Origin of the sequence: Xenorhabdus littoralis (assembly GCF_033949345.1) — a bacterium.
Classification (GTDB): Bacteria; Pseudomonadota; Gammaproteobacteria; order Enterobacterales; family Enterobacteriaceae; genus Xenorhabdus; species Xenorhabdus littoralis.
The window spans coordinates 1-50493 of record NZ_VCDP01000011.1; the positions used below are offsets into that span (position 1 = coordinate 1).

The window sequence follows — 50493 nt, forward strand, 5'->3', positions numbered from 1 at the left end:
TCGCCAAGCGGTAAGGCACCGGATTCTGATTCCGGCATTCCCAGGTTCGAATCCTGGTACCCCAGCCATAACTGTCAATGTGTTACATGAAGTGATGCGTTGAAAAAGAAGGCCACCAATAGGTGGTTTTTTTGTTTTTCTGCCATCAAAAAATCTATTCTGTTCAATCTCCTCTTCATCTCTCAATACTTCCTTTTTATCAACCAAAACGAGATATTTAAAAATAAATATCATGTTGTCAGGATTATATTGACTAAAAATTCAGATAGATAAATTCATATCAAAAAATAGTGCCTATAAAAGGTCAAAATTTAGGTGGATAAAAAACAAACTGAATAGTAGTATTTAGTCATACTAGGTATTACTTTTTTGGAGGGGAAGCATGACAACAAAAACTATGTCAGTCAAATTAGACACTGTACTTCAAGACAAAATTAAATCATTAGCAGGTATCCGCCGCCGTTCTGCACATTGGTTGATGAAAGAAGCCATTTCACAATATGTTGAACGAGAAGAAAAACGCGAAATTGTCAAACAAGAAGCCTATTCCTCTTGGGCAGAATATCAAAGAACAGGGTTACATGTTACCTTTGAAGAAGCAGATGAATGGTTGTCTACGCTGGAAGAGGGTAAAGATGCTGAGGCTCCTGAATGCCATCAATAATCTGGTTAAGATCCGCACTACATGATGTTGAACGCATTCATCGGTTTTGGAAACAACGTGATGCCACAATTGCTTCACGGGCTATTTCTGTTATTCGCCAAGGAGTAAAACTGCTAATCAGACATCCTCAATCAGGCAGACCTGCTGAAGATTTCGAACTGGAATATCGTGAGTTATTAATAGATTTTGGTGACAGTGGATTTGTGATTTTATACCGTTATGATGGCAAACAAGTTTCCATTATAAACGTAAAACACCAACGAGAATTAGGTTATTAATTAACTCACGATATCCTCCTGATATAAAAGATAAATTTCTATCTAATATCAGGAAGAAATATCAATCACAATCCCAATGCATATTTCAATGCGAGATTTTTCATTGCGCCTGAACGTTGCGCCGCCATCAATGCCAGATTTCGCACAGTTTTCAATCCCGGCAAATCATTACTGAACGCAGTATGGAAAAGATCCATCCCCGCCTGCATCACCAAATTATCCGGCATCCTGCGGCGTTGATAACGCATCAAAACAGGCAGAGAATCCCACTCTTCCAGCAATTCTTTAGCATGAGTCAGTACGTTGAGTAAAGTATCAACATCCCGATACCCCAAATTCACGCCCTGCCCCGCCAATGGATTGATGGTATGGGCGGCATCACCCAATAAAACCAACCCTTCTTGTACATAACGGCTGGCATGATGACGAACCAGAGGAAAAGAGCCTGCTGCAATCGGAGTGACTTTGCCCAAACGAGCAGGAAATGCCTGAAAAATCTCTCGTTCAAGCTGCGCCATTGTCATTGACTGTAATTGACGAATACGAGCGGGAGAGTCATACCAAACCAGTGAAGCCCACTGTTCAAACAGTGGTAAGAAAGCTCTCGGGCCAGAAGGGAAAAATTGCTGCCATGTTGTATCTTGTTGAGGCTGCTCAGTTTTGACCGTTATCAACATACATGACTGCCGATATTGCCATCCCCTGCTACCAATACCTGCCAATTGACGAACTTGAGAACGCGCACCATCGGCACCAATAATCAAGCGGGTATTGATTTCCGTACCATCCGCCAATGTCATCAGCCATGACTTTTGATCATGCAGACGCTGCATCGATTTCAGTGCCGCGGGGCAAAACAGCGTCAGATTCGGGTAATATTCAAACTCCTGCCACAGAGCCAATTGCAAGATTCGGTTTTCCACCATGTAACCCAGCTCTGGCAACCCCAAATTTTCAGCATCGAAAATAACGTTAGAATCGCTCTGTTCCCATGTTTCCAATTTCCGATAGGGAGCACTGCGCATCTGCAATACATTTTTCCATGCTCCCAATTGTTTCAATAAATCTACGGAAGCACAGCTAATCGCTGAGACGCGAACATCGGGTTCATTCCCTGCATCGTAAGACGCTGGTGGCTGGTGTTCCAACAGTGCAACACGCCAACCTTCCTGAGCCAATCCCAATGCCGTTGCGGCGCCAATCATGCCCGCTCCCACGACAACGATATCGAATTTTTGTTGTGGATTATTCATACTCATCACGTTGTTAACTTCTTGATTAAAATAGTGTACCGGAATTTTCCCTTTCCGACTGTGAATATCCGATGTTACAGTCTGGTCACTGGTGCCTCAAATGACTACAATAGCCAACAATATTATGCTAAATACACTACGTGCAATACATTGCACTTTTCAGTGTTGAAGCATCATTCCACTGGAAACACCGGATACACAAAATGTCGACGATAAAAAAACTGTATATCAAAACCTGGGGCTGTCAGATGAATGAATATGATTCATCCAAGATGGCCGACCTGCTGGAAACCACTCACGGTTATCAGTTAACCGATGTCGCCGAAGAAGCAGATATCTTACTCCTGAATACTTGTTCAATCCGTGAAAAGGCTCAGGAAAAAGTCTTTCACCAACTCGGACGCTGGAAAGGTCTGAAAGACAAAAAGCCTGAAATTATTATCGGCGTAGGTGGCTGCGTAGCTTCCCAAGAAGGGGATTTCATCCGCCAGCGTGCGCCTAGCGTAGATATCATCTTCGGGCCTCAAACTCTGCACCGTCTGCCTGAAATGATCAATCATGTAAAAGGCACCCGTAGCCCAATCGTTGATATCAGTTTTCCCGAGATTGAAAAGTTCGACCGACTGCCAGAACCTCGTGCTGAAGGCCCGAGCGCATTCGTATCCATTATGGAAGGTTGTAATAAATACTGCACATTCTGTGTAGTGCCTTACACTCGTGGTGAAGAAGTCAGTCGTCCTTGTGATGATATTCTGTTCGAAATTGCCCAACTTGCTGCACAGGGTGTGCGTGAAGTTAACCTGCTCGGTCAGAACGTCAATGCCTATCGTGGTGCAACCTTTGATGGCGATATTTGTTCGTTTGCAGAGTTGTTGCGTCTGGTTGCAACCATTGACGGTATCGACCGAATTCGTTTCACCACCAGCCATCCGATTGAATTTACAGATGATATTATCGCTGTCTATGAAGACACACCGGAACTGGTCAGCTTCCTGCACCTGCCAGTCCAGAGTGGCTCTGACCGCATTCTGACCCTGATGAAACGCGCCCATACAGCGCTCGAATTTAAAGGCATTATTCGTCGCTTGCGCAAAGCCCGCCCGGATATCCTGATCAGTTCTGACTTTATCATCGGATTCCCGGGTGAGACTCAGGATGACTTTGAAAAAACCATGAAATTGATTGCCGATGTTAACTTCGACATGAGTTTCAGCTTTATCTATTCAGCACGTCCGGGAACACCTGCGGCCGATTTGCCAGACGACGTGAGCGAAGAAGAGAAAAAACAACGTTTGTACTTACTCCAGCAGCGTATTAACCAACAAGCCATGAGCTTCAGCCGCGCAATGATTGGCAGTACACAACGCATTCTGGTTGAGGGCACATCCCGCAAAAATATCATGGAGCTTGCCGGTCGTACTGAAAATAACCGTGTGGTTAATTTTGAGGGATCGCCTGATATGATTGGTAAATTCGTTGATGTTGAAATTGTTGACGTATACGCCAACTCCCTGCGTGGCAGAGTCATCCGAACTGAAGATGAGATGGATCTGCGTGTCCATGAATCGCCTGAATCAGTCATTGCCCGGACCCGTAAAGAAGATGAAATCGGCGTTGGCTTTTATCAGCCTTAACATCCCCTAACATAGAGATAATCAGTGACACAAATAAACCCACAAGTAACAACACAAGAAATCTTTCTGGAACCCGCAGACAATCAACGTCTGATGAGTCTGTGTGGGCCGCTTGATGATAATCTGAAACAACTTGAGCGGCGTTTGGGGATCGAAATCAACCGCCGTGACAATCGTTTCAAATTGGTAGGTAAGCCATTGTGTGTTAGTGCGGCAACAGGAATTCTGCGTCACCTTTATGTTGAAACCGCACCAGTACGCGGCGTGATACCCGCTCTGGAACCTGAACAGGTTCATTTGGCTATCACCGAAAGCCGCGTGCTGGAGCAAGCAGCAGAAAGCGTGCCTGAATATGGCAAAGCCGTGAATATCAAAACCAAACGGGGTGTTATAAAACCTCGCACCCCTAATCAGGCGAAATATATTGCCAATATCCTCGATCACGACATCACTTTCGGAATTGGGCCTGCGGGAACAGGAAAAACATATCTGGCAGTCGCGGCGGCGGTTGATGCCCTGGAACGTCAGGAAATCCGTCGTATCCTGCTGACTCGTCCTGCGGTAGAAGCCGGTGAAAAATTAGGCTTTCTGCCGGGTGACCTGAGCCAGAAAGTCGATCCTTATCTGCGCCCGCTTTATGATGCCCTGTTTGAAATGCTTGGGTTTGAAAAAGTTGAGAAACTGCTCGAAAGAAACGTTATTGAAGTGGCTCCTCTCGCTTATATGCGTGGACGTACCCTCAATGATGCTTTTATCATTCTGGATGAAAGTCAGAATACCACTATTGAACAGATGAAAATGTTTCTGACTCGCATTGGTTTTAATTCTAAGGCGGTCATTACGGGTGACGTGACCCAAATTGATCTGCCCAGAGGTCAAAAATCAGGTTTGAGCCACGCTGTGGAAGTTTTATCTGATGTTGATGATCTGAGTTTTAACTTCTTACATAGTGAAGATGTTGTCCGCCATCCGGTGGTTGCAAAAGTTGTTATCGCCTATGAAGTATGGGAAGCCGCAGAACAGACGCGTAAACAGTCGCTTAATGAAAAACGCAGACAGGAAGCACAATGAGTTCAGTCATATTAGATTTACAAATTGCCTGTGAAAATCCAGCAGGGCTTCCTGATGAAGCTCTTTTCCAACGTTGGCTGGAAGACGTTTTGCCACAATTTCAGGCAGAAAGTGAAGTGACTATTCGTTTGGTCGATGAGGCAGAAAGCCACGATTTAAACCTCACTTATCGTGGGAAAGATAAACCAACCAATGTGTTATCCTTCCCATTTGAAGCACCACCCGAAGTTGAATTATCTTTGCTCGGTGATTTAATCATCTGTCGTCAGGTTGTTGAAAAAGAGGCAGAAGAGCAACAAAAAACTGCCGAGGAGCACTGGGCGCATATGGTCGTTCACGGCAGCCTCCATCTGCTGGGATATGATCATATCGAAGACGATGAAGCAGAAGAAATGGAATCGCTGGAAACAGAGATTCTGGAAAAAATGGGTTATCCTGATCCTTATCTGATGGAAAAAGAATAACCATTACCGATATTTTTGTGTTAAATATTACAATCTACGATTTTTATTATTGGGGAATTTTCATTAAAACGCCATGAGCGACGACCATCCTTCAAGTAACGATAGCCCTGGCCCTAAGAAAGGCTTCTTTGCACTTCTTAATCAGCTTTTTCACGGTGAACCCAAAAACCGTGATGATTTGGTTGAACTGATCCGTGATTCGGAGCAGAACGACCTTATCGATCCAGACACCCGAGAGATGCTCGAAGGGGTTATGGATATCGCTGACCAACGCGTGCGGGACATTATGATCCCACGCTCTCAGATCGTTACCTTAAAACGCAATCAATCTCTGGACGAATGTCTGGATGTTATTACCGACTCAGCCCATTCACGTTTTCCTGTGATCAGTGAAGATAAAGATCACATTGAAGGCATCTTGATGGCAAAAGATCTGCTGCCATTTATGCGTACAAACACAGAGCCTTTCAGCATTGATAAAGTGCTTCGTCAGGCTGTTGTCGTGCCGGAAAGTAAACGTGTTGACCGCCTACTGAAAGAATTTCGTTCCCAACGCTATCACATGGCGATTGTGATTGATGAATTTGGTGGTGTTTCTGGACTGGTTACCATTGAAGATATTCTTGAACTGATTGTGGGTGAAATAGAAGACGAATACGATGATGATGAAGATAACGATATTCGAGCTTTAAGTCGCCACTCCTATTCAGTGAGAGCATTGGCTCAAATTGAGGATTTCAACGAAGCTTTCGGCACCCACTTCAGCGATGAAGAAGTTGATACCGTTGGTGGGCTGGTTATGCAGGCGTTTGGACATCTGCCTTCCCGTGGAGAATCCATCACTATTGATGGCTATCTTTTCAAAGTGGCAATGTCTGATAGCCGTAAAATCATTCAGGTTCATGTAAAAATACCGGATGATGCTGAAGTTCCTAGTCTCGATAAACAATAATAGGATCTGAATGAACAAAGCCTCATTAATGAGTTGCCAGCGGCTACGGGCGGTGCTGGCACTTTTCTTCGGAGCCAGTGGAACGCTGGCTTTTTCACCTTTTGATTTCTGGCCTGCCGCACTTATTTCTCTTTTCGGTCTACAAATCCTGACCTTAAACAGAACTACCCGCCAGGCTTTTTTTATTGGCCTATTCTGGGGGATTGGCTTATTCGGCAGCGGCGCAAACTGGGTTTATGTCAGCATCGCTGACTTTGGCGGTATGCCGACCGCCATTAATATATTTTTGGTGTTCTTGCTATCTGTCTACCTCGCCCTTTATCCCGCGTTATTTGCTGGCTTGCTGAATCGCTTTTTTCCAACAGCCAATGGTATTAGGCTGATTATTGCCAGTCCTGCATTGTGGCAATTAACCGAATTCTTGCGTGGCTGGGTATTAACGGGATTTCCGTGGTTGCAATTCGGCTATAGCCAGATAGATGGTCCAATGAAAGCCATTGCACCTGTTCTGGGTGTGGAAGGAATCACCTTCCTGCTGATGATAATCAGCGGGTTGCTGGTTTTCTCCGCTGTTCACAAAAAACTGTCATCAGCCATCATTGCAATTATCCTGCTGCTGTTACCGTGGCCGATGCAGCATTATCAGTGGTATACCTTACAGCCAGAAAAAACCACCAATATCGCACTGGTTCAAGGCAATATCCCCCAAGAGATAAAATGGGACCCTGCTGTTCTTGAAAATACACTGGATATTTATCTGGATAACAGCCGCCCTTTCATTGGCAAAGCTCCCATCATTATCTGGCCTGAATCTGCCATTCCCGATTATGAATACAACCAGCGTGATTTTCTGACCAAACTGGATATCCTGCTAAGGCAGCACAATACCAGCCTGATTACCGGTGTTGTTGATGCCCGACCAACTCTGGAAGGTTATCAATTCTATAACAGCATTATCGTATTGGGGGATAAAACACCTTACCAATACCCCGCTCCCACCCGCTACGACAAACATCATCTTGTACCGTTTGGTGAGTTTGTGCCTCTGGAATCGATATTGCGCCCATTGGCTCCCTTATTCAATTTGCCAATGTCTTCTTTCAGCCGTGGAAATTATATCCAACCCCAACTCTCAGTCGCAGGGCACAATATTACTGCTGCCATCTGCTATGAAATTATTTTGGGTGAACAGGTGCGGAATAACTTCAAGCCCGATACAGAGTTTCTGCTGACGGTTTCTAATGATGCTTGGTTTGGGCGTTCTATTGGTCCGTGGCAGCATTTCCAGATGGCTAGAATGCGCTCTCTTGAACTGGGTCGTCCCCTGCTAAGAGGAACAAATAACGGTGTTACAGCAGTAGTCAATCCAGACGGATCTATTCAGGCTGAAATCCCACAATTTCACCGGCAGGTATTGGAAGCCAAAGTGACACCTGCAACAGGGGTAACACCTTATTTTCGTTTTGGAAATTGGCCGATATGGGGAGCAACCACACTGTTTCTTATCTTTGCTTTTCTGCAAAACCGCCGAAAAACATAATTCCCTGCGTTTAATGGAATAAATCCACAAATGGAATAGTTCACAAATGGAATAGTTCACAAAAATCAGGGTATGAATAATATGCCCTGATTTTACCTACTTTTTATACCCACCATTTTTTATATTACTGTTTTATTAGCTGCAATTTAAGATATATTGGGGATATACGTCTTCCTGCGGCTAGTTTCAGAAAATAGTTCCAACCTCCCGTTCCTATCATCACTTAAGTTGCAATAATCAAAAACCAAAGAATATACCTCTTTAATTTAATTAAAATTAAAAATATAAATCCAAATAACTCAAAATGTGAACAGCATTCAATATTATTCGCATTTTACTCAAAATAAGTGAAATTGTTCATTTATAGTGCGATGCGAGTCGCGAAACAGAAACATTATGGTTTCAAAAAAACAACATTATGAATTACTTTTTTACATGGTATAAACAAAATGATTCAGGAAATCGTTTCCATAAACAATTTTCTTCATCAACGTAAAAACATAATTATCTGCAAGCAAACCCAATTTTGCAAAGAAATAACCAGATAAAGGAGTTATATATGCGTAAGTTAATGTTAACAATGATGTTGCTTAGCGCGGTAGGAGCTGCCCATGCTGAGGAGTTAACTGGAACACTGAAAAAAATTAAAGATAATGGCGTTATCGTTGTCGGGCACAGAGAATCTTCTGTTCCATTTTCTTACTACGATAATCAGCAAAATGTCGTTGGTTACTCTCAGGATTATTCCAATTTGATCGTTGATGCGGTGAAGAAAAAACTGGATATGCCTAATCTGCAAGTCAAACTGATCCCCATTACTTCCCAGAATCGTATTCCCTTGCTGCAAAACGGCACATTCGATTTTGAATGTGGTTCTACCACCAATAACCTTGAACGACAAAAACAAGCCGCATTCTCCAACACTATCTTTTCCGTCGGCACTCGTCTGCTGACCAACAAAGATTCAGGTATCAATAAATTTGATGACTTGACCGGAAAAAATGTCGTTGTTACTTCGGGTACTACTTCTGAAATCCTGCTGAATAAACTCAATGATGAGAAGCAAATGAAAATGCGCATCATCAGTGCAAAAGACCATGGTGATTCGTTCCGTACACTGGAGTCAGGTCGGGCGGTCGCTTTTATGATGGACGATGCGCTACTCGCGGGTGAACGTGCGAAAGCGAAAAAACCTGATCAGTGGATTATTGTCGGCAAACCACAATCAGAAGAGGCATACGGTTGTATGCTGCGCAAAGATGATCCTCAATTTAAAAAGCTGATGGATGACGTCATTGTGAAAGTACAAACTTCCGGTGAAGCAGACAAAATGTTTGACCGCTGGTTCAAAGAACCCATTCCACCCAAAAATCTGAACATGGATTTCTCCATGACAGATGAAATGAAAGCATTGTTTAAGTCGCCAAACGATAAGGCGTTGAATTAAAGAACGAACTGAGAAATCCCGATTTTATTGGCACGACGGGTATGAGGTAGTCGTTCCCTACCTCATTTTTTTTAGCTCATTTTCTGACTCAATGAATTACAACAAATGGATCGTTTTTAGGCGTTACAGCCAACCCCACGTCAGGGAGTACGGTTATGTCTGTTGATTGGAATTGGGGCATCTTCTTACAAGCTGCCCCTTTTGGTAATACCACCTATCTGGGGTGGATTATTTCTGGTTTTCAAGTAACAATCGCTCTTTCCATCTGCGCTTGGCTTATTGCGCTCGTTATCGGGTCACTGTTCGGTATTCTCCGCACCGTTCCGAATAAATTTCTTTCCGGGCTCGGAACTTGTTACGTTGAGTTATTTCGCAATGTTCCCCTCATTGTCCAGTTTTTTATGTGGTATCTGGTGGCACCAGAATTCCTGCCAAAAAATTTGAGTAATTGGTTCAAAATGGAACTGGATCCCAATATTCAGTTTTTTATCTCCTCAGTCATTTGTCTGGGACTATTTACTGCCGCTCGTGTATGTGAGCAGGTTCGCGCCGCAATTCAGTCACTCCCACGAGGGCAAAGAGCCGCAGGACTGGCAATGGGCTTAACCTTGCCACAAACCTATCGGTATGTTCTGCTGCCCAATGCCTATCGGGTGATCATTCCGCCAATGACCTCAGAAATGCTCAATCTGGTAAAAAACTCAGCCATCGCTTCCACAATCGGATTGGTTGATATGGCAGCACAGGCCAATAAGTTACTGGACTACTCAGCTCATGCTTATGAATCATTCACCGCGATCACATTGGCTTATGTGGGGATCAATCTCGTTATCATGCTTGCCATGAGCATACTTGAGAAAAAAGTGCGTTTACCGGGCAATATGGGAGGGCGATAAAGAAATGTATCAATTTGACTGGAGTTCGATTATTCCCAGCCTGCCCTTTCTCCTGAGTGGGTTGGTGATAACACTCAAAATCACCGGAATCGCCATTATTATTGGCATTGTCTGGGGCACCATTCTGGCAATGATGCGTCTGTCACCTATCAAAGCCTTAAGCTGGTTTTCAGCCCTGTATGTTAACCTTTTTCGCTCAGTTCCGCTGGTGATGGTGTTGCTATGGTTCTATCTGATTGTGCCTAACTTATTACAAAATGTTCTAGGCATATCACCACAAACCGATATCCGTTTGATTTCCGCAATGGTAGCTTTCTCGCTCTTTGAAGCCGCTTATTATTCCGAGATAATCCGGGCGGGCATTCAGAGTATTTCCCGTGGGCAATCTTCTGCTTCGCTGGCACTGGGTATGAGCCATATGCAAAGCATGCGTCTGGTCATTCTGCCGCAGGCATTCCGGGCAATGATCCCGTTACTGTTAACGCAAGGCATTGTATTATTCCAAGATACCTCTTTGGTCTATGTACTGAGCCTGACGGATTTTTTCCGTACAGCAACGAATATTGGTGAACGAGACGGCACTCAGATTGAAATGGTTCTGTTTGCCGGCTTCGTTTATTTTGTGATTAGTTTTGCCGCTTCCATGCTGGTTAACTATTTGAAGAAAAGGACTGTTTGATGATCTCCCTGAAAAATGTATCCAAGTGGTATGGCCAATTTCAGGTTCTGACTGACTGCTCGACTGAAGTTAAAAAAGGTGAAGTCGTCGTAGTCTGTGGACCTTCTGGTTCAGGCAAATCCACGCTGATAAAAACGGTCAATGGCCTTGAACCTGTCCAGCAGGGTGAAATTCGGGTAAATGAAACAAAAGTCAATGATAAGGGTACTAATCTGGCACAACTGCGTTCCAAAGTCGGTATGGTATTCCAACATTTCGAACTGTTTCCCCATCTGTCTATCATTGAAAACCTGACGCTAGCTCAAGTTAAGGTATTAAAGCGCGATAAGAAAGCCGCTACAGAAAAAGCGCTGAAACTGCTGGAACGTGTTGGATTAACCAGCCATGCCGATAAGTTTCCGTCACAACTTTCTGGTGGACAGCAACAGCGGGTTGCTATCGCTCGTGCACTTTGCATGGACCCGATAGCGATGCTATTTGACGAGCCGACTTCTGCACTCGATCCCGAAATGATCAATGAAGTGCTGGATGTGATGGTTGAATTGGCAAATGAAGGTATGACCATGATGGTTGTCACCCATGAAATGGGATTTGCCAAAAAAGTGGCCCACCGGGTTATTTTTATGGATGAGGGCCAGATTGTCGAAGACAGCAAGAAAGACGATTTCTTTGCCAATCCTAAGTCAGAACGCGCTCGTGATTTTCTGGCAAAAATTCTGAACTGACTTTCCCCATCGGCGGATGGCAAATCTTCCGCCGAACTTAAATTTCCCCCAAAAATAAGTAATTTTCAGCATTCCACCTTTAACAAGAGTTGTTGCGCCTATCCCTTATCAGCTATGCTATGGAATCTTAAATTTCATAAACAAACCATACACGTTAAAAGTGTAGCTTTAATTACTCACCATAGGATTATCGGTGCCATGCAAGAACAATATCGTCCAGAAGACATAGAGCAACAAGTCCAGCTTCATTGGCAAGAGAAGCAAACTTTCAAAGTGACAGAAGACAGCAACAAAGAAAAATACTATTGCCTGTCCATGCTACCTTATCCTTCTGGCCGACTACATATGGGCCATGTCCGTAACTACACCATTGGTGATGTGATTTCCCGTTACCAGCGCATGCTGGGCAAAAACGTAATGCAACCGATCGGTTGGGATGCATTTGGTCTGCCGGCAGAAGGCGCAGCAGTCAAAAATAAGACCGCTCCGGCTCCGTGGACTTATTCCAACATCGAGTACATGAAAAACCAGTTGAAAATGCTGGGTTTCGGTTATGACTGGGATCGCGAAGTTACCACTTGTGCACCAGAATATTATCGCTGGGAACAGTGGTTTTTCACCACGCTGTATGAAAAAGGCTTAGTGTACAAGAAAACTTCCGCTGTGAACTGGTGTCCGCATGACCTGACTGTTCTGGCGAATGAGCAGGTTATCGATGGTTGCTGCTGGCGCTGTGACAGCCAAGTTGAACGTAAAGAGATCCCGCAATGGTTCATCAAGATCACCGATTACGCTGAAGAGCTGCTAAATGATCTGGATACGCTGGAAGATTGGCCTGAGCAGGTCAAAACCATGCAGCGTAACTGGATTGGCCGTTCTGAAGGTGTCGAAATCACTTTTAATGTCGCTGACAGCCAAGAAAAACTCACCGTTTATACCACTCGTCCAGATACTTTCATGGGAGCAACCTATGTCGCTGTAGCGGCAGGGCATCCTCTGGCAAAACAAGCAGCAGAAAATAATCCAGAACTGGCAGAATTCATCAATGAATGCCGTAATACCAAAGTTGCCGAAGCTGATATGGCAACTATGGAGAAAAAAGGCATGCCAACAGGCATGTACGTTATTCATCCGTTAACCAACGAAAAAGTCGCTATCTGGGTAGCTAACTTCGTCCTGATGGAATACGGTACAGGCGCTGTTATGGCAGTTCCGGCTCACGATCAGCGCGATTGGGAATTTGCTGTCAAATACAGTCTTCCAATGAAAGCCGTTATTCTGGACAACGATGGCAATGAGCCAAATCTTCAGGATGGAGCAGTCACAGATAAAAATGCACTGGTCAATTCCGGCGAATTCAGTGGGCTGAGCCATGAAGAAGGCTTCAATGCTATCGCAGATAAACTGGTTGCGATGGGTGTTGGTCAGCGCAAAGTCAACTATCGCCTGCGTGATTGGGGTGTTTCCCGTCAACGTTACTGGGGCGCGCCAATTCCGATGGCAACGATGGAAGATGGCACAGTTGTTTCTATTCCGGAAGATCAACTGCCTGTACTTCTGCCGGAAGATGTTGTGATGGATGGCATTACCAGCCCGATCAAAGCCGATCCGGAGTGGGCAAAAACAACCATCAATGGTCAACCAGCTCTGCTGGAAACAGATACCTTTGATACCTTTATGGAATCTTCATGGTATTACGCGCGCTATACCTGCCCGGATCATGACAAAGGTATGCTGGATCCGGCTGCGGCCAACTACTGGCTGCCAGTGGATCAATACATCGGTGGTGTTGAACACGCTATCATGCACCTGATGTATTTCCGTTTCTTCCATAAGTTGATGCGGGATGCTGGCTTGGTCAATTCCGATGAACCAGCCAAACGCCTGCTGTGCCAAGGTATGGTACTGGCTGACGCCTTCTATTATATCGGTAACAGTGGCGAAAAAGTCTGGGTATCTCCCGCTGACACCATTATTGAACGTGATGAAAAAGGCCGCATTGTAAAAGCGATGGATCAAGAAGGCCATGAGCTGGTTTATACCGGCATGAGCAAAATGTCGAAATCCAAGAATAACGGTACCGATCCACAAGTTATGGTCGATAAATACGGTGCGGATACCGTGCGTTTATTCATGATGTTTGCTGCGCCACCCGAGCTGACGCTGGAATGGCAGGAATCTGGTGTAGAAGGTGCTAACCGCTTCCTGAAACGTGTTTGGCGTCTGGTTCATGAACACTGCAACAAAGGTGTAACCCAGCCACTGGATATAGCCGGACTGACCACTGAGCAGAAAGATCTGCGTCGTGATCTGCACAAAACCATGGCGAAAGTCACTGATGATATTGGTCGCCGTCAGGCATTCAATACTGCAGTTGCGGCAATCATGGAGCTGATGAATAAATTGACCCGCGCTCCACAGGAAACTGAACAGGATCGCGCTCTGATGCAAGAAGCATTAACTGCGGTTGTCCGTATGCTTTCGCCTATCACTCCACATGCTTGCTTCGTAATGTGGAAAGCCCTTGGCAATGAAAACGACATTGACATTGCAGAATGGCCAGAAGCAGATGAGCAGGCAATGGTAGATGATACTAAACTGGTCATCATCCAGATTAACGGTAAAGTTCGCGGACGCATTACTGTACCGGCAGATGCAACAAAAGAGTATGTTCAGGAAATGGCGGCACAAGAATACAGTGTGACGAAATATCTTGAAGACGTCAGTATTCGCAAAGTCATCTATGTTCCGGGTAAGTTACTGAACTTGGTTGTTGGCTGATAACAGGAGGCCATGTTTGTGGTCAGAAATGTGGTAAAAAATAATCTGCGGCATCGTATTTTCACGATGTTGCTCGGGTTGGCGGTGCTAGTCACCGCTGGCTGCGGTTTTCATCTTCGCGGCACAACACAAGTACCCAAAGAGCTTCAAACATTGCAGCTGAGTTCAGGTGATCCTTACGGGCCGCTGGCACGAGCGGTTCGTCAGCAACTTCGTCTGAACGATGTCAAAATTATTGAGCATGGAGATGCTTCAATACCTATTCTGAAACTTCTGGGTTCCAGTGAAAACAAAGAGACTGTCTCTGTTTTTCAGGATGGTAAAGCGGCTGAGCGCCAGTTAGTACTGAGCGTTGATGCTCAAGTTCTGATGCCAAATGGCGGTATCTATCCATTGCGGGCACGGGTTGATCGTTCTTTCTTCGATAACCCATTGGAAGCTCTGGCGAAAGATGCAGAAAATGAATTGGTTCAGCAGGAAATGCGTGAACAGGCTGCCAGTCAGCTTATGCGCCAACTGTTGACTGTTCATAGCGCTGAACTGCTGAAAGCTGAAGAAAAACAGAAAGCTACGACTACACCGAAGCAATGATTCGACTTTATCCTGAACAACTTCTTTCGCAGCTCAATGAAGGGCTGCGAAACAGCTATTTGCTCTGGGGCAATGAACCGTTGCTATTGCAGGAAAGTCAGGACAGCATTCGCAGAGTGGCTGAACAACATGGCTTTCTGGAGCATTTCACCTTCGCGTTGGATAACCATACCGATTGGGATGAAATCTTCAGCTTGTGCCAGTCACTCAGCCTGTTTGCCAGCCGTCAGTCACTTATTCTGCTACTTCCAGAAAATGGCCCGAATGCCGCGATTGCAGAACGGCTGACTAAACTGTCAGAATTATTACATCCAGATATTCTGCTGATATTGCGGGGGCACAAGCTCACCAAAGCACAGGAAAATAGCCCTTGGTTCAAGGTGATTGGGCAAAATGGCATCTATGTCAGTTGTCTGGCACCAGAACAAAGTCGTCTGCCCCAATGGGTAGCCCAACGCGCCAAAAACATGGGATTAACGCTGGAAAATGAAGCCAATCAGCTACTGTGTTATTGCTATGAAGGTAACTTATTAGCACTCGCTCAGGCACTGGAGCGTCTTTCCCTGCTCTATCCTGATAATCGGCTGACACTTCATCGTGTTGAAGAAGCGGTCAACGATGCCGCTCATTTTTCCCCCTATCATTGGGTTGACGCCCTGTTGGCAGGAAAAATAAAACGGGCATGGCATATACTGAAACAGCTCCGGCAAGAAGAGACAGAGGCGGTCATTTTACTTCGTACTGTACAGCGGGAACTGATGCTGCTACTGATAATTAAGCGTCAGGGGGCAACTATCCCCTTGAAAACATTGTTTGATCAACACAAAGTCTGGCAAAATCGCAGACCATTACTAACGGCCGCATTGCAGCGTTTATCACAGAGAGATCTGCAATCTGCCATACATTTATTGACCCAGATGGAACTGCGTGTCAAACAGGATTATAGCCAATCCATTTGGGCTGACCTGGAAACGCTTTCCATGCTGCTATGCGGAAAAACATTACCAGAGAGCTTCTTGAATGCCTGATGCTATTGATCCAATAAATGCTGTTTCCCAGACAGCCGGTACAGGTTCTCCGATTATTCATGCCCTGTTCGGTGGTACGTTCGATCCCATTCATTATGGTCATTTGCTCCCAGTGCAAGCATTGGCGCAACTAGTGGGACTCAATAAGGTGATTTTATTGCCTAATCACGTTCCCCCACACCGCCCTCAGCCAGAGGCGACTGCCCAGCAACGCTTGGAAATGGTTCATCTGGCTATACAGGACAACCCTCTTTTTACCGTGGATACCCGAGAGCTGACACGTCAAACTCCGTCTTACACGATAGAAACATTGAAGTCTTTTCGTCAGGAATTAGGTGAACAACGTCCATTGGCATTCATTATCGGGCAAGATTCATTACAAACTATCCATACATGGTATAAATGGGAAGAATTGCTCGACAACTGTCATCTGTTGGTCTGTTCCCGTCCGGGTTATAAAAGCCAGCTTTCGACCCCAGAAATGCAGCAGTGGCTTGAAAAACACCAAGTTGACACGCCATTTCCATTGAGCCAAAAACCATGCGGACATATTTACTTAGCTGCCACTCCGTTACTAAACATCTCAGCAACTGATATTCGCCAACGCCACCATCAAGGGCTAAGCTGTGATGATCTGCTCCCTCCATCGATACAAAATTATATCGATTCACAAGGGCTATATAAGCAATAACTAAATCATGCGGTGTTTTGCCGCTAAGTTGCTTACTTTTACAGAGATTGGCATGCTATTATTCTGCGTTACTCAACCAATTTTATAAAATAAAGGTGATCCTTTTGCAAGGCACAGAACTACAACAATTTGTTATTGATAAACTTGAAGATTCCAAAGCACAGGATATTGTTTCTATAGACGTTCGTGGTAAATCCAGCGTCACTGACTGCATGGTCATCTGCACCGGAACATCAAGCCGCCATCTGATGTCTGTAGCGGATAATCTGGTTGATGACTGCCGCAAAGTGGGCATTATGCCTCTGGGTGTTGAAGGGCAAGGTGTTTCAGACTGGGTAGTCGTAGATCTTGGTGAAATCATGGTTCACGTTATGCAGGAAGACAGCCGCCGCATGTACGAATTGGAAAAACTCTGGAGCTGAGTTTGAAGTTACAATTAGTCGCTGTAGGAACAAAAATGCCGGACTGGGTTCAGACCGGCTTCATTGATTATTTGAATCGTTTTCCCAAGGATATGCCTTTTGAGTTAATTGAAATTCCGGCGGGAAAACGAGGTAAAAATGCTGATATCAAGCGCATTCTGGAAAAAGAAGGCGAACAAATGCTGGCGGCGGTCGGTAAGGGAAATCGTATTGTGACGCTGGATATTCCCGGTTCTCGCTGGGATACCCCACAATTGGCGCAGCAACTTGAACGCTGGAAGCTGGATGGCAGGAATGTCAGTTTACTGATTGGTGGCCCTGAAGGTTTGGCTCCTGCCTGCAAAGCAGCAGCGGAACAAAGCTGGTCTCTTTCTCCCCTGACCATGCCACACCCTCTTGTACGGGTTCTGGTTGCAGAGAGTCTTTATCGAGCGTGGAGCATCACAACTAACCACCCTTATCATCGGGAATAAATTGGATAATCTATCACCGTGAATTCTGGCAATGGGATGAAGAATAAACGAACCCCTTTTCGCGATCATTCGGCTGAATCAGCTCTATTTATACGCCGCGCGCTCGTGGCGTTTATTGGTATTATTATTTTAACGGGCATCCTGATTGCCAATCTCTATAATCTCCAGATCACCCGCCACGAAGATTATCAAACCCGATCGAATGGGAACCGCATTAAGCTCGTTCCCATTGCCCCAAGCCGGGGTATCATTTATGACCGCAATGGCACACCTCTAGCGGCTAACCGAACTATTTACCAGTTAGAAATCGTGCCACAAAAAGTCGCTAACCTTGATAAGACATTAGAGGAACTGCGCTCCGTCATTGGATTGACTGATGAAGATATTGAAAACTTCAGAAAAGAACGCCAACGCGCACGGCGTTTTACCTCTATTCCGCTGAAAACACCACTGACACAAGTACAGGTTGCCCGCTTTTCAGTCAATCAGTATCGTTTTCCTGGGCTGGAAATCAAGGGCTATCAACGGCGCTACTATCCTTACGGTTCTGCCTTAACCCATGTGATTGGCTACGTTGCCAAAATCAACGATAAAGACGTAGAGCGGCTCGACAAAGATGGTATTTTACCAGACTACGCAGCTACACATGATATCGGCAAACTGGGTATTGAACGTTATTACGAGTCTGTCCTGCATGGCAAACCCGGTTACGAAGAAGTAGAAGTTAACAACCGTGGCAAAGTGATCCGCCAGTTGCATGAACAACCTCCGCAAGCAGGTAAAGATATTTACCTGTCTATCGATTTAGAGCTGCAAACCTATATCGAAGAAATATTGACAACCAGCCGTGCAGGTGTTGTCGTCACCGATCCCCGTACCGGGGAGGTTTTAGCCATGGTGTCCAACCCGAGCTACGATCCGAATCTATTTGTTGATGGTATTTCCAGCAAGGACTATAAAACGCTGCTTAGCGACCCCAATCGTCCGCTGATTAACCGGGCAACCCAAGGTGCTTATCCACCAGCATCGACGGTAAAACCTTTTATAGCCGCGTCTGCTCTGAGCAGTGATGTCATCACAAAGAACACCACAATAAACGATCCCGGCTGGTGGCAATTGCCCGGATCAGAAAAACGTTACCGTGACTGGAAACGCTGGGGGCATGGAAAACTGAATGTCCATAAATCGCTTGTCGAATCGTCGGATACTTTTTTCTACCAACTCGCCTATGATATGGGTATCGATAAACTATCCGAATGGATGACAAAATTCGGCTATGGTCAATTTACGGGCATTGATTTGAAAGAAGAGAGTCCGGGCAACATGCCGACCCGTGAATGGAAATCCAAGCGCTATAAAAAACCGTGGTATCAAGGCGATACCATTTCCGTTGGCATCGGGCAGGGCTATTGGACTGCAACCCCCATGCAAATGGTCAAGGCTCTGATGATATTGATTAATGATGGTGAAGTGAAAACGCCGCATTTCTTGATGAGCACTCGTGTAAACGGCGAAATGCAAGCTTACCAGCCTCCAGTCAGTGAGCCGATTGGGGATATCCATTCCGGATACTGGGAAATCGCCAAAGATGGCATGTATGGTGTTGCCAATGCTCCCAATGGAACTGCGCGCAGGTCTTTTGCTGGCACACCGTACAAAGCAGCCGTAAAATCAGGTACTGCTCAGGTTTTCAGCTATGAAACCTATAATGCGAGCAAACTTGCTGAACACCTGCGTGATCATAAGCTAATGATTGCATTTGCGCCCTATGACAATCCGACAGTGTCCATTTCCATCATTCTGGAGAATGGTGGCTCTGGGCCGCCAGTGGGCGCTATCGTTCGCCAAATTCTGGATCATATTTTACTTAGGGATAACAATACTGCCTCTCCTGCTGCAACAGGGGTACAGGCTACCAGAACACCAGCGATCGGAACATAAGCTAATTGAGTAAAGCGATGACAGACTCTCAAAATAAGGTTCCTTTCTGGACCCGAATACATATAGATATTCCACTGCTGCTGTGCATTCTGGCATTACTGGCCTATAGTCTTTTCATTATGTGGAGCGCCAGTGGACAAGACGTAGATATGATGGAGCGCAAAATAGGGCAAGTTCTCATGGGCCTTGTAGTGATGATCGTATTGGCTCAAATCCCTCCGCGCATATACGAAAATTGGGCTCCTTACCTCTATATTGGATGTATAATACTGCTCATTCTGGTCGATGTTTTTGGGCAAATCAGTAAGGGAGCACAACGCTGGTTGGATCTGGGCATTGTGCGCTTCCAACCATCAGAAATTGCCAAAATTGCAGTCCCCCTGATGGTGGCTCGTTTTATGAACCGCGATCTTTGCCCTCCTTCGTTGAAAAATACCGGAATAGCGTTATTTTTAACCTTTCTGCCTACTCTTCTGGTGGCAGCACAACCAGATTTGGGAACTTCCATTTTGGTTGCCGCCTCCGGCATATTCATTCTCTTTCTGGCAGGGATGAACTGGAGATTAATCGGCGTTGCGGTTGTATTGGTTGCCTGCTTCATACCCATATTGTGGTTTTTCCTCATGCACGACTATCAACGTGATCGCGTTATGATGTTACTTGATCCTGAAAGTGATCCTCTGGGGAAAGGCTACCATATTATCCAATCTAAAATTGCCATCGGCTCCGGTGGGTTATTTGGAAAAGGCTGGCTACAAGGTACACAATCACAGCTTGAGTTCCTGCCTGAACGACATACCGACTTCATTTTCGCTGTTTTATCTGAAGAATTAGGACTAATAGGCGTTCTTGTTTTACTCGGACTCTATTTATTGATCATTATGCGGGGCTTATTTATTGCCGCCAAAGCTCAGAATACTTTCGGCCGGGTAATGGTCGGAGGGCTTATACTCATTTTATTTGTCTATGTTTTCGTAAATATCGGCATGGTAAGCGGTATTCTGCCGGTAGTCGGAGTTCCCCTCCCGTTAATTAGTTATGGAGGGTCAGCATTGGTTGTCTTAATGGCGGGATTCGGCATTATCATGTCGATACACACGCATCGCAAGTTATTGTCCAAAAGTTTATGAGGAAGAAGTTTCATGCGTCAACAATGGCTCATACTTAGCATCGTAGCGGTACTGATATCAGGTTGTACAACAACAGGCAATGATCGGGTATCTTCCCTTCCCTCCGTTCCGACTCGTGATGTGTTGGGTGCAGAGCCTCATTATGAGCCTTATCACCCAAGCGCCAATCAAGATTATCAGCGGGACGGGCAAACGTATCGCATCGTGCAAGATCCTGCCCGTTTCACCCAAACAGGCTATGCCAGCTGGTTTGGTGAAGAGTCCAATGGAAAACTGACAGCAATTGGTGAGCGGGCCAGCCCTTATGCCTTAACAGCTTCTCACCCGACACTTCCTATTCCGAGTTATGTACGCGTTACTAATTTAAGTAACGGACGCATGATGATTGTCAGGATCAATGAACGAGGCCCTTACAATAAGCCGGGTAAAATCATCGAATTATCACGTGCAGCAGCAGAGCGCCTGAATTTGATGCCACAGAGCAGAGTGAAACTGGATGGCATTCTGATTGCATCCGATGGCTCACTTTCGGGTTTGGGAACAGAAGGCTCGACGATCGTCAAACAAAGTTATGCTTTACCGGACAGACCCGACCTTAGTTCTCAATCATCAAATTCACCATCCATGATGGACAATGCTGTTGAACAGAACACCAGTGAGCCACCAGCGACTGCACAACCTCTGTCAGGAAATACAGAAGCTCAGCCTGTCACCTCAGCGCCTGAGGTAGCGCACTCTGGCTCGCATATGCTTTCTGGCACAAATACGCTTTCTGAGGCAAAAACACCACCTGCCCCGCAGGTATCGTCAGATTCAACAGCATCTGCTAATTCAACAGCAACAGGAAATTATATGGTGCAAGTAGGTGCTGTCAGCATTGAGCAAAAAGCCAAAGAATGGCAACAATCGTTGAGCCAGCGCTTCAACGTGCAAGGTCGCATCACTCAGTTTGGTCATGTCTATCGTGTCCAGTTGGGGCCATTCAACAGCCGCCAACAAGCTAGCGAAATACAAAAGAAATTAACGGATCAAATGCACCAATCCTCTTTTATTGTTGCTCCTTGATTCGCTGTTCCTAATAAATTTCGGGTTGCAGCTTTGTTGGCTGCAACCCGAAATTTGAGGTGAACAAAAATCGGGTAAAAAAGTGCAAACCTTCAAATCACCTAATTTTGTTTAATGTCAGCCTTTTTTGCATTTGTTATTATGTGCCTTATTATCAATCCCTTTCTTACGGATGTTATCTAATCAATCATGAAATACATCGTTACTTCTCGTTTTATTAAAAGTGCCACATTAGGCATCGCTCTGGCTACCAGCATTTCTGCGTTCGCTAACACGGATGATAATTTCAAAACTATGATCCCCGGTGTTCCTGAACTAGATTCAGAAGCCTATATTCTGATTGATTACAATTCAGGAAAGGTATTAGCTGAGAAAAATGCGGATATCCGCCGTGACCCTGCCAGTTTGACCAAAATGATGACCAGCTACGTAATTGGTCAAGCCATCAAATCAGGAAAAATTGGTCAGAATGACATCGTTACCGTAGGTAAAGATGCTTGGGCTACAGGAAACCCGATATTTAAAGGCTCCTCTTTAATGTTTCTGAAACCCGGTGACCAAGTTTCGGTAGCCATGCTGTCCCGTGGTATCAATCTACAGTCAGGCAATGACGCTTGTGTCGCAATGGCAGATTATGTAGCAGGCAGCCAAGATGCGTTCGTCAGTTTAATGAATAAATATGTCGAGAGTCTGGGACTACAAAACACACACTTCCAAACAGTTCACGGTCTGGATGCTCATGGTCAATATAGCTCCGCCCACGATATGGCTATGATTGGTCAGGCTCTCATCCGCGATGTACCAGATGAATATTCTATCTATAAAGAGAAAGAATTTACCTACAACAACATTCGTCAGCCAAACCGTAATGGCTTGTTATGGGACAAGAGCCTGAACGTTGATGGCATTAAAACAGGCCATACCAATGGCGCAGGATACAACCTTGTTTCTTCTGCTACCGAAGGCAATATGCGTTTGATCTCTGCCGTGATGGGCAGCCCTACTTTTAAAGGCCGTGAAACTGACAGCAAAAAATTGCTGACCTGGGGCTTCCGTTTCTTCGAAACCGTTTCACCACTGCAAGTAGGTAAAGAATTTGCGTCAGAACCAATCTGGTTTGGTGATACCGATAAAGTCCAGCTTGGCGTAGATAAAGATGTTTATCTGACGATCCCTCGTGGTCGCCTGAAAGACCTGAAAGCCAGCTATGTATTGAATAATACCGAACTGCATGCACCACTTGCCAAGCATCAGATTGTTGGAACGATTAACTTCCAACTCGATGGTAAAACGATTGAACAACGTCCATTGGTTGTGATGCAGGAAGTGAAAGAAGGAGGCTTCTTCAGCCGTATGATCGACTATATCCGACTGATGTTCCACCACTGGTTTGGTTGATCTCTTGAAAGCCGGATATTGAGCCTTATATTAGTTACATATTGATTGTTTAGTTGAATATTGTCAGAAAATTATCACGCCACAGCAGGACAGTTGACTTGCTGTGGCAAATACATGAGGAACGCCCATGAAAACGAAATTAAATGAACTGCTTGAGTTCCCCTGCTCATTTACCTACAAAGTGATGGGTTTAGCTCAACCTGAGCTGGTGGATCAAGTTGTTGAAGTAGTTCAGCGCCATGCACCGGGCGATTACTCTCCAGTTGTTAAGCCAAGCAGCAAAGGCAATTACCACTCGGTCTCCATTACTATCAACGCGACGCATATTGATCAAGTTGAAATACTGTATGAAGAATTGGGCGCATTAGAGCTGGTACGCGTTGTGCTGTAACAATGCTTCTTATAAACGCTGATTTTTTAGTCAGCGTTTTTTCCGACCCAAACACTAGACACGACGTCACTGCCATTAAATAATGTGTCTCTTGCGTAGATAGATCATTCAAAAGCGCCAAAACGCTTTCGAGCACAAAATCAGTATTGGATAAATCTCCAATCGTCCCAGTAGCATTGCGGCACACATCATCCATTTGGCGGTGGCATCAAGATCACCAAAACCTTGTGCCGTAGCACCGTATCCGATCCCCATATTATTGATACAGGCGGCAACGGTGGCAAATGAAGTCACTAAATCATAACCGAGCAAATTCAACGCCCAGATAAAGAAACAACTGAAAAAAACATAGAGGAAGAAGAATCCCCAGACAGAACGCAGTACCCTTTCCTGAACCACAGATTGACCAATTTTAATCGTTGAGATGGCATTCGGATGAACAAGTTGGTTAATTTCGCTGAAGCTTTGTTTCGCTAAAATCATAAAGCGGAGTGCTTTGATACCACCACAAGTCGAACCCACACAACCACCAAAAAAACTGACTGCCAGCAACAGCAAAATAGTATGAGGCGGCCATTGGGCATAATCAGAGGTTGCCAGACCGTTATCAGTCATCATGGAGCTGGTCATGAAAAAACCATGAACAAAAGCATCTTTTACGCCATACATACCTGAACGGTATAATTCCAGCCAGATAATGCAAACTATTGCCGCCAATACCAATAAGAAGAATTGTAGCTCAGCATTTTTTAACAGCGGTTTCAGACTACGACGTGTCAGAGCCACGAAATAAAGCGTAAAGTTAACTGCCGAGAGTACCGAAAAAATTCCCCCCACCATTTCAATGGCTGCGCTGTCATAATAACCAAGACTTTCATTCCGGGTTGAGAATCCTCCCAAAGAGACGGTAGAGATACCGTGACAAATGGCATCAAACCAAGACATTCCCGCCGCCCAGAAACTTACCGTACACCCTCCCCCCAGTAACAGATAAACGACCCATAAGCTTTTGGCACTATCTGCAAGGCGTGGAGTTAATCGTTCTTCTTTAAAAGGGCCGGGCATTTCTGATTGATAGAGTTTTGCCCCACCAATTCCCAGTAATGGCAGGATGGCAACAGCAAGGACAACTACACCTAATCCGCCAATAAAATTGAGTTGGGCACGATAATAGAGGACAGACTTAGGCAGTGCTGATACATCATTCAGCACTGTTGCCCCTGTGGTTGTGATACCCGAAACACCTTCAAACATTGCATCCACAAGGTTAATATTCAAACTTTTGTCGAGTACGAAAGGCAAAGCGCTTAGCAATGAGAACAACAGCCAAAATAGCACAATGATAAGAAATCCATCTTGCGTACTGGGCTGTGCTTTGATTTTACGGGTAAAATACCAGCCAACTCCACCAGAAACTAACCCAATCACAAATGTTTCAAAAAAAGCGAAAACGCTTTTTTCTTTATAAAACAAAGCAACAAAAATAGGCAGCAACATTGAGAGGCTGTATAGAAGCACCAGAAAACTACAAAGATGCCCGACAATCAGTAATTGGTTTTTTTTGACCATCTGTTAGCTCAAACAGAGATTAAAGGGAAAATCATCGAAATATATAACTATGATAATATAAAATAAAAATATATTCGTCTAATTAACAATATTATTGAGTTAGGGCATTCTCAAACTGGTGGGAATCATTTTAGGGCGTTATACTGGCAGGCACTTTTTGTTAACAAATGATGACGTTCCCATTGCAACATAACACCGTTATTTTACGCCAGTTAGGTATTCAGCCTTACACGCCGGTTTCTGATGCCATGCATCAGTTCACTGAACAGCGTACTGCGGAAACACCTGATGAAATCTGGCTTGTCCAACATGAAAAAGTGTTTACACAAGGTCAAGCAGGCAAAGCTGAACATGTACTTGCGCCAGGTGATATCCCTGTCATCCAATCAGACAGAGGTGGTCAGGTCACCTATCACGCGCCCGGACAACAAGTCATGTATGTCTTGATTGATTTGAAGCGGTCAAAAATTGGGGTACGCCAGTTGGTAACGGTTATCGAAAAGACCGTAGTAGAAACGCTGGATCACTTTGGTGTAGAAGCTTACGCTCGCCCAGATGCCCCCGGTGTTTATGTCACAGGTAATAAAATATGTTCCGTTGGCCTGCGTATCCGAAAAGGCTGTTCTTTCCATGGTCTGGCACTGAATATTGACATGGATTTACAACCATTTTTACGCATTAATCCATGTGGTTACGCTGGTATGCAGATGATCCAACTCAGTGATCTCGTTACCGGGGTGACTGTTAAAGATGTACAACCCGTTCTGGTAGAAAAATTCTGTCAGATCTTGGGATTTCAACTCAGCGATGAAAGATGATATAATTTTTTAACATTTTTCAAAAAAATTTTAATCGGCTTATTAACCTGATATTTTTTACTTAATTATCAGGCAGTAAGTCAAAATCTGAAGAATATAACTGGAACCGGCACGATTATGAGTAAACCAATTCAGATGGAACGTGGTGTCAAATACCGCGACGCAGACAAGATGGCTTTGATCCCTGTGAAGACAGTTGCCACAGAACGCGAAGCACTCTTGCGTAAACCTGAGTGGATGAAAATCAAACTTCCTGCAGATTCCAGCCGCATTCAGGGCATCAAATCTGCAATGCGCAAAAATGGGTTGCATTCCGTCTGCGAAGAAGCCTCTTGCCCTAACCTCGCTGAGTGCTTTAACCACGGAACAGCTACCTTTATGATCCTTGGTGCTATCTGTACCCGTCGCTGCCCGTTCTGTGACGTAGCCCATGGCCGTCCGAATACACCTGATGCAAATGAACCTCTCAAGCTTGCACAGACCATTCAAGATATGGGGCTGCGCTATGTCGTTATCACATCTGTTGACCGTGATGACCTGCGTGATGGCGGTGCACAACATTTTGCTGACTGTATCTCTGCGATTCGTGAGAAAAATCCATCCATTAAAATAGAAACTCTGGTGCCGGATTTCCGTGGTCGTATGGATCGTGCACTGGAAATTCTGACTGCGACCCCTCCTGATGTGTTTAACCACAATATGGAGAACGTACCACGGGTTTATCGTCAGGTTCGTCCTGGTGCTAACTACGAGTGGTCATTGAAGCTACTGGAAAAATTCAAGGAAGCTCATCCTGATATCCCAACTAAGTCAGGTTTGATGGTGGGATTGGGTGAAACCAACGAAGAAATCGTAGAAGTCATGCGTGATTTGCGTCGTCATGGTGTCACCATGCTGACCCTTGGTCAATATTTACAGCCAAGTCGCCATCACTTGCCAGTCCAGCGCTATGTTAGCCCTGCTGAGTTTGAAGAAATGAAAGAAGCAGCGTTAGAAATGGGCTTTACCCACGCAGCTTGCGGCCCGTTTGTTCGTTCGTCTTACCATGCTGATTTGCAAGCCAAGGGCATGGAAGTCAAATAACCTCTCGCCACCATTATGATAAATATTGTATTTGCTGTATTTATCGGTGGTGGCTTGGGTAGCGTGTTACGCTGGCTCATCAGCCTCCGCCTGAATAACCCTTCTTCCCCGATTGCCGTTGGTACGCTGACGGCTAATTGCACCGGCGCATTCATCATCGGATTGAGTTTGGCTTATTTCAGTAAATCCACACATGTTGATCCCATTTGGAAACTATTGCTCACTACAGGTTTCTGTGGCGGCCTGACCACCTTTTCAACTTTTTCTGCGGAAGTGTTTTATCTATTACAAGCGGGAAAAATAGGTTGGGCGTTGTTCGGTATCATAGTTAATGTGACGGGTTCTCTATTGATGACGGCGTTTGCTTTTGCTGTTATGAACAAACTGTCATAACCGCCCCAAAATCAAACACTATAACCGTAAATACACCATAAAAAATAAACGTAAAAAAACCCGTTACTAAGAACGGGTTTTCGGAATATGGGATTCGAAATTAGATTGCGACAACGTTCGCAGCAGATGGACCTTTCTCGCCTTCAGTAATTTCAAACTCTACTTTTTGCCCTTCAGCAAGAGTTTTGAATCCGTTAGAGTGAATGGCGGAAAAGTGTACAAAAACATCTTTGCTACCATCTTCTGGAGTGATAAAACCGAATCCTTTGGATTCATTAAACCACTTAACGTTACCTTTAATTTTAGACATCAAACTTACCTTTAATAAAAAAGACACAAACTTAGCGTCACGTACAGTACAACAAATAATATAGTCCATTGTCTGCAACATAGATCACGAAATATAGAACAAGATGTAAAAAAACGTCCATTCCGTTTAATTACATCTTTTGATTCTATACGCCAATAATGATTTCACAAATAAATTAGCATTTCATTTTAACTTTGTTTACTTTTCGCCTTCTTACCTTTTTCATGCTCCAGCAGCCATCCCTTGATATCCAGCCCCCCGGTATAGCCGACTAACTTACCATCATGACCAATCACTCGATGACAAGGCACAATCAATGAGATGGGATTGCGTGAATTCGCCATACCGACCGCGCGACAATAATTTACCGATCCCAGTGTCAATGCCAATTGTTTATAGCTCCACATTTCTCCATAAGGAATGTTGCAGAGCTGCTGCCAGACCCGCTTCTGAAATTCAGTTCCCCGTATACTTAAAGGAACAGTAAAAGTCAGCCGCTTTCCTTTGAAATATTCCTGCAATTCTTTTACACACTGCTTAGTAATCGCATTTTTTGACTCTAACTCGCTCTTTTCATTAACGAAATAGATACTGGTCACTCCTTCATCATCCGCAGTGATATGTACATAAGGCTTAGGAAATCCTTCTGGAGTATTCAGGTAATGATGGTACATAAACTACCTCCATTTAATTTATTATTAATCAAATTTCTATACTAGCCTAAATCGCCCTTTCATCAATTTGCAATGATGAATTCGATTACACATCTGACAATTTGATAAAGAAACCATTACGCCTTCTGATAATTAAAATTATGGATCTGCCAATAATATTGGATATTTTATTTTTAATACAGTCCATTTAAAAAATGAAAAAACACTATATATAGATAAAATAAAACAAAAAATAGACAATATATAGTACTAATTTCTCAAAAAAATTATCTTAGTGTGATAAAAAAATGTTAATTTTCATTATAGTTAACTATAGATATCACTGAGTAATTTTACCAGAAGCGTTATCATTTATGGCAAACACGATGATCTACCCTACAGCATTATCAATTAAACAATGCGTTGAATAGCCCTGCTATACTGAGTAATTAAAGACTTTTACGGTAAAATAGTGATGGGGAGTTGTTCTATTCTATGATTAGGACTCAAGGCAATAAATTCTAAAACGATATTTTTCCCGAGTATCTTCTTTAATAAAAAATACACACTAAAAACAATATAATTATCTTCACAAATCATAAACAGTTAAGCCAACCTTTATTATTACGATACTTAATTTAATATTATATTTATTAACCTCACGATAATAAATATTCAAAATCAGGAAATCACTCTTTAGATTAAAATTAACTAAAGCCATTTTAATGAACAATCAAAATAACTTCAATCTATTGAATTGTATGACTTATTTTTTAAAGATAAATTATTAAAAAGGAATGAAGATTAATTCATTCATATGAAAAAAATAACTTTAACCACCTTAGAATCATGAAAAAATTATCTTATTAGATCGTATTTATTCACTTCCAATCTATTTCAGTCATATAGTTAGCTATATGACTGAAATAAGTGAACGAAACTAAGCTATGCTCACCACTAAAGTTTCAGAGATTGATATTGAGCATTAACCGCTGGAGATGGCTAAAAGTTCATCAAAAAATCGTAGCAGGATGATTCAAGGAGATAGTCATTCCCTTGACTGAACATAACTAAAGTTGCATACAACTATAAAATATTAACAAAATTTGATAACTTCCTGCATACCACCAAAAATCCCTATAAAACTCCTTGTTCTAGATAATATTTATTAAATAATTTCGATATTTCATATTTTCACTTTCACCATATTTTGTTAATGTTGTTTCACCTATTAATAAAACACAAAATGTCCATGCCGATACCCGAAAAATCTGTGCCTGATATACCAATATCTGAAGCTCCGATGCCTGAGACGCCTCTGCCGAACAAAACATCTTCATTTAAAGAAGGTGTTTTTGATAGTCTCCCTATAGCTATTGGCTATATTCCCATCTCTTTTGCATTCGGCTTAAGCGCAGTCAAATTGGGATTCACTCCCCTGGAAGCCATATTTTTTTCATGCGTTATTTACGCAGGAGCAAGTCAGTTTGTCATAACGGCCCTACTTAGTGCGGGAATGTCGTTGTGGGTTGCTGCCTTCACTGTTATGGCAATGGATATCCGCCATATTCTTTATGGCCCGGCTTTGCGCCATCGCATTAAACAAAAATTATCGGAAAAGAAAACCGTGATTTGGGCTTTTGGCCTGACTGACGAGGTTTTTGCCGCAGCGACAACCAAACTGATTAAAAATCAGCGTAGCTGGAGTGAAAACTGGATGGTTGCCATTGCAATGTGCTCTTGGTTTTCTTGGATATTAGGTACTATGGCAGGGGCTATATTGGGCAATGGTTATCTGGATTCATATCCTGCCGTTGAAGCCGCTATGACTTTTATGCTGCCAGCCCTGTTTTTAAGTTTCTTATTAGCCTCTTTCAAAAAACAAAATAGCTACTGTGTTGTTGCCGCCTTATCAGGGGCTTTAATAGGCATTACATTTTTTTCAATACCCATTGCCATTCTTGCAGGTATTCTGGGCGGCTGTTTAGCAGCCCTTCTGCAAGCCGACAAGACCTCTCCGTTGAATAACGGTACATTACATGATTGATAATAGAATACTTTTTATCGGCCTTGTTGTAGGCGCTGCCAACTTTTTATTCCGCTACCTCCCCCTGCGTTTGGGAGCCAACCGTGCTCCTGCCAGAAAAGCAGGAAAAATGGGCACAATACTCGACAGCATTGGTATCGCATCAATTTGCTCACTGCTCATCGTCTCAGGTATCCCTGATGTGATGAAAGAACATAATAAATTTTTACCTACTTTAATAGGATGCCTGACTATCTGTTTGTTGTTCTATAAGACACGAAGCATTATCGTTTCCACACTATCTGGTGCTGTCGTTTTTGGAATAATATTCAAGGTATTTATGAATTAGGTATCAATATTCAAAGAAATATGATGATAATAAATAACTACAATTGCTAAATTTAACTTTTAATATAGTATTTGTATGGTTTTTAACAGAAGTTACTTTACCGGTTGAAACTAATAAGGTATCTAAACAATGGAAAGTTCATTCACTCCCACAGAAGAGTTACTTAATTGCCGTGTAGCACAGCAAAAAAGTTTTCCCTATCAAGAGATATTACTCACTCGCTTATCGATGCATGTCCAGAGTAAAATTCTGGAAAATCGCAACAACATGCTGAAAGCGCAAGGAATCAATGAAACCTTGTTTATGGCTCTGATGATTCTGGATACCAAAGAAAGTCGTAGCATTCAGCCATCAGAACTTAGTGCTGCGTTGGGTTCTTCCCGCACAAATGCAACCCGAATTGCAGATGAATTAGAAAAGCAAGGCTGGATAGAGAGGAAGGAAAGTCATAACGATCGTCGTTGCCTCCATCTTCACCTGACAGAAAAAGGTTCAAGTTTCTTGAACAATTTACTTCCACCTCAGCATGACTGCTTAGTTAAACTTTGGTCTGCACTTGATATAGAGGAGCAAAAGCAGTTAGAAAAATTGATGAGAAAAATATTGAATCAATTAGATAACATTGGGGATTGTTTTAATAAGTAATTGTCCCTTTCCGAGCAGTTTTGAATCAAAAACATGTTAAGTAACATAACATGACTGCTCGCCGTCCTATCGAGGCTTTGCAACAGCCTCGCACAGGACGGGGCTTATGACGCTTTTCGCTAAAAAAACTTTTCTGCTAGCCAGTATCATCTGATGCTTCATATGGCTAATTATTGCCTTCAGGCAATATTTGAATCCATATCGTTCGCCTTTCCAGTGGTGTAAACATTCACTACTGGAGACACTATTTATCCAATAATTGGTTATTGGATAAACAGTTACCACACAGCATATATACCCGATATTAGAACAAACACGGAGATTCTCTATGAGTGCTAGCGAGAAAGCACAACTCCCATCGAGCGCAAAACTTGGTGATAAGAAACGACTACGCCGCAATATCATCATGTTACTGACACTGCTCTTCCTTATACTTGGTGTGGTTTATACCGTTTACTGGTTTTCTGTTTTACGTTATCAACAAAAAACCGACAATGCCTACGTAACAGGCAATCAAATACAGATCATGTCGCAAATCGCAGGAAGCGTTATTACTGTCAATTTTGATGGTACTGATTTTGTTAAAAGTGGTCAGACGCTAGTACAGCTTGATCCTCGTGACGCTGAACTGGCCTTAAAAAGAGCGGAGAATGAATTGGCCAATACTGTCCGAATAACTCATCAGCAGATGATCGACAGTAAAAGGTATCAAGCAACCATTGAATTGAAAAAAATTGCGCTCAGAAAAACACAAAATGATCTCAACCGAAGAGAGATACTCGGCTCAAAGGATTTAATTGGTAAAGAAGAATTGCAGCACATGCGTGAAAATGTCGCTACAGCTCAGGCAGATTTAGATATTGCCGTCGCTCAATACCAAAGCAATCAGGCCACCATACTGAATACTCCGTTGGAAAAACAGCCTACCGTCGAAAAGGCCGCCTCTGCCATTCGTGATGCCTGGCTTACCTTGCAGAGAACCAAAATTGTCAACCCTATTGATGGCTATGTTGCACGCCGTGGGGTTCAAGTAGGTTCCCGCATCAATCAAGGAACACCATTAATGGCTATCGTTCCTGCTAACAATATGTGGATTGAGGCCAACTTCAAAGAAACCCAGCTTGCCAACATGCGGATAGGGCAGCCCGCCAAAATCACCAGCGATTTCTATGGCGACGAGGTTATCTATACCGGCAAGATCACGGGAATTGATATGGGAACCGGCAGTGCTTTCTCTCTATTACCAGCGCAAAATGCCAGCGGCAACTGGATTAAAGTTGTACAGCGCCTGCCAGTCCGTATTGAACTAGATGCAAAACAGTTGGAACAGCATCCTCTGCGAATTGGGTTATCGACATCAGTCACCGTGAATACAGCAAATATGGATGGTGTTACGCTGGCAACGACTGAACGCGCCCTCCCTGCCTACCATACTAATGCTCTGACAATTGATATGGCTCCTGCTAACCAACTAATTACTGACATTATTAATAGTAATTCAGGAAACCCGATTTAAGGGGGAGTCATGGTAATAAGAGAACCCCTTACAGGCGCGAAACTGGCTCTTCTGACCATTTCACTTGCAATGGCGACTTTCATGCTCGTTCTCGACTCTACCATTGCCAACGTCGCCATTCCAACGATTGCAGGTAATTTGGGGGCTTCAAGCTCACAAGGCACATGGGTCATTACTTCTTTCGGTGTAGCCAATGCAATCTCCATACCCATTACCGGTTGGTTAGCAAAACGCATTGGTGAAGTGAAATTGTTTCTCTGGTCTGCGGCTATTTTCACGTTTGCATCTTGGTTATGTGGAATTTCCAACAGCCTCGGAATGTTGATTTTTTTCCGTGTTGTCCAAGGCCTGGCCGCTGGCCCTGTGCTTCCTCTTTGCCAAAGTTTGCTGCTGAATAATTATCCGCCTGCAAAGCGAAATATGGCTCTGGCACTTTGGTCTGTCGTGATCGTGGTTGCCCCTATTTGCGGGCCTATTCTTGGAGGGTATATCAGTGATAATTACCATTGGGGATGGATTTTTTTCATTAACATTCCTCTTGGTATCGCCATTATCTTTGGCGTCATGCAATTATTGCGCGGCCGTGAAACACAGACAAAAATCAATCCAATTGATATGGTTGGATTATGCCTATTGGTGATTGGCATAGGCTGTCTGCAAATTATGCTCGATCAAGGCAAGGAACTTGACTGGTTTAACTCCACTGAGATTATTGTCCTGACAGTAATTGCTGTTATCGCTCTGATGCTCCTTATTGTCTGGGAGTTAACGGACGATCATCCGATTATCGATCTATCACTCTTTAAAGAGCGCAATTTTTGCATCGGCACACTCAGTATTAGTCTCGCCTTTATGCTGTACTTTGGCTCGATTGTCTTATTGCCACAGCTATTGCAGGAGGTTTACGGCTATACCGCGACTTGGGCTGGTTTTGCCGCTGCACCTATAGGATTGATGCCACTGCTGTTAACCCCAATTATTGGCAAATTTGGGCATAAAGTGGATATGCGCTACATCGTGACTTTCAGTTTCATCATTTATACTATCTGCTTCTATTGGCGGGCCTATACGTTCGAACCGGGTATAGATTTTACTGCTGTGGCATGGCCTCAATTCGTTCAAGGGTTTGCCATGGCGTGTTTCTTTATGCCTCTGACAACCATTACCCTATCAGGGCTCTCACCAGAGCGCATGGCTTCAGCGTCCAGCCTGTCAAATTTTACCCGCATACTTGCAGGGTCAATTGGTACATCTATCACGACCACAATGTGGACACAACGTGAGGCTATACACCATGTCAATCTTGCAGAGCACATCAATCCATATAATCCTAATTACCAGCAAATTCATCATCAAATGACTCAGTCAGGTATGAATGACCAACAAATCTCTGCTTATCTGGCAAAACAGATCACCCACCAAGGGTTAATTATCTCCGCCAACGAAATCTTTTGGCTATCAGCCAGTGTGTTTCTGATTTTGACGTTATTGGTTTGGATGGCAAAGCCGCCATTTTCTGCTAGTGGCAAAGATAGTGGGGGAGCCCATTAAAATTTATTGCATATATCGACTAATCAATCAGATATATGCTTTTAAATTCCTGTTTGAAGTGGATTAGCAATATCTTGAAAAACAGCGCCAAACAGAAAATCACCGGAGAAAGTTTAGCATTAATGAGGAGAGCTAACGGGAACATGAGTTCCCGTTATATTCAATAACGTCTTAAAAGTTATTAACAAATTGAGCAATTGGATTGGTCAAATTATCAGAAAATTTGAAGCTCTGCGCTGGATCGGATAAATCAAGCATTTGACGATTGTTGGCAATCTGTAAACGATTCAGACAACAACGTTTAATTTCAGGTGTAAATAAATCATAACGCTTAAATTGTTGACTAAGTTCTGGTTCGACTCAATCAGCTGTAATGGATTTTCCCTCCATAATGCAGCCATCAGATTGTCCGAAATATTCCCCAGGTGAATTGCCTGATTTTCCTTTCTGATGGGGCAACCAAAATATAAGTCATCACTGAAAAACACATATTCCATCAGCAGAAAATATATCGATATGACGATCTCATTCACAATGTGTTACAAACATAGATAAATTCAGATGAACCAAATTCTTCTAAGAATTTAAAAGAATATAAAGTAAATATAAATTATTATGGTTTGTTAAAACCAATATAAAAATAAAATTAAATTTACAAATAACCATACAGGGAATTATATAAATCACCCGTATGATTTATATTTGCTTTTAGGAAATCACAAAATTAATTATTCCGTAGAGTTAACAGGGCAATCATGACAATCACTCACGCCCGGTAGTTTATTCCTAAAACAGCAACAACGACGCTGTATTATCTTGTTTCTCATAATCACGGTACGATAAAGCGGGTTATCCCTACCATCAGGAAGTGTTTGTTCAAAGAAAAGATTATGTATTAAATTATTATATTGCCGTTCACCCATTCTTTCCCTGAAATTATTTAAGTACCAATGCATAATGTAACCTATATTATTCCACAATAAACGCCCATTGATTCCACGGTAAGATTCAATCTTCTTACATATAGGAATAATATGCCTTTCCAGCATAGAACGATAACGTTCCAGCAAGGATGTTGATTCATCTATCCACGTTAACTGGTAATAAACAACGCTTGGCCTGCCTGTTTCATGAAATTCGACCTGAAAAAGATTATAATCAGTATCAATGGTCTGTGGGTATTCCAATAACATTAACATCATCGGTGGAACGACTAAACCGAAATACCATTGTGCCCATAAAGAATAAAGACCTTTCAGGTTTGGTTTCAGATCACTTTCACTATAATATGAGTCTTGGTAACGCTGCATCAATAATTTAAATTCTTCTTCATCCGACCATTTATAAAACCCCATTATTTCTGATGGAATATTTTTCGAATTTATTTTTATTGATGAATTAAAATGGCTAAAAGCACCATCAAATAACCTAGTGATATCCTCTACAGATATTTCAGAGGGCAATTCAACGGAATCATGATTAGTCTTATTTGTCATTCCATATTCTCCTGTTATCTATTATTAACCCTAAACCACAAAGATTAAATATCCTAAAATTATTTATTGGTGATTATATTTAGGAATAATCAATGGCTTGTTAGATTCAGGATCACAAATAATTCGACATGCCAAACCAAATACATCTTCAATACTTTGTATTGTGATAACCTCTTCGGGAACACCTTCTGCGTAAATCTGCCCATCTTTCATCATAATAAGACGCGAAGCATAGCGAAGAGCCAGATTGATATCATGCAAAACCAGCACCAGAGTTTTACCTTGCCGATGCAGTTGCTGACAAATATCGAGGAGTTCAATCTGGTGAGAAATATCCAGATAAGTGGTTGGTTCATCCAACAAAATGATTGGTGTCTGCTGTGCCAGTGTCATCGCAAACCAAGCGCGCTGGCGCTGACCACCTGACAATTCACTGATTAATTTCTGCGACATTTCCCATAAATCTACCGCTTTCAAAGCCTCATTGACCACTTGTTCATCCTCTGCCGACCATTGACGCAGAAAAGATTGATAAGGGTAACGCCCGCGGGAAACGAGATCATAAACTGTCAATGATTCAGTGATTGTCGCGCCTTGTGTCAATAAAGACAGCTCACGGGCAACTTCCTTAGGCTTATAACGGTGGATATTAGTTCCATCCAGTAGAATTTCACCTTTTTGGGGCTTCATACTGCGGCTTATCGCGCGTAGCAATGTCGATTTACCACATCCATTCGCGCCAATGATGACGCTGAATTCACCATCATGAATAGCAAGGTTGATGCCATTTATGATAGTTCTTTTACCGTATGCCAGTGAAAGATCTTTAGCTTTCAGCCGTGAAATAACCACTGAGGAATGAGCATCCGATGACATTATCGCGTTCTCCTTAATTCGGCATACAGTAAATACATCAAATAGATCCCACCAACTACAGCCGTAATCACACCGACAGGCAAACGGGCTGAGGTGGGTAATATCACAGTCATTAAATCAGAAGCCAGCATCAGCAGTGCTCCCACCAATGCAGTGCAAAATAGGGCCGCTCCCTTATTTTTTACGAGTCGCCGGGCAATTTGTGGGGCAGATAAAGCAACGAACGCAACCGGTCCTACAACTAATACCGATATAGTGGCAAAAGTCACTGCCAGTAAGATGCTGACAACCTTAATCAGACGAACTGGCACACCCAACGTATTAGCTATATCATCGCCCAAATGGGTATAGTTCAATTTCCTGCCCAACCAAAACAAAACCGGAACGAAAAGCACCATTCCACCGATTAACGCTACATTCCGCCAGTTTTGACTGGCAAGGCTGCCCCTCAATAATGATTTCAACTGCTGGGCCTGCTCAAGGCGAATATTAGAGGAAGCAAAATCGACAAATGCCATGCTCAATGCAGCAATCGCAATTCCCGAAATAATGATTTTGTTAGCTTGCATGTTTCCAATGCCCGCACCATTCCCAAGATAGACCAACAATACGGCAAGGATAGCACCTAACAGGGCGCCCAATGGAACTGGCAATACATCAGGCCAGAGCACCATAGCAACCACTATACCCACTGCCGCTCCACCGTTAATACCGATGATATCCGGACTGCCAAGTGCATTACGGGTTGTAAGCTGAAATAAGGAACCAGAAAGTGCCAATGTTATTCCAGCACCAATTGCCACCAAGGCTCGTGGTAAGCGAAGTTCCGTTAAGATAAATGCCTGATAAGGCGTTTCTGTCAGCAGAAAAGGATTATCCATCCCCTCCCTGCCCATTGCTAAAGACAGGTAAAAAAGCACCACGAGTAGCAATAAAATAGAAAAAGTTATTCGGCTTACTTGCCATGAAGGCGCGATGAAAACGGCTTTTCCCAGCTTGAATGTTTTCGTTCTTGGCTGCCTGACCGGTGAATGAATCAATGTCATAGTTTATTCTGCTCTTCTTTTTCTACGCATAGCTTTTTGGGAAGCGTCTTTTTGCAATCAGATAAAGTAAAGGTGCGCCAATACTCGCCGTAATAATCCCAACCATGATCTCTTCTGGTGCCATCAACAATCGGGCAATAACATCCGATATCAGCAGCAAACAAGAACCGGAAAGCAAACAGTAAGGCAGAAGCCAGCGAAAATCACTGCCTACCAATGCTCGCATCAAATGTGGTGCAGCCAGACCAACAAACGCAATCGGGCCGGCCATTGCTGTCGCAGAAGCGGCCAGCATCGTGGCACTCAACAAAGATAAAACCTTTGTCCGGGCTACGTTAGCCCCCAATGAACCCGCGATCCCTTCACCAAAAACCATCACATTCAAGGAAGCACTCAGGGAAAGTGTTAACACTACTGCCACCAGCAAGTAAGGGATCAACAAACTTGCTTCACCCAATGACATGGTACTTAATGAGCCAATAGTCCAGAAACGATAGCTATCCATCACCTGTGGATTTAGCAATGTGACACTTTGCACGATCGCAAACAGGCAGGTATTGATGGCGGCTCCCGTCAATACTAATCGAGTCGGATTAGTATTGCGTGATCCGCCACTGAGTAAGTAGAACAAAAGCGTAGATAAACTTGCACCAATAAATGCTGTCCAGAACCGTGGCATCATGTCCAGAAGAGGAATAAAAGAGAAACAAACCACAGTCGCCGCTGCTCCTGCATTAACACCGAGCAAACCCGGATCGCCCAAAGGATTGCGCAATAATCCTTGCGTTACTGCCCCTGCTAAGGCCAGTGCCGCTCCCGCCATTAAACCAATCAATGTACGTGGTTCACGAGCATTGATGACTAAATCATAATAGCTGCCACTGCTCCCCAACCAGTAATGCTGCCAAACCGCTGATAAAGGCAGTGGCTTTGAGCCCAGACTCAGGCTGGCAACAACACACAGGCAGGTCAGCACAACCATGAATACCAAGCCAAAGATAAGAGAGATCCGCCGTTTAGGATTCATCATTTTTTGCTATCTCCTGCTTCAACTTTTGCTATCTCCTGCTTCAACTTTTGCTATCTCCTGCTTCAACAGCGGAATAAATCTTGGCAATCCCCAACGTAGGCTAAGTGGAGAACCATAGGATATGGACATCACAATTGACTGATCGGTCAGCGGAATATATCCGCCTTGACGAATTGCGCGGATAGAACGAAACAAAGGTTGGGCTTCCGTCTCTTGACGCTCTTTCTCACTGGTGTACCAAGTAACCAGAATATCTGCACCATTCAGTAAGTCAGCGTTTTCTAAGCCGATATTGGCTGAAAAGTTACCGAAAGGGGCAGTCAAAGAATCAGCCAGAGGCAACAAGGACAAACCAAGATGCACCAACGTATCAACACGGGGATCGTTTTTAACGTAAATCGATAAGGTATTACCGGTCGTTCCCGCTTTAATATAAGCAAAATGATAACGTGCAATATTGGGAATAGTATTGCCTGCCTGAGTCAGCAAGCGATCCAGTTCAGCAATGAGCTTCTTACCCTGCTCTGTTTTATTCAAGGCGAGAGCCACCAGCTCAATTTGTTGTCGTGGTGTTGTCTGCCAAGGCTTTTCTGGATAAGCAATAACGGGTACAAAATGGGATAGATGCTCGTAATTTTCCCGCGTAATACCTGATTGCGTTGCCAGAATTAGATCCGGTTTCAGATTGATGATCTTTTCAACATCCAGCTCAGGGTACATTTCAATAGTGGCAGGAAGCTTTGCTCCTCGCCGCTCCATCTCCTCTCTGAACCACGGCAGATATCCTTCGGCATCCCCGCCCCAACGATGTGATTCAATGCCGACAGGAATAATGCCCAGATCCAGCAGAATATCTTCTGTACCTGTTCCCAACGCTACAATCCGTTGCGGCGGTTGATGAATCACCGCCGTACCCAGCGAGGTCGTGATTGTTTGAGGATAGCCGGAGGATGACACCGACAACTGTTCTGGTTTTGCCGGTTTGTCACAACCTGCCAATAAGCTTGCCAAGAGTATCAACGGTACGGCGACCAGCATTTTACAACGAGTCAAATCCATTGCTGATTACCCTTTACTGCTTGTTGTCTGAATGGATAAAAATACATTATCGCCGCCCGTGATTTAATTAGAACTTATAACGTAAATTAGAACTTATAACGTAAAGTTGCTTCGACGTTACGTGGTGCCCCGTAGTAGTACTGGGTATAGCTACCAAATGAGGTATAGTATTTCTTATCGAACAGGTTATTCAGATTCACGGTCAGGGATAAATCTGGGGTGAACTGATAGCGTCCCATCAGATTAACTGTGGCAAAACTGCTTTGCCCCTCCTGACGTACTTTTTTATCAGGCCCGGTAAGATCACGCCGTGTTTTATCCTGCCAGTTAATACCACCACCTAGCGTTAAATCACTCATTACGCCAGGCAACGTATAAGTCGTGAACAATTTGAATAGACGGTTTGGATCTTCCCTATTGATGCGCTTACCATCCGGCATTGTGGCCCTGAATTGGGTGTAACCCGCAAAAATTCGCCAGTCATCCGTAATCTGACCACTGATTTCAGCTTCAAAACCACGCGTTTTTACGCCATTGATTGCATTATAAACTCTGGCATTCTGTGGTATTCCAGACGCTTTAGGTTTTCCGGAAATATCCTCAATCGTGAAATTATTCTGGCGGATTTCGAAAAGTGCCAATGAATAATCAAGGCCGTTATCTAAGGCAACACCTTTCAAACCCAGTTCATAGTTTTCACCTGAGACGGGTTTAAGGAGTTGGTTATTACGGCTGATACGGCTTTCCGGATCAAAAATTTTGGTATAACTGCCATAAACGGAGAAATCCGGCGTGATGTTGTAAACTAATCCACCATATGGCACAAGCTCGTGTTTATAATCTGCATTTTGCGGTGTACCAAAATTATCACCACGCGTTTTCCAACTGGTGACGCGTCCACCAAGGATCAAGGTGATAGGATCTGCCAAAGAAAGCTGAGTGACGGCATAACCTGCGGTTTGTTCAATATAACCATCAGAGCCAGTATTTCTCGTTTTATTCCATGTTGGCTCAGAATAACCCCATGAAGGCTGAGTAAAATCATTTATTGGAAACTCTGAACAAGTACGTGACGCCATACACGGAGCCCAGTAATAATCATTCTGGAAATTCTGTTTTTGATAGTTCAAACCAAAACTGGCATGATGTGCCCGACCCAGCAATTTATAATCACCATTAGCTTGCAAATCAAAGTTGCGCTGACGGCGACTTCCGTCAATCAATGTCATATTACCCGGATACATTCCTTGGTTAGTCGTACGATCAGGGAATCCCGTTGCCCACAGAACTTTTTGATCAAGAGTGTTGCTGTCATAGGTAAAAGTACCTTTTACACTCCATCCATTGTCGAAGTTATGTTGCAGACTGGTGAAAGTTGAAAATGAACGAACTTTGGAAAATGCCCAATCAGGCGCATAACTGTTGCTACGTTTGTAATCGGTTTTACTGCTATCTTTAAAGTAAATAGGCAAACCGCCAAACATTCCGCCACGGGTATGGTTGACTTGATAATCAGTACCAATGGTCAACAACGTATTTTCTGTCAAATCCGCTTCAAGAATGCCGTAGAACGGGTATTTTTCATGTTTGTCACGATCAATGAACAAATTAGAACGCTCATAAGCGGTGACAAAACGCCCTCTGACTGTACCGTTTTCATTTAATGGGCCAGAAAGATCAAGGCCAGTACGCCATTTATCCCAAGAACCTCCGCCCAACGTAACTTCACCACGAAACTCACTGGTGGGGCGTTTACGGATCACGTTAACCGCAGCTGAAGGTGTACCCGGTCCCACCATCAACCCCGCAGCACCACGAACTACTTCAAGGCGATCAATGATGAAAGTATCCAGCAGGTTATCACCATAGTTAAAACGGATGTCATAAAAAGTCGGCACACCATCACGCAGCATATTCCTGACCGTCATCCCTCTTGACGAAAAAGTGAAACGATCACTGTCAGCCTGATGGACTGTCATACCTGTGATGCTGTCAATTGCACTCTTAACGCTGTCCAGATTTTCATCCACCATACGCTGTTTGGTCATCACGCTGACACTTTGTGGTGTCTCACGCGCTGACAAGTTCAATCCCGTCGATGTCACCATTGAGGTGGTGTTATACATGCCAGTGTCTTCCGTTACACCTTCATGCCCTGATGATACTGGTGTTGCCGTCACGACAATCTTTTCTTCTTTTCCTTGTGCTTCTTCTGCCATTGCCACACTGTTTCCTGCCAAAATCAGCGGGATCACCAGAGAAAGCAAAGTTCTTTTAGTTAAATGATTCGGTTGCAAAATTGGATTTATCACTCTATTTATCCCATTACCAAAATGATGTGTTGTTGTATTTACCTTAATGTTTCCGTCACTCATCTGCCTCAATAGCAACAGAGTATTGTTTCCGCAAAGCATGAAGTGGGTTCACTAACATTCCGGCAAATTTCAGATTTTTCTCACGATCATCAAGATCGATCATTTGTTGGTTATTTGCCATTTGCAGACGATTCAAACAAGTACGAACGAAATCGTACTTAAATAAATCAAATTTGCGGAATTTCTCGATTTGGTGCAGATGCTGTGATTGATAGTTGTAAACACACTGGGCTACTAATTCCCAAAAACGAGCCTCTGGCAGTGCAAGATGTTTTTGCAGCAATGGGATCAAATAACGGAAGAAACAGTCAAAGATATCAAGGAAGATATAATTGATTTTCATCTCATCCTTGATAGTCATCTGCCTCAAAACCAATTCGACCATTATTAGCGATAAAAACAGGGTGCCCTTCACTCATCGATGTTTCCACCGTTTGATAATCAGCCTGAGCCAAATCCTGTGCAGTCAATCGATTATTTTGATATTTAAAAGCATCACCATAAAGTGTACTGGATATTTCATCGAGATACGTTGGTAATAATTTTTCAGAAATATCCAATAATGGCCGCAATTCAATAACTAATTCAATGGCATCCAGAGGTTGTGGTTGGTTATGATTGAGCTTAATTATCGATGTCGCATCAATATCCAAATGATCAAGCTGGTAGGCTTGTGCCTGAAAATGGTATTGAAATTTATCGATTTCAACGGAGTAAGATTTTCCTTCCTCATAATTTACTGGTGTTATGAGTTTCTCGTGACAAAGTTCGCGCAATATTTTTGCTACAAGATGCCGATTGGCATGTAACCAGTTATCCCTAGTTAAATGAGCTGTCTGACAATTCAAATTAGTATTTAACGAACACATTTAATAAAATCCTTTATTCATATTCTGCATATACTTGCGTCCATTCACGAACATGACTTACAGAGCGATACATCGCTATATAAATTTCCGAATATACATTCAGATATACATCCAATTAGTGGGGAATTAATTCTGGCTCACTAAAATAAAGGGCTTTATTTTTTATTTTCACAAATGATAATTAAAATCATTGTCATTAACAACCCTGCAAAAAGTAAAGTCTTAGGGAATAATTTGGACAAAGAATTAATGGACGGGAAAACATAATGAAAGTTTATGAATACAATGGATTTTACACGTGTTATCTGAAATCTATTATAATATTATTGGTAAATAATTTACTTTTAAAATAATAACTCTTATTTTTTATTTAATTTAGCAAAACATTTTTTATCATTGTAATAAAATGAAATCCAATGAATTACTGGATAAAATAAAGGCCCTGACTAAACAATCAGGGCCTTATTAATAAAGGAATTTAAGCTAACTTATTTTAATTTCAAATCACTGCTTTGTTAGCTATGCGGTAATTTGAAGCTTATCCGGTACATAAATTAAGCTTTATTTTGGCGCCACCATTCAGCCAGCATAATACCTGTTGCGACAGAAACATTCAGACTTTCAACCCGGCCTGTACCACCGATAGAAAGACGGATATCACCATCCTCCCAAGTACTGTCACTCAGTCCATCACTTTCCTGACCCAATACCAAAACCATTTTTTCTGGTAGTGTTGCTTGTGCCAGTGTTGTGCTCCCTTTATGGCTTGAGGTAGTCACAATGGCATAGCCTTCATTGCGGAATTTATTCAGCGTCTCCGTGAAACCATCAGCATCAATACCTTTAATGTGTTCGGCTCCCCCTTCAGCAGTACGAACTGCCGCGCCGGACTCTAGCATTGATGTATCCTGCAAAATCACGCCCTGTACGCCAAAATGTGCGCAGCTACGCATAATTGCACCAAGGTTGTGTGGATTACCTACGTTTTCCAGTGCCAGAACACAATCTTTTGCCGGTGCCTGCTGCAAATAGCTTTCAACATCCAGACCATTGCGTTTCTTGATCAGGAAACATACGCCACCGTGATGTTCAGTACCTGAAGCTTTAGCCAATTCTTCATCATCAACCACGTGGTACGCTTTGCGATTTGCCGCCATCCACTTTAAGGCATTGCGAAAACGAGGAGTGACTGATTGAACAAACCAAGCCCGGACTATCGCATCAGGACGATTTTGGAACATTGCCTGACAAGCATTTTCCCCATAAATACGGGTTTCTTCCAAACGTTGACGGCGAAGCTGGTCAGGGTCAATGTGACTTTTACCACTGATACCACTGTGCTCTAGCTTAAGAGACTCCCCCTCTGGACGGGAGACAGTTCTCCAAGGAGAATCATTGCCTGAACGTGCGGGACGTTCACTATCACGACGACGCTCACCCTGCTCACGCCCTTTACCAAACGGACGTTTATTGCTATCACTACTTTTGCCACGGTTATTATCTTTTCGACGATCATTATCTCTATGACTATCGTTGTTGTCCTCATTGCGGACATACATCACTTTGACTTTGCCGTTTTTACCACTATAGGAATCGTTCATTTATTTCTCCAACTGCGTTATGGCGCGAAGATTACCCGATGTGCGCGCCCGAAGCTACCTCTGGCAACGACAATCCATTAAAATATCCGCTAATTTTTTACTGGCTTTATCCACAAACATGTTTGAGTTCTTAAATGAGAAATAACAACGCCGTTTATCAGCTTCGTCAACACCGCCTCGCCCGCTCTACCCGCCCTTTTCAGGCAAGGGGCTGCCGGGTGCAGCGTTGCCTGCATTGTTTATTACCCCAAAAAAAATGCCTCTGTGAAATGATTTCACCAGCAAATGCGGTTAGTCGCTTCTGTCTCATCATGTTTGATACTGAACCTATGAAGCCCAGTAATACCGGAAAGTTAATTGCAGATATACTGCCTGATACACAGGCTTTCCTCTGGTCCAGAACCGAGCCAGATCACCACATGCTCAAGGTGTTGAGTGATCCTACCCGACAACCTTATTTAATCTTCCCTGACAGTTATGCCACACCTCCCCGCACGGTGTATCAGCAGATTCCCAATCACCAAAAACCACCGCTATTCATTATATTGGATGGTACTTGGCCTGAAGCAAGAAAAATGTTTCGCAAAAGTCCATATTTGGACGATATTCCCCTATTATCTATAAATAGTCTCGCCAAGATGGATTATTTATTGCGGATACCATCCAGACAAGAGCAACATTGTACCGCCGAAGTCGCAGCAGCGGCATTAGAATTGGCCGGAGATATTGATGCATCACAATCATTGCTCAGTCATTTCAATCATTTTCGTGAACAATATCTGGCTGGAAAATCTAATCATCTGTAGGAATCAATCACAGTAATTCTTGACAGCTCCCGCTAAAGTAAATGATGGTGGCTAAAGTTATTTATGATAATTGTTCAATTTACGGTGATTGTTTATTGATGTGTAACTGATAAGGAACTCCAGAAATGAGTCAGCGCGGACTTGAAGCATTGTTACGCCCTAAATCTATTGCCGTTATCGGTGCTTCTGAAAAACCAGAGAAAGCCAGCTCGGTGTTAATGCGAAATTTACTGATGGGGGGGTTTACAGGACCTATTCTTCCCGTAACACCAAATAAACGTGCTGTTCTGGGTGTGCTGGCCTATCATTCTATTGATAAGTTACCGTTAACTCCCGATCTCGCCGTGATCTGCACGCATCATAGCCGTAATTTACCTCTGCTGGAGCAACTGGCTCAGAACGGATGCAAAACCGTTATTATTTTATCCTCGCCCCCCTCACAATTTACTGAATTAAAACAGTATGGCCAGAAACATCATATCCGAATTCTGGGTCCCAATAGTCTCGGTATTCTGGCACCTTGGATCGGACTGAATGCCAGCTTTTCACCGATTCCTATCCTTAAAGGTAAACTCGCTTTTATTTCGCAGTCAGCAGCAATATCAAACACTATTCTGGACTGGGCGCATCATAGAAATATTGGTTTTTCGTATTTTATTGCGTTGGGAGATAGTGTTGATATCGATATTGATGACTTACTCGATTTTCTGGCAAGGGATAGCAAAACAAGTGCCATTTTATTGCACCTCGAACATATCAGTGATGCGAGACGTTTTCTCTCTGCCTCCCGAAGTGCTTCACGCAATAAACCCATTCTGGTAGTAAAAAGCAGCCGCACACGAAAGGCTCAGCAACTGCTGGGGGAACAGCAAAATTTTGATGCTGCCTATGACGCAGCCATTCAACGTGCTGGATTACTGCGTGTACAAGATACGCATGAAATGTTTTCTGCGGTAGAAACATTAAGTTTTATGCGGCCTCTGCGCGGAGAACGCTTGTTGATCGTCAGTAATGGTACAGCACCCGCAGCAATGGCGTTGGATGAGTTACTCAGGAGAACCGGTAAGCTCGCTGTGTTAGAAGAGGAAACAATCAGCGAATTATCTGCAATACTCCCTCAAACGCTTTTCCTGCGTAATCCTTTGGACATCGGTGATGACTCGTCAACCGGACAGTATATTGCAGCACTCCAACTACTTTTGGATAGTCATGACTATGACGCTTTACTGTTAATTCACTCTCCCTGTGCTATATCCCGTAGCCATGCTACAGCAATTCAAGTCATTAAAACCATTAAGGCACATCCTCGCGGAAAATGGCTCACTATTTTTACTAATTGGTGTGGAGAATATTCCGCATTGGAAGCCCGACGTTTATTCAGTGAAGCCGGTATTCCGACTTATCGGACACCTGAGGGTGCAATTACCGCCTTTATGCATATGGTGGAATATCAGCGGAATCAAAAACAACTCAAAGAAACACCATCTTTGCCAATTGGTATAACATCTAATACTGCACGTGCTCATGAGTGTATACAGCAAGCTCTTGATAACGGAAGTCTCCAACTGGATACTCACGAAATACAACCGATCCTTGAAGCCTACGGCTTAAATACTTTACCCACGTGGATTGCCCATACCAGTAATGATGCAGTCAATATCGCAGAAAAAATCGGCTATCCTGTTGCTCTGAAGCTTCGTTCTCCCGATATTCCGCATAAATCAGAAGTGCAAGGTGTAATGCTTTATTTGCGCAATGCCAATGATGTCAAAACAGCCGCACAAGCGATTATTGAACGCGTCAAACAAAACTTTCCACAGGCCAGAATTAATGGCTTATTAGTGCAAAGCATGGCTAACAGGGCGGGAGCACAAGAACTCAGAATTTCCATTGAGCAAGATGAGATATTCGGCCCTTTAATTATGTTGGGAGAAGGAGGAGTCGATTGGATTCATGAAACTCAGGCTGCCGTTGCTCTTCCACCTCTTAATATGGCTTTGGCTCGTTATCTGGTTATTCAGGCAATTAAGAGCGGTAAAATAAAATCTGGCGGTTCACTGTTACCTCTGGATATTCCTGCGCTCAGCCAGTTGTTGGTTAGGGTATCCAACCTTCTGATCGATTGTCCTCAGATTGTTCGTATGAATATTCATCCACTACTTGCTTCCGGTGATGAATTCACTTTACTGGATGTAGCAATGGAGTTAACACCAGTAACCGGTGATCCTCACAACAGGCTTGCCATTCGGCCTTATCCCAATGAGTTGGAAGAAACCATTTATATAAAAGAAGATCTTGAGTGTTTACTGCGCCCAATATTGCCGGAAGATGAGCCACTGCTGAAAGCATTTATAGATCAGGTGACAAAAGAAGATCTTTATTACCGCTATTTCAGTGAAATCAGTGAGTTTACCCATGACGATCTCGCTAACATGACTCAGATTGATTATGACCGAGAAATGGCATTCGTCGCGATACGTCATCCGACAACAACACCTGAAATTATTGGTGTCGCACGCGCGATGGCCGATCCAGATAATGTCGAAGCAGAATTTGCGATATTAGTACGATCAGACCTAAAAGGAATTACATTAGGCTATAAGCTCATGACTAAACTCATTCATTACACAAGGGAACACGGTATTCAGGCACTGACCGCCATCACCATGCCGGAAAACCGCAACATGATTCAACTGGCGAAAAAGCTTGGGTTTTCCATTGATATCCAGCTAGAAGATGGCATTGTTAATCTTGTATTAAAACTTTAATAAAGCACAATTTTAGTATGGATAGTAAGATTAACAAAAAATTCTCACTTCGTGATAGATCGCACAGACTTAAAGCAATCAGGCCTGAAGAGTTAATTCATCCTCACAATGATCCAAACTAATGCTATTATTGCCGGATCATTTTGATTCATACAACTTATGATGGAACTTAACCCCATCCAAACTAAGAGAAAAAACGCACTGTGATGTTGTCCAAATTTAAGCAAGCCAAACACCAACAACACCTTGCACAACTGCCGAAACTCCCGCAGTCAGCTGTTGACATAGAAACACTTTATCAATCCCAAGTGTTTCGCAGCACCTTACTGGAGCAAATTGCAAACGCCCGAAAGCATATTTATATCGCAGCATTATATCTGGAAAATGATGATGCGGGGCGGGATATTCTGACTGCATTATATATTGCTAAACAGAAACGCCCTGAGCTGAATATCAAAATCCTGGTTGATTGGCATCGTGCTCAGCGTGGTCGTATTGGCGCAGCAGCAGCAGCGACAAACGCAGATTGGTACTGCTCTATGGCTGAACGCTATTCTGATGCCAATATATCCATTCTGGGTGTTCCTGTTAATACACGTGAAGCATTGGGTGTTTTACACCTAAAAGGCTTTATCTTTGATGATACTGTCATTTATAGCGGCGCCAGTATCAATGATGTCTACCTGCATCGCCATGAAAAATATCGTTATGACCGTTATCATGTGCTGCATAATGCAAAACTTGCAGTAGTCATGAAGCAATTTATTGATGATAGTATTCTTACGGCTGGAGCCGTAAAAAATTTAGCCAGCCACAATCGTCCGCGTAATCTTGAAATTAAAAATCTGACCCGTCAATTTCGTACTTCACTGCGCAATTCTGAGTATCACTTTGAAAATCAAGCCTCAAATGAAGAGCTGGCAGTAACACCTTTGGTTGGGTTAGGTAAAAAGAACCTGCTGAATAAAACGATCTGCGACTTGATATCCTGTACCGAAAATAAGTTGGTTATCTGTACACCTTATTTCAATTTACCAGCAGTGTTGGTACGCGCAATATCACGCTTGCTCCGTCAGGGCAAACAAGTTGAGATCATTATTGGCGATAAAACAGCCAACGATTTTTATATCCCACCAGAAGAACCATTTAAGATCATCGGGGCATTGCCTTACCTGTATGAAATTAACCTACGCCGCTTTACCAGTCGGCTGCAAAAGTTTATCGATAATCAGCAATTAACCATTCGGTTATGGAAAGATCAAGATAATACTTATCACTTAAAAGGGATCTGGGTTGATAATAAATGGCAACTGATTACTGGTAATAACCTCAATCCACGCGCATGGGGACTTGATCTGGAAAATGCCATTCTTATTCACGATCCTCATCAAGAAATGCAAGAACAACGTTCAATGGAATTGGATTGCATTCGTACTCATACCAGAATCATCAGCAATTATCAGGAACTGGAGAGCATTCAGCTTTATCCGGTTAAGGTTCGTAAGCTGATACGCCGCTTGCGTCGGATTAGAGTTGATCGATTAATCAGCAGAATATTGTAGAATAGATAAATAATTATCAAATTTTGAATCCCCTCTCGCTATTGCCTGAGGGGATTTTTGTATCTTATTTATCAAACAGCTATGATTTACAAAAAATAAATCATGGTGTAATTTACAATGAAAAAAACCGTCAGCACTCTTATAAGAAATATATTAATAATATCCCCTCTTCTATTGAATGCCTCTTGCGTCAATATACGTCAGGCCAACGATAACTGGACCGGCAAAGATAAAACTCAACATTTTCTGTTTTCTGCGGCGATCGCCGCTGCTGGAAATGCTTATGGCGACCGACAAAATTGGGGACATCGTGAAAGTTCACAATTTGGTGTATTACTATCAATGAGTCTTGGAGCAGCAAAAGAACTTTATGATAGTCGCCCATCAGGAACAGGCTGGAGTTGGCATGATATTGCTTATGATATAGCTGGAGCTATTACAGGCTATAGTTTGTATCAGTCCATGAAGTAATAATCGTTCCCGACGATGATTTTGTCCTATTCTTGGCCTTTCAGTGCGATTTTTATCAGGTGTTGTACTGAATTAATTTCCCGGCGGCCCAATGCAAAAAAGCCATC

46 protein-coding genes and 2 pseudogenes are annotated in these 50493 nt (G+C 43.3%); 34 read left to right on the forward strand and 14 right to left on the reverse strand.

Features of this window, described 5'->3' with window-relative positions; translation table 11 throughout:
• Nucleotides 1-234 (reverse strand): hypothetical protein (locus FE394_RS04040; RefSeq protein WP_319925125.1); only part of this gene is annotated, 234 nt, incomplete at its 3' end.
• 148 nt (nt 235-382) lie between these two features.
• Between FE394_RS04040 and FE394_RS04045 the strand changes: the two genes are divergently transcribed.
• Together FE394_RS04045 and FE394_RS04050 are read left to right on the forward strand one after the other, a co-directional pair.
• A complete protein-coding gene (locus FE394_RS04045; protein WP_319925126.1) occupies nt 383-664 on the forward strand; it encodes a CopG family ribbon-helix-helix protein in 282 nt (93 codons plus the stop codon).
• Nucleotides 652-942 carry a type II toxin-antitoxin system RelE/ParE family toxin gene (locus FE394_RS04050; protein ID WP_319925127.1) on the forward strand — a complete coding sequence of 97 codons (291 nt, stop codon included), beginning with the start codon at nt 652-654 and terminating at the stop codon, nt 940-942. The genes FE394_RS04045 and FE394_RS04050 overlap by 13 nt, the downstream gene beginning before the upstream one ends.
• A gap of 65 nt (nt 943-1007) precedes the next feature.
• Here FE394_RS04050 and ubiF read toward each other — a convergent pair whose 3' ends face one another.
• Nucleotides 1008-2195, reverse strand: coding sequence for a 3-demethoxyubiquinol 3-hydroxylase (gene ubiF / locus FE394_RS04055; protein WP_319925166.1), 1188 nt, complete (start codon nt 2193-2195; stop codon nt 1008-1010).
• Between the two features lie 203 nt (nt 2196-2398).
• On the opposite strand from ubiF, the gene miaB reads away from it, so the two are divergent.
• The 20 genes from miaB to ybeD all read left to right on the forward strand — a co-directional run bounded on the left by miaB (nt 2399) and on the right by ybeD (nt 23514).
• Nucleotides 2399-3829 (forward strand): tRNA (N6-isopentenyl adenosine(37)-C2)-methylthiotransferase MiaB, encoded by a 1431-nt coding sequence (miaB, locus tag FE394_RS04060; protein WP_319925128.1) that lies wholly within the window; start codon nt 2399-2401, stop codon nt 3827-3829.
• A 93-nt stretch (nt 3830-3922) separates the two neighbouring features.
• Nucleotides 3923-4900, forward strand: coding sequence for a PhoH family protein (locus FE394_RS04065; RefSeq protein ID WP_419836300.1), 978 nt, complete (start codon nt 3923-3925; stop codon nt 4898-4900).
• Nucleotides 4897-5364, forward strand: a complete 468-nt coding sequence (gene ybeY, locus FE394_RS04070; RefSeq protein ID WP_319925130.1) for an rRNA maturation RNase YbeY — start codon at nt 4897-4899, stop codon at nt 5362-5364. The genes FE394_RS04065 and ybeY overlap by 4 nt, the downstream gene beginning before the upstream one ends.
• Nucleotides 5365-5437: 73 nt before the next feature.
• Complete coding sequence (gene corC / locus FE394_RS04075) at nt 5438-6316, forward strand: CNNM family magnesium/cobalt transport protein CorC (RefSeq protein WP_319925131.1); 879 nt, start codon at nt 5438-5440, stop codon at nt 6314-6316.
• Between the two features lie 10 nt (nt 6317-6326).
• Complete coding sequence (lnt, locus tag FE394_RS04080) at nt 6327-7856, forward strand: apolipoprotein N-acyltransferase (protein ID WP_319925132.1); 1530 nt, start codon at nt 6327-6329, stop codon at nt 7854-7856.
• A 559-nt stretch (nt 7857-8415) separates the two neighbouring features.
• Nucleotides 8416-9303 (forward strand): glutamate/aspartate ABC transporter substrate-binding protein, encoded by an 888-nt coding sequence (locus tag FE394_RS04085; RefSeq protein ID WP_319925133.1) that lies wholly within the window; start codon nt 8416-8418, stop codon nt 9301-9303.
• Between the two features lie 155 nt (nt 9304-9458).
• Complete coding sequence (locus FE394_RS04090; protein WP_319925134.1) at nt 9459-10199, forward strand: amino acid ABC transporter permease; 741 nt, start codon at nt 9459-9461, stop codon at nt 10197-10199.
• A gap of 4 nt (nt 10200-10203) precedes the next feature.
• A complete protein-coding gene (gene gltK, locus FE394_RS04095) occupies nt 10204-10878 on the forward strand; it encodes a glutamate/aspartate ABC transporter permease GltK (RefSeq protein WP_319925135.1) in 675 nt (224 codons plus the stop codon).
• Nucleotides 10878-11603, forward strand: a complete 726-nt coding sequence (locus FE394_RS04100) for an amino acid ABC transporter ATP-binding protein (protein ID WP_319925136.1) — start codon at nt 10878-10880, stop codon at nt 11601-11603. Before gltK ends, FE394_RS04100 begins: the two co-directional genes overlap by 1 nt.
• Before the next feature lie 198 nt (nt 11604-11801).
• Complete coding sequence (gene leuS / locus FE394_RS04105) at nt 11802-14384, forward strand: leucine--tRNA ligase (protein ID WP_319925137.1); 2583 nt, start codon at nt 11802-11804, stop codon at nt 14382-14384.
• 45 nt (nt 14385-14429) lie between these two features.
• Entirely contained in the window at nt 14430-14975 is a 546-nt protein-coding gene (lptE, locus tag FE394_RS04110; RefSeq protein WP_319925167.1) for an LPS assembly lipoprotein LptE, read from the forward strand.
• The gene (gene holA / locus FE394_RS04115) at nt 14972-16003 is read left to right on the forward strand and encodes a DNA polymerase III subunit delta (RefSeq protein ID WP_319925138.1); all 1032 of its coding nucleotides are present in this window, start codon (nt 14972-14974) and stop codon (nt 16001-16003) included. The genes lptE and holA overlap by 4 nt, the downstream gene beginning before the upstream one ends.
• Nucleotides 15996-16694 carry a nicotinate-nucleotide adenylyltransferase gene (gene nadD, locus FE394_RS04120; RefSeq protein WP_319925139.1) on the forward strand — a complete coding sequence of 233 codons (699 nt, stop codon included), beginning with the start codon at nt 15996-15998 and terminating at the stop codon, nt 16692-16694. The genes holA and nadD overlap by 8 nt, the downstream gene beginning before the upstream one ends.
• Before the next feature lie 95 nt (nt 16695-16789).
• The gene (gene rsfS, locus FE394_RS04125) at nt 16790-17116 is read left to right on the forward strand and encodes a ribosome silencing factor (RefSeq protein WP_319925140.1); all 327 of its coding nucleotides are present in this window, start codon (nt 16790-16792) and stop codon (nt 17114-17116) included.
• Between the two features lie 2 nt (nt 17117-17118).
• Nucleotides 17119-17589 carry a 23S rRNA (pseudouridine(1915)-N(3))-methyltransferase RlmH gene (gene rlmH / locus FE394_RS04130; protein ID WP_099141519.1) on the forward strand — a complete coding sequence of 157 codons (471 nt, stop codon included), beginning with the start codon at nt 17119-17121 and terminating at the stop codon, nt 17587-17589.
• A gap of 36 nt (nt 17590-17625) precedes the next feature.
• Entirely contained in the window at nt 17626-19530 is a 1905-nt protein-coding gene (gene mrdA / locus FE394_RS04135) for a peptidoglycan DD-transpeptidase MrdA (RefSeq protein ID WP_319925141.1), read from the forward strand.
• Between the two features lie 17 nt (nt 19531-19547).
• Entirely contained in the window at nt 19548-20660 is a 1113-nt protein-coding gene (mrdB, locus tag FE394_RS04140; protein WP_319925142.1) for a peptidoglycan glycosyltransferase MrdB, read from the forward strand.
• Between the two features lie 12 nt (nt 20661-20672).
• Nucleotides 20673-21725 (forward strand): endolytic peptidoglycan transglycosylase RlpA, encoded by a 1053-nt coding sequence (gene rlpA, locus FE394_RS04145; protein ID WP_319925143.1) that lies wholly within the window; start codon nt 20673-20675, stop codon nt 21723-21725.
• A gap of 189 nt (nt 21726-21914) precedes the next feature.
• A complete protein-coding gene (dacA, locus tag FE394_RS04150; protein WP_319925144.1) occupies nt 21915-23123 on the forward strand; it encodes a D-alanyl-D-alanine carboxypeptidase DacA in 1209 nt (402 codons plus the stop codon).
• Between the two features lie 127 nt (nt 23124-23250).
• Nucleotides 23251-23514, forward strand: coding sequence for a DUF493 family protein YbeD (gene ybeD / locus FE394_RS04155; RefSeq protein ID WP_319925145.1), 264 nt, complete (start codon nt 23251-23253; stop codon nt 23512-23514).
• A 108-nt stretch (nt 23515-23622) separates the two neighbouring features.
• On the opposite strand, the gene FE394_RS04160 is transcribed toward ybeD, so the two are convergent.
• Complete coding sequence (locus FE394_RS04160) at nt 23623-25083, reverse strand: TrkH family potassium uptake protein (RefSeq protein WP_319925146.1); 1461 nt, start codon at nt 25081-25083, stop codon at nt 23623-23625.
• A gap of 170 nt (nt 25084-25253) precedes the next feature.
• Here FE394_RS04160 and lipB point away from each other — a divergent pair, with 170 nt between their 5' ends.
• The 3 genes from lipB to crcB all read left to right on the forward strand — a co-directional run bounded on the left by lipB (nt 25254) and on the right by crcB (nt 27377).
• Nucleotides 25254-25901: a lipoyl(octanoyl) transferase LipB gene (gene lipB, locus FE394_RS04165; protein ID WP_419836301.1), complete on the forward strand. Its 648-nt coding sequence runs from the start codon at nt 25254-25256 to the stop codon at nt 25899-25901.
• Between the two features lie 117 nt (nt 25902-26018).
• Nucleotides 26019-26984 carry a lipoyl synthase gene (lipA, locus tag FE394_RS04170; RefSeq protein WP_319925147.1) on the forward strand — a complete coding sequence of 322 codons (966 nt, stop codon included), beginning with the start codon at nt 26019-26021 and terminating at the stop codon, nt 26982-26984.
• 15 nt (nt 26985-26999) lie between these two features.
• On the forward strand, nt 27000-27377 hold the full coding sequence (gene crcB / locus FE394_RS04175) for a fluoride efflux transporter CrcB (RefSeq protein ID WP_319925148.1): 378 nt from the start codon (nt 27000-27002) through the stop codon (nt 27375-27377).
• 100 nt (nt 27378-27477) lie between these two features.
• Here the strand turns inward: crcB and cspE are convergent, their stop codons facing one another.
• Entirely contained in the window at nt 27478-27687 is a 210-nt protein-coding gene (gene cspE / locus FE394_RS04180; RefSeq protein WP_319925149.1) for a transcription antiterminator/RNA stability regulator CspE, read from the reverse strand.
• 188 nt (nt 27688-27875) lie between these two features.
• Nucleotides 27876-28361 (reverse strand): methylated-DNA--[protein]-cysteine S-methyltransferase, encoded by a 486-nt coding sequence (locus tag FE394_RS04185; protein ID WP_319925150.1) that lies wholly within the window; start codon nt 28359-28361, stop codon nt 27876-27878.
• A 1252-nt stretch (nt 28362-29613) separates the two neighbouring features.
• Between FE394_RS04185 and FE394_RS04190 the strand changes: the two genes are divergently transcribed.
• The 5 genes from FE394_RS04190 to emrB all read left to right on the forward strand — a co-directional run bounded on the left by FE394_RS04190 (nt 29614) and on the right by emrB (nt 34427).
• Nucleotides 29614-30387, forward strand: coding sequence for an AzlC family ABC transporter permease (locus tag FE394_RS04190; RefSeq protein ID WP_419836299.1), 774 nt, complete (start codon nt 29614-29616; stop codon nt 30385-30387).
• Entirely contained in the window at nt 30380-30715 is a 336-nt protein-coding gene (gene ygaH, locus FE394_RS04195; protein WP_319925152.1) for an L-valine transporter subunit YgaH, read from the forward strand. Before FE394_RS04190 ends, ygaH begins: the two co-directional genes overlap by 8 nt.
• A 129-nt stretch (nt 30716-30844) precedes the next feature.
• Nucleotides 30845-31360 (forward strand): transcriptional repressor MprA, encoded by a 516-nt coding sequence (mprA, locus tag FE394_RS04200; protein ID WP_319925153.1) that lies wholly within the window; start codon nt 30845-30847, stop codon nt 31358-31360.
• Nucleotides 31361-31688: 328 nt separating this feature from the next.
• Entirely contained in the window at nt 31689-32876 is a 1188-nt protein-coding gene (emrA, locus tag FE394_RS04205; RefSeq protein ID WP_319925154.1) for a multidrug efflux MFS transporter periplasmic adaptor subunit EmrA, read from the forward strand.
• Nucleotides 32877-32885: 9 nt separating this feature from the next.
• Nucleotides 32886-34427, forward strand: coding sequence for a multidrug efflux MFS transporter permease subunit EmrB (emrB, locus tag FE394_RS04210; RefSeq protein WP_319925155.1), 1542 nt, complete (start codon nt 32886-32888; stop codon nt 34425-34427).
• Between the two features lie 171 nt (nt 34428-34598).
• Here emrB and FE394_RS04215 read toward each other — a convergent pair.
• From FE394_RS04215 to FE394_RS04255, 9 genes and pseudogenes are all read right to left on the reverse strand, one after another.
• A pseudogene (locus FE394_RS04215) lies at nt 34599-34781 on the reverse strand (hypothetical protein); the annotation flags it as partial.
• A 374-nt stretch (nt 34782-35155) separates the two neighbouring features.
• Nucleotides 35156-35923, reverse strand: coding sequence for a siderophore-iron reductase FhuF (gene fhuF / locus FE394_RS04220; protein ID WP_319925156.1), 768 nt, complete (start codon nt 35921-35923; stop codon nt 35156-35158).
• 63 nt (nt 35924-35986) lie between these two features.
• Complete coding sequence (locus FE394_RS04225) at nt 35987-36799, reverse strand: ABC transporter ATP-binding protein (protein WP_319925157.1); 813 nt, start codon at nt 36797-36799, stop codon at nt 35987-35989.
• Nucleotides 36799-37845, reverse strand: coding sequence for a FecCD family ABC transporter permease (locus FE394_RS04230; protein ID WP_319925158.1), 1047 nt, complete (start codon nt 37843-37845; stop codon nt 36799-36801). Before FE394_RS04230 ends, FE394_RS04225 begins: the two co-directional genes overlap by 1 nt.
• Nucleotides 37846-37867: 22 nt before the next feature.
• Entirely contained in the window at nt 37868-38875 is a 1008-nt protein-coding gene (locus tag FE394_RS04235; protein WP_319925159.1) for a FecCD family ABC transporter permease, read from the reverse strand.
• Nucleotides 38876-38893: 18 nt separating this feature from the next.
• Nucleotides 38894-39934 (reverse strand): iron-siderophore ABC transporter substrate-binding protein, encoded by a 1041-nt coding sequence (locus FE394_RS04240; RefSeq protein ID WP_319925160.1) that lies wholly within the window; start codon nt 39932-39934, stop codon nt 38894-38896.
• An 86-nt stretch (nt 39935-40020) separates the two neighbouring features.
• Nucleotides 40021-42246, reverse strand: coding sequence for a TonB-dependent siderophore receptor (locus tag FE394_RS04245; protein ID WP_333783432.1), 2226 nt, complete (start codon nt 42244-42246; stop codon nt 40021-40023).
• 55 nt (nt 42247-42301) lie between these two features.
• Nucleotides 42302-43178, reverse strand: a pseudogene (locus FE394_RS04250) (IucA/IucC family C-terminal-domain containing protein).
• A gap of 554 nt (nt 43179-43732) precedes the next feature.
• Complete coding sequence (locus FE394_RS04255) at nt 43733-44779, reverse strand: tRNA/rRNA methyltransferase (RefSeq protein WP_319925161.1); 1047 nt, start codon at nt 44777-44779, stop codon at nt 43733-43735.
• A 134-nt stretch (nt 44780-44913) separates the two neighbouring features.
• Between FE394_RS04255 and FE394_RS04260 the strand changes: the two genes are divergently transcribed.
• The 4 genes from FE394_RS04260 to FE394_RS04275 all read left to right on the forward strand — a co-directional run bounded on the left by FE394_RS04260 (nt 44914) and on the right by FE394_RS04275 (nt 50386).
• Nucleotides 44914-45585 (forward strand): tRNA-uridine aminocarboxypropyltransferase, encoded by a 672-nt coding sequence (locus tag FE394_RS04260; RefSeq protein ID WP_319925162.1) that lies wholly within the window; start codon nt 44914-44916, stop codon nt 45583-45585.
• A gap of 125 nt (nt 45586-45710) precedes the next feature.
• Nucleotides 45711-48353, forward strand: coding sequence for a bifunctional acetate--CoA ligase family protein/GNAT family N-acetyltransferase (locus tag FE394_RS04265; protein ID WP_319925163.1), 2643 nt, complete (start codon nt 45711-45713; stop codon nt 48351-48353).
• A 203-nt stretch (nt 48354-48556) separates the two neighbouring features.
• Nucleotides 48557-49915 (forward strand): CDP-diacylglycerol--serine O-phosphatidyltransferase, encoded by a 1359-nt coding sequence (gene pssA, locus FE394_RS04270; RefSeq protein WP_319925164.1) that lies wholly within the window; start codon nt 48557-48559, stop codon nt 49913-49915.
• Between the two features lie 117 nt (nt 49916-50032).
• Nucleotides 50033-50386: a YfiM family lipoprotein gene (locus tag FE394_RS04275; RefSeq protein ID WP_319925165.1), complete on the forward strand. Its 354-nt coding sequence runs from the start codon at nt 50033-50035 to the stop codon at nt 50384-50386.
• The last annotated feature ends 107 nt before the right edge of the window (nt 50387-50493 follow it).

Coding starts and splice junctions, on each gene's coding strand:
- lipB (WP_419836301.1), top strand. CDS start 25,254: ATGACGTTCCCATTGCAACATAACACCGTTATTTTACGCCAGTTAGGT.
- FE394_RS04265 (WP_319925163.1), top strand. CDS start 45,711: ATGAGTCAGCGCGGACTTGAAGCATTGTTACGCCCTAAATCTATTGCC.
- FE394_RS04185 (WP_319925150.1), bottom strand. CDS start 28,361: ATGTACCATCATTACCTGAATACTCCAGAAGGATTTCCTAAGCCTTAT.
- ygaH (WP_319925152.1), top strand. CDS start 30,380: ATGATTGATAATAGAATACTTTTTATCGGCCTTGTTGTAGGCGCTGCC.
- cspE (WP_319925149.1), bottom strand. CDS start 27,687: ATGTCTAAAATTAAAGGTAACGTTAAGTGGTTTAATGAATCCAAAGGA.
- FE394_RS04240 (WP_319925160.1), bottom strand. CDS start 39,934: ATGGATTTGACTCGTTGTAAAATGCTGGTCGCCGTACCGTTGATACTC.
- ybeD (WP_319925145.1), top strand. CDS start 23,251: ATGAAAACGAAATTAAATGAACTGCTTGAGTTCCCCTGCTCATTTACC.
- FE394_RS04085 (WP_319925133.1), top strand. CDS start 8,416: ATGCGTAAGTTAATGTTAACAATGATGTTGCTTAGCGCGGTAGGAGCT.
- leuS (WP_319925137.1), top strand. CDS start 11,802: ATGCAAGAACAATATCGTCCAGAAGACATAGAGCAACAAGTCCAGCTT.
- rlpA (WP_319925143.1), top strand. CDS start 20,673: ATGCGTCAACAATGGCTCATACTTAGCATCGTAGCGGTACTGATATCA.
- FE394_RS04235 (WP_319925159.1), bottom strand. CDS start 38,875: ATGATGAATCCTAAACGGCGGATCTCTCTTATCTTTGGCTTGGTATTC.
- holA (WP_319925138.1), top strand. CDS start 14,972: ATGATTCGACTTTATCCTGAACAACTTCTTTCGCAGCTCAATGAAGGG.
- ubiF (WP_319925166.1), bottom strand. CDS start 2,195: ATGAATAATCCACAACAAAAATTCGATATCGTTGTCGTGGGAGCGGGC.
- FE394_RS04065 (WP_419836300.1), top strand. CDS start 3,923: ATGAGTCTGTGTGGGCCGCTTGATGATAATCTGAAACAACTTGAGCGG.
- FE394_RS04275 (WP_319925165.1), top strand. CDS start 50,033: ATGAAAAAAACCGTCAGCACTCTTATAAGAAATATATTAATAATATCC.
- dacA (WP_319925144.1), top strand. CDS start 21,915: ATGAAATACATCGTTACTTCTCGTTTTATTAAAAGTGCCACATTAGGC.
- nadD (WP_319925139.1), top strand. CDS start 15,996: ATGCCTGATGCTATTGATCCAATAAATGCTGTTTCCCAGACAGCCGGT.
- emrB (WP_319925155.1), top strand. CDS start 32,886: ATGGTAATAAGAGAACCCCTTACAGGCGCGAAACTGGCTCTTCTGACC.
- FE394_RS04225 (WP_319925157.1), bottom strand. CDS start 36,799: ATGTCATCGGATGCTCATTCCTCAGTGGTTATTTCACGGCTGAAAGCT.
- FE394_RS04260 (WP_319925162.1), top strand. CDS start 44,914: ATGAGAAATAACAACGCCGTTTATCAGCTTCGTCAACACCGCCTCGCC.
- lipA (WP_319925147.1), top strand. CDS start 26,019: ATGAGTAAACCAATTCAGATGGAACGTGGTGTCAAATACCGCGACGCA.
- FE394_RS04100 (WP_319925136.1), top strand. CDS start 10,878: ATGATCTCCCTGAAAAATGTATCCAAGTGGTATGGCCAATTTCAGGTT.
- FE394_RS04255 (WP_319925161.1), bottom strand. CDS start 44,779: ATGAACGATTCCTATAGTGGTAAAAACGGCAAAGTCAAAGTGATGTAT.
- ybeY (WP_319925130.1), top strand. CDS start 4,897: ATGAGTTCAGTCATATTAGATTTACAAATTGCCTGTGAAAATCCAGCA.
- gltK (WP_319925135.1), top strand. CDS start 10,204: ATGTATCAATTTGACTGGAGTTCGATTATTCCCAGCCTGCCCTTTCTC.
- fhuF (WP_319925156.1), bottom strand. CDS start 35,923: ATGACAAATAAGACTAATCATGATTCCGTTGAATTGCCCTCTGAAATA.
- FE394_RS04090 (WP_319925134.1), top strand. CDS start 9,459: ATGTCTGTTGATTGGAATTGGGGCATCTTCTTACAAGCTGCCCCTTTT.
- mrdB (WP_319925142.1), top strand. CDS start 19,548: ATGACAGACTCTCAAAATAAGGTTCCTTTCTGGACCCGAATACATATA.
- crcB (WP_319925148.1), top strand. CDS start 27,000: ATGATAAATATTGTATTTGCTGTATTTATCGGTGGTGGCTTGGGTAGC.
- FE394_RS04050 (WP_319925127.1), top strand. CDS start 652: ATGCCATCAATAATCTGGTTAAGATCCGCACTACATGATGTTGAACGC.
- lnt (WP_319925132.1), top strand. CDS start 6,327: ATGAACAAAGCCTCATTAATGAGTTGCCAGCGGCTACGGGCGGTGCTG.
- mprA (WP_319925153.1), top strand. CDS start 30,845: ATGGAAAGTTCATTCACTCCCACAGAAGAGTTACTTAATTGCCGTGTA.
- miaB (WP_319925128.1), top strand. CDS start 2,399: ATGTCGACGATAAAAAAACTGTATATCAAAACCTGGGGCTGTCAGATG.
- mrdA (WP_319925141.1), top strand. CDS start 17,626: ATGAAGAATAAACGAACCCCTTTTCGCGATCATTCGGCTGAATCAGCT.
- FE394_RS04045 (WP_319925126.1), top strand. CDS start 383: ATGACAACAAAAACTATGTCAGTCAAATTAGACACTGTACTTCAAGAC.
- corC (WP_319925131.1), top strand. CDS start 5,438: ATGAGCGACGACCATCCTTCAAGTAACGATAGCCCTGGCCCTAAGAAA.
- FE394_RS04230 (WP_319925158.1), bottom strand. CDS start 37,845: ATGACATTGATTCATTCACCGGTCAGGCAGCCAAGAACGAAAACATTC.
- FE394_RS04160 (WP_319925146.1), bottom strand. CDS start 25,083: ATGGTCAAAAAAAACCAATTACTGATTGTCGGGCATCTTTGTAGTTTT.
- emrA (WP_319925154.1), top strand. CDS start 31,689: ATGAGTGCTAGCGAGAAAGCACAACTCCCATCGAGCGCAAAACTTGGT.